Origin of the sequence: Curtobacterium sp. C2H10 (genome assembly GCF_025407985.1) — a bacterium.
Classification (GTDB): domain Bacteria; phylum Actinomycetota; class Actinomycetes; order Actinomycetales; family Microbacteriaceae; genus Curtobacterium.
In genome coordinates, this window is sequence record NZ_JABXGF010000007.1 from 1 (window position 1) to 55,941 (window position 55,941).

A 55,941-nucleotide genomic window follows, 5' to 3' on the forward strand; every position below is an offset into this window, starting at 1 on the left:
CCGCCGCGCGCCGCGCGCGCCGCGCCGCGCCGCGCCGCGCCGCACAAGCAAAGTCACCCGGAACCGCGCGATGGCGCAGTTCCGGGTGACTTCCGTTGTGCGGAGGCGAACCGAACCGCCTAGTAGGCGACCCCGAAGCGCGCCTGGTGGTGCGCCGGCGAAGCGATCTCGTCGACGAAGGCGATCGCGAAGTCCTCGCCGGAGATGTCCGAGTTGCCGTCGGCGTCGGTGAGCAGGACGTCGTCGGTGGTGCGGTAGGTGCCACGACGCTCGCCGGGGTTGTAGCCGCCGAAGGCAGCCGCCGGGCTCACGTAGAACCAGTCGACGTCGGTGTCCGACGCGCGGAGAGTCTCGAGGACCTGACCGTGGCTCTTCGCCTCGCCCTTGAACGCGTCGGGGAACTCGGCCGTGTCGTACAGCGCCGGGCCACCCTCGGCGACGAGCAGCGAACCGGCTCCGCCGACGATGCCGAGGCGCGCACCGGCAGCAGCGGCTGCGTCGACGAACGGCTGGAACGCGTCCTTCAGCTCGCTGCCGTCCGCCTGCACCGCGTGGAGCGCGACGACGATGACGTCCGCACCCTTCGTGACCTCGGCGACGAAGTCGGTGTCGAAGGCGTCACCCTGCGCGAGGGTGAGCCCCTCGGCCGGCTCGAGCTTCGAGGTGTCGCGGGCGACGGCGGTGACGGCGATGCCGCGGGAGAGGGCCTCGCGGGTGATGGCGGAGCCGGCGTAGCCGGTGCCACCGAAGACGACGATGCTGGTCATGGAGCAGTCCTTTCGTGGAACGTTGACACTCACCGTACAAGCGTTACTCTCTTTGAGTAAGTAGGCACCTCACGGTGCGTAACGGAGGTCGTCGTGTCAGCACTCGAGTACAGCCCCTACGCCGCCGAGTGTCCCTCGCGACAGCTGCTCGACCGCATCGGCGACCGGTGGAGCGTCCTGACGATCGGCACCCTCGCCGACGGTCCGGCACGCTACTCGGCGATCGCCACCCGCGTGCAGGGCGTCTCGCAGAAGATGCTCACGCAGACGCTCCGAGCGCTCGAGCGCGACGGACTCGTCACCCGCACGGTCTTCCCCGAGATCCCGCCGCACGTCGAGTACGAGCTGACCGATCGCGGCCGGTCCCTGCGCGAGGTGCTGAAGCCGCTCGAGGACTGGGCGACCTCGCACATGGACGACGTCGCGGTCTCCCGCGAGCAGTACGACACCCGCCCTCGCTGAGCGCCCCCGGAATCCCCGCGCGACCGCCGTGGTTGCCTGGGGACATGCGATCAGTCGTCTACTCGAAGCCCGGTGACTCGTCCGTCCTGACCCTCGAGGAGCGTCCGCTCCCGGATCCCGGTCCCGGCGAGGTGCGTGTCCGTGTCGTCGTCTCTGGTGTCAACCCGACCGACTGGAAGGCCCGCGCCGGCGGCACCTACGGCGACGGCCTGCCGTTCCCCGAGATCACGCCGAACCAGGACGGCGCCGGAGTCGTGGACGCGGTCGGCGAGGGTGTCGACGGACTGTCCGTCGGTGACCACGTCTGGCTGTACATGGCGGCTGCGAGTCGCCCGACCGGCACCGCCCAGGAGTACACCGTCGTGCCCGCCGCCCGTGCCGTCCCGCTGCCGGAGGGCACGAGCTTCGACGTCGGCGCCTCGCTCGGGGTCCCGGCGATGACCGCGCACCGTGCCCTCACGACGCACGAGCACGGTCCGGACCGGCTCGCTCCGGGAGCCCTCGACGGCAAGACGGTGCTCGTCGCCGGCGGTGCGGGAGCCGTCGGACACGCGGCGATCCAGCTCGCACGCTGGGCCGGTGCGACCGTGGTCACCACCATCAGCTCGGACGCGAAGGCCGCGCTCGCCACCGCCGCCGGGGCGCACCACACGGTGAACTACCGCGACGAGGACGCCGCCGCGCGGATCCGCGAGATCGCCCCCGACGGTGTCGACATCGTCGTCGAGGTCTCGATCCCGCAGAACGCCGGGCTCGTCGCCGAGGTCCTGGCGAACCACGGCGTCGTGTCGATCTACGCGAACAACGGGGGCGACGAAGCCACCCTGCCGATCCGCCCGAACATGAGCGTCAACGCCCGCTACCAGTTCCTGCTGCTGTACACGATCGGCGACGAGGCCCTCGCGGCAGCGGCCGAGGACGTCACCGCGGCACTGCGCGACGGTGTGCTCCCCGTCGGCGAGGACGCGGGCCTACCGCTCGTGCGGTTCGCCCTGGAGGACACCGCGGCAGCGCACGACGCCGTCGAGCAGGACACCGTCGGCAAGGTGCTGATCGACGTCAGCGCGGAGTGACGAAGCGCTGCGTCCGCCCGGGTCGGGTGGACGCAGCGCTCCGGTCGTCGGCGCCGCGGGGCTGGTTCAGCGGGCGAGCGCAGCGGCGAGGCGTGCCTCGAAACGGCGGCGGGCAGCGACCCGCTCCCGCTCGATGTTGGCGGCGATGACCTCGAGGTCTTCGTAGTCGGCGTCGGTCGTGTCGTCGGTCCAGTTCGGGGTGTACACCCGGGACCGACCGAAGGGCTTCGGTTCGGGGGTCACGATGGTCATGTGGGGATGGTACGTCGAGCGTCCGACAAATCGTGTGCGCATCACGGGCCTTTCCTGCGGTTGCGGTCGCGGTCCGGGAACGGGGTCGCGAGCGAGAACGCGATGGCCATGAACGAGGCCATCAGCGCGACGTACTTGGCGTCGAGGTCGGTGAACGCGTCCGGCGCCGGCGAGTCCACGGTGAGCATGCCGAACGAGTACTCCTCCGACCGGATCACGACCGAGACGTACGAGCGGTAGCGCGGTTCGAACCCCGGCAGGTCCTCGTCGGCGTCGACGTCGGTGGCACGGTCGCCGACCACCCGCGGGCCGCCGCCGACCAGCACCCAGTCGAGGTTGCGGTCGCCGTACGGGGTCCCCGCCCGGAACACGCCGGCGGTGTCCTCCGCACCCCCGTGCCCGATGGGTTCGAGGCCCCGCAGGTCCTCCGACAGCTGGTAGACGTTCGCACGGACGTCGGGCACACCGGGGAGCAGGTAGAACGCGAGGGCCACGGCGACCCGGTCCGCGAACGCCGGCAACTCCTGCCGGCGGTCCCGGCGGCGCAGCTCGGCGAACCGGGCGAGCCGCGTGGCGAGCTGCCCGAACGCGTACCGGACGGCCGTCCCCTGCTCGAGCTCGGTCGACCGCGCCACCGCCGCCGCAGCCGTGACCGACGCCTCGGCCCGTCGAGCGCGCACGACCTGCACGACCACCGCGGCCGCCAGCACGACCAGCCCGAACACGACGAGCGAGACCTTCACCCCCGGAGCCACGACGAGGTTCGGCAGCTGGAAGGCAGCGGTCGGCGCCGTCGCGACCACGATCGGCCAGACGACCGCTCCGGCCCGGCGTCGCCCACGACCCGTCGTGGCCTGGTCCCCTGTCATGTCGACGACGCTAGGACACCCCACCGACGCTGACGGAGTTGTCCACAGGGTGACGTTGTTGTCCCCTGCAACGCGGACTTGACCCCCGAACAGGGGGCGAGCACGATCGGGCCATGAAGCAGCGAACGAACCTCAGAGGCCTCGCCCTCGCCGGAGCCGCCGCAGCAGCCGCGGCCATGACCCTGCTCGGCGGTGGCCTCGGCGCGACCGCAGCGAGCGCCGCCACCGTCTCACCGCAGGTCATCGGCGGCGAGCAGGCACCGAGCACCCCGTGGGAGGTGCAGCTCGTCTTCCAGCAGGGCGGCACCGGCACGTACGGGTGCACCGGCGAACAGCTCAACGCCTCGTGGGTGCTCACCGCCGAGCACTGCGTCGACGGCACCACGGCGATGAACGTCTACCACTCGAACAGCACGACGAACCGGGGCGCGGCGACCGCGGCGGACCGGCTCTACTCCGCGCCGTCCGGGGACATCGCGCTCGTGCACCTCAGCACGCCGAAGGCCCTCTCCTCGTACGCCCAGCTCGACCTCGGGTACACCACGAAGAGCTCCGGCACCGGCACGATCCTCGGCTACGGCAACCGTGCGAACAGCGTGCCGACGACCGGGCTCTACCAGGCGACCGTCAACCTCACGGGGAGCTCGACGGACGCGTACGGCGGACGCGCGCAGCACGTCACCGGCGTGACCGGCGCCTCGAACCACGGCGACTCCGGCGGCGCGCTCGTCGTGAACGGCAAGGTCGTCGGCGTCTGCTCGACCGGCGACGTCGCCGACCCCGGCGCGAACACCCACGCCGGTTCGAACTACGCCGTCCTCACCCAGTCCGCCAGCTGGATCCGCTCGACCGCGGGCGTCTGACCCAGCGCACCCACCACGGGTCGGGAGGCGCGGTGCGGGCCCGCACCGCGCCTCCCGTCCTCCCGTGCGCACGACCGGTGCCGCGCTCGGTCGCTCTCCACAGGTCGCGTTGCGCGCCCCTGCGCGTCGTCTGCACCTGGTAAGCAAGACGCATGACCGACGTCTCCACGCCTGCGCCCGGAACCAGAGCACTCGTCCTCGGCGGTGGTGGCGTCGCCGGCATCGCCTGGGAACTCGGGGTGCTGTCCGCCCTGCAGGACGCCGGGGTGGACCTCGACGCCGCGGACCTCGTCGTCGGGTCCAGCGCCGGCAGCGTCGTCGGCACCTTCGTCCGCTACGGCGCGGTGCAGCAGGCGTACGACCAGCAGCACGCAGCCGTCCCGACGACCTACGAGGAGCCCGTCCCGATCGACGGCGAGGACTTCCAGCAGCGCATCGGCGCCGTGCTCGACGGAGCGTCGTCCGACCAGGACGCCCGTGCCCGACTGGGCCTCCTCGCCCAGCGCACCACCGACGGGCAGACCGACGACGAGCGCACGGCCACCTTCGCCGAGACCCTCCCGTCGACGGAGTGGCCGGCGAAGCCGCTCGCCCTCACCGCGATCGACGCGACCGACGGCACCTTCCGCGTGCTCACCGCGGCCGACGCCGTGCCGCTCCCCCGCGCCGTCGCCGCGAGCTGCTCGGTGCCGCTCGTCTGGTCACCGGTCGGGATCGAGGGCCGCCCCTACGTCGACGGGGGCATGCGCTCCGCCACGAACGCGGACGTCGCCGCCGGGTACGAACGCGTCCTCGTGATCGCGTGCGGTCCCGAGGGGCCGTCGCCGCTCGGGCCGTGGCTCGACGTCGCGGTCGAGGGGCTCCGGGCGGCCGGTAGCTCGGTCGAGGTCGTCGTCGCGGACAGCACCTCGCAGCAGGCCTTCGGCACGAACTCGCTCTCGCTGTCGACTCAGGCACCCGCCGCCGATGCCGGACGGACGCAGGGCGCTGCCGTGGCCGAGGGCATCGCCGCGTTCTGGGCGTGAGTTCTCCACAGACCGCCGAGTGACCGTGTCGGGTTCCGGGAGCGCCGCTAGCGTGGGTGCATGACGACGCCGTTCTCGGACCTCGACCAGTACACAGCCCTCCCCCGCGTGGACGGGATCGCGGTGAGTCCGGACGGCTCCCGGGTCGCGCTGACCGTCAGCGTGCTCGACGCCGACGGCACGGGCTACCGGCGGTCGGTCTGGGCGGTCCCCGGAACCTCGGACGCTGCGGCCGCTCCGGTGCGCTTGACGCGCTCGGCCAAGGGCGAAGGCGGCGTCTCGTTCACGCGCACCGGTGACCTGCTGTTCGTCTCCGGCCGCCCCGACGGCGACGGCGACAAGGACAGCGACGCCGCACAGCTCTGGGTCCTCCCCGCCGCCGGTGGTGAGGCACGACCGGTCACGAAGCTCGCGGGCGGGGTCGGTGGCGTCCTCGGCACCGCATCGCACACGGACACGGTCGCGGTCACGGCCGGGCTGCTGCCGGGTGCCGGCACGGACCGGACCGGCGTGGTCGCCGCCGACGCCGAGCTGCGCGGACGCCGGAAGGACCGGAAGGTGCAGGCGATCCTGCACGAGACGTACCCGGTCCGGTTCTGGGACCACGACCTCGGCCCCGACGAGACGCACGTGCTGACGCTCGACCTCGGGACGCTGCAGGAGAAGGCGGCCACACCGTCTGCGACCGCCGCCGATGCCTCCGATGACGAGGCCGGGCCGTCCTACCCGGCGCACCTCCCCACACTGACCGACCTGACGCCCGCCCCGGGGCGCTCGCTCGAACACGTTGACGGGGTCCTCACGCCGGACGGCTCGGTCGTCGTCGCCACGGTCGGCGTGCAGGAAGCCCGCGGGTCCCGTTCGACGATCGTCGCGTTCGACGTCGCGACGGGCACGCGCACCGTGCTGCTCGACGACCCCGATGTCGACCACGAGATGCCGACGATCAGCCACGACGGCCGGACGCTGGCGTGGGTCCGGACCGAGCGGTTCACACCCCGCGGTGCGACCGAGCAGGAGATCTGGGTCGCCCGGTTCGACGGGTCCGCGCTGTCCGACGCGAGGCGGATCGCGGTCGAGTGGGACCGCTGGCCGAACGAGCTCGTGTTCGCGCACGACGACGGTGCGCTCCTGGCGACGGCGGACCACGACGGTCGCGCACCGGTGTTCCGGCTCCCGCTCGACGGCGGCGCCGTCGAACAGCTCACCCACGACGACTGGGCGTACTCGAGCCTGCGCGTGGCGGCGGCGAGCGGGACCGTGGTGGCGCTCCGTGCCTCCTGGGCCGCGCCGCTGCACCCCGTCCGGATCGAGGCCGACGGCACCGTGACGACCCTGGCGACACCGGCGCCGCTGCCCGAGGTGCCCGGCCACCTCGAAGAGGTCGAGACGACCGCGGCCGACGGCTCCCGCGTCCGCGGCTGGCTCCTCCTGCCGAACGACGATGCCGGCACCGCCCCGTACCCGCTGCTGCTCTGGATCCACGGTGGTCCGCTCAACTCGTGGAACCAGTGGTCCTGGCGGTGGAACCCGCAGCTCGCGGCGGCCCGCGGGTACGCCGTGCTGCTGCCGGACCCCGCACTGTCGACCGGGTACGGACTCGACTTCATCAACCGCGGCTGGAACGCGTGGGGGCAGGCTCCGTTCACCGACCTCATGGCCATCACCGACGCGGTCGTCGCCCGTGACGACGTCGACGAGACCCGGACGGCCGCGATGGGCGGGTCCTTCGGCGGCTACATGGCGAACTGGGTCGCCGGGCACACCGACCGGTTCCGGGCGATCGTCACGCACGCCAGCCTCTGGGCACTCGACCAGTTCAACGGCACGACGGACATGTCGCAGTACTGGCAGTCGATCTTCGACGAGACCGGTCTGCACGAGAACGACCCTCACCGGTTCGTCGCGGACATCACGTCACCGATGCTCGTGATCCACGGCGACAAGGACTACCGGGTGCCGATCGGCGAGGGGTTGCGTCTCTGGTCGGAGTTGGCGGAGCACCACGCTGCGGACGACGGGACGATGCCGCACCGGTTCCTGTACTTCCCGGACGAGAACCACTGGGTGCTCAAGCCGCAGCACTCGGTGGTCTGGTACGAGACGGTGTTCGCGTTCCTCGAGCAGCACGTGCTCGGGGGCGAGTGGCGGCGGCCGGAGTTGCTCGGGTAGCGGGCGGGCTCCGCGCGGGCGCGCGGGGCGCCGGCGCGCGCGGCACCGGCGCGCGGCGTGTCACACGCGATCCGCGACACGGCACGAGTCGATCGACGCGTGGAATGTCGATCACCGCACCCATCACCCGTGGCCCGCCCGTGACCGCACGGTCTGCGACGTTCCGCGCGTCGATCGACACGCGGAACGTCGCGAACACCCAGCCCAGCCCAGCCCCGCCCGCCCTCAGACGAACGCAGCCTGCCCCGTGATCGCCCGCCCCACGATGAGCGTGTTCACCTCGCGCGTCCCCTCGTACGAGTAGATCGCCTCGGCGTCCGCGAAGAACCGCGCGACACCCTTCTCGAGCACGATCCCGTTGCCGCCCTGCACCTCGCGGCACCACCCCACGGTCTCGCGCATCTTCGCCGTCGCGAACGCCTTCGCCATCGCCGAGTGCTCGTCTGCCCCGGTGCCGGCGTCCTGCATCGCCGACGCCTGCGTGCACAGTGCGATCGACGCGGTGATGTTCGCGAGGGACTTCACGAGCAGGTCCTGCACCATCTGGTGCGCTGCGATCGGCTTGCCGAACTGCACGCGGGAGCGGGCGTAGTCGAGCGCGGCCTCGTAGGCGCCGACCGCGATGCCGATCGCCTGCCACGCCACCTCGGTGCGGGTCAGGCGGAGCACTTCGGCGGTCGCGCGGAACGAGTCGGCGTGCTGCAGCCGGCGCGACTCCGGCACCCGGACGTCGGTCATGACGATGTCGGCGTTCTGCACCCCGCGGAGTGCGATCTTGTCCTCGATCTTCGTCGCCGTGAACCCCGGGGTGTCCGTCGTGACGAGGAAGCCCTTCACCTGACCGTCGGCGACGTCCTTCGCCCAGATCACGACGACGTCCGCGAAGGTCGCGTTGCCGATCCAGCGCTTCTCGCCGTCGAGCACCCACGTGTCGCCCTCGCGCCGGGCCGTCGTGCGGAGCCCCCGAGCGGAGTCGCTGCCGGACAGCGGCTCGGTCAGCCCGAACGCCCCGACGAGCTCGCCCGAGGCCATCCGCGGCAACCACTCCTGCTGCTGCTCGTCACTGCCCGCCACCGCGATCGAGTTCATCGCCAGGCCGGACTGCACCCCGATGAACGTCGCGACGCTGGCATCCACACGCCCGAGCTCGAGCGCCGCCCACCCGCGGTACACAGCCGAGTTCTCGAACTGCCGGACGAGCGGGATGCCCGGCCCGTACATGCCGAGCTCGGACAGCGGCTTGATCACCTGCATCGGGAACTCGGCGCGCGCCCAGTACTCGTCCGCGATCGGGCGCACGTCGGACTCGAGGTACGTGCGCAGCCGTCCGAGTGACTCGCGCTCCTGGTCGGTCAACCCCTCCTGGAACCGGTAGAAGTCGGACTCGAGGAGCGCGGGGATGGCCGTCGTCAGTGACATACACTGATCGTGCATCATTCTGGGAAACGTTGCAAGGGAGGCGCGCGTGTACACATCGGATTCTGCGCTGCGCGCGTTCCGGGAGGCGCGACACACCTTCATCGCCGGCTCACGCATCGACATGGGCGCGCTCGCCACCTCGCTCGGCGTGGACCGCACATCGCTGTTCCGGTGGGTGGGCAACCGTGACCGGTTGCTGTCCGAGATCCTCTGGTCACTGGCCGTGCCGACGTTCGACGCCGCCGCCGCAGCGGCTGCTCCCGCCGGAGCGGCGCGCATCGTCGACGTCCTCGACCGGTTCACGGCGGACCTGATCGACGCGCCCTACTTCCGGTCGTTCCTCACCCGCGAACCAGCACGGGCGCTCCGGCTGCTGACCACCTCCGAGAGCGACGTGCAGAGCCGCTTCGTCGGCCGGGTCACCGCCCTCGTCGAGGAGCAACGCGTCGCCGGTGCGTTCGACCCGACGCCACTCTCCGCCGAGGAGCTGGCACGGCTGCTCGTCCGGATCTCGGAGTCCTTCACGTACGCCGACCTCATCTCCGGCGAGACGCCGGACCCCGAGCGCGCCCGAGCGACGTTCGAGTACGTCCTCCGACCGACCACGACAGGAGCCCGATGACCATCGCCGACTACCCCTTCGTCCGGCTCTACCCCACCCGGTGGAACGACAACGACATGTTCGGGCACGTGAACAACACGATCTACTACAGCGCGATGGACAACGCGGCCACCTACTGGTTCCGCGAGGAAGCCGGCCTCGACCCGTTCGCGTCCGAGTGGATCGCGGTGCTCGTGTCGTCGAGCTGCCGGTTCGTCGAGTCGGCGGTGTGGCCCGACGTCATCGAGGTCGGGATGCGGTCGAAGCACCTCGGGAACACGAGCCTGTCGTGGGAGTTCGGCCTGTTCCGGCAGTCCGACGGCGCGCTGCTCGCGACCGGGGAGTTCGCGCACGTCATCATCGACCGCGAGGGCGCCCGTCGCCCGATCCCCCTCCCGGACGACCTGCGCGAGCTCGTCACCGCCACGATGGCGACGCCCGCGGCAGTCCACTCCGACTGACGCGCACAGAACCAATGACCATTCGAACCGGGCAGAACCGCGGTTCGCTTGCAGTTTGGTTCTGCCACGACTGCCCGAACCAAGGCCGGATAGCTCGCGTCAGCCCTTCAGCGCCGCCAGCTCGAGGTTGATGTCGTCGGGGTCCTGCACCGACAGGATGACCATGCCCGCGTCACCGAGGTCGGTCACCTCGCCGTGCTCCACCCCCGCCGCGTCGAGTCGCGCAGCCGCCTCGTGGAGTTCGTCCACCGACCCGACGACGAAGCTCACGTGGTCGAGGCCGACCGTCTCCGAGTCGAACCGCTGCCCCGCCGGCGCGACTGGACGGAGCCCGAACACCTGGTCACCGAGACGGAAGACGCTGCCGCCGTAGAAGCGTTCCCGGTCCTCGCGGATGCCCGGCTCGTCGATCTGGTCGCTGAAGTCGATCGCCGGGTCGGTGCCGAGCAGCTGCTGGTAGAAGGCCTTGCTGCGGTGGATGTCGGTCACGGTCACGCGGACGTGGGCGAGTGCGGTAGGTCGGGCGAACGGTTCGGTCACGGGGAGTGCTCCTCAGGCAAGGGGCCGGCAGGGTCCGGCACCACCCCGACACAACGCGCCCCACCTGACCGGACGCCCCGACCGTGCGGCCACCGGACAGCGCGCCGCGTCGAACCACGAATCCGACATCGAACCAGGCCAGTGCCCTGGTTCGATGTCGGTTCCGTGGTTCGAAGCGAGATCGCCCGCACGACCACCGAGTGCGGCCGGCGGCACGCGGCAGCCGCCCTAGATCAGGTCGTCCGTCAGGTGGTTCGGGGTGCCGAAGCGGTGCGCCGTGATCGACACGGCCTGCTCCCGCACGAACGGCAGGATCTCGAGACGCCCGGCCTCGGTCACCGGCTCCCCGTACACGGCCACGTCCGGCCGACCACCGATCGCCGTGTACAGCGCCGACGTGTCGCCACCGATGAGCCGCACGCGACCGGACGGACCACTCGCCACCGCCGACGCGAACGCCGCGTCGGAGTGCGACTGCGTCAGCGACCGGACGTTCGGCAGTGCCCGGACGGCCGATGCGACACCGGACGGCAGGGTCGACACGGTCGAGACGTCGATCGTCGTACCGGCGCGGACGGACGCCGCGACGACGCGGACCAGATCGGCGACCCCGTCATCGGAGGCAGAGGCAGCCAGGCGCACCCGCACCGCCGGGTACGGCAGGTAGCGCGCGATGTTCCGTTCCGCCGTCAGCGCGGACACGTCGGTCGCCGTGCCGAACAGCGACGCCCACGCCTGCTCGTCGGACGCCACGGCCCGGTCGAGCGACGTCGACGCCACCCCCGCGGCACGGACGAACGCGGCGACCGCGGACGACGGAGACGAACCGGACCCGGCCGGAGCAGGCGCCCAGGACCCGAGCCCGAGCAGGTAGTTCAGCCCACCGGCCTTCGTCCCGGCACCGACGGCCGACTTCTTCCACCCGCCGAACGGCTGGCGGCGGACGATCGCGCCCGTGATGCCACGGTTGACGTAGAGGTTGCCCGCCTCGATGCGCCCGAGCCAGGTGCCGATCTCGGCGCGGTCGAGGGAGTGCAGGCCCGAGGTCAGGCCGTAGTCGACCTCGTTCACGATGTCGATCGCCTCGTCCAGCGTGCGCGCGGTCATGATGCCGAGGATCGGCCCGAAGTACTCCGTGCGGTGGAACGCCGACCCGCGGCGGACACCGTCACGGACGCCGGGGCTCCAGAGCGTGCCGGAGTCGTCGAGCTTCGCGGGCTGCACCGCCCACGACTCCCCCGCGCCGAGCGTCGTCAGGCCGTCCAGGAGCTTGCCGGCAGCGGGCTCGATGACCGGGCCCATCTGCGTCGTGGGGTCGGTCGGGTAGCCGACGGTCAGCGACGACACCGCGTCGATGAGCTGCGAGCGGAAACGTCGCGAGGTGGCGACGGAGCCGACGAGCACGACGAGGGACGCGGCCGAGCACTTCTGCCCCGCGTGCCCGAAGGCCGATGCGACGACGTCCTTCACGGCCAGGTCGAGGTCGGCGGACGGGGTGACGATGATCGCGTTCTTGCCCGAGGTCTCGGCGAGCAGCGGCAGGTCGGGCCGGAAGGACCGGAACAGCGAAGCGGTCTCGTACGCCCCGGTGAGGATCACCCGGTCGACGAGCGGCGACGCGACGAGCTGCTGCCCGAGGTCGTTCTCGGACACCTGCAGGAACGCGAGCACGTCGGCCGGTGCGCCCATGGCGTCGAGCGCGGTCTCGATGATCGACGCGAGGACGGCACCGGAGCGCTCGGCGGGCGGCGCGGGCTTCAGCACGACGGCGGACCCGGCGGCGAGCGCGGCGAGGGTGGACCCGGCGGGGATCGCGACCGGGAAGTTCCACGGCGGCGCGACGAGCGTGAGGGCGGCCGGGGTGAAGGACGCACCGTCGACCTCGTCGAGCTCGGCCGCGAGCGAACCGTAGAAGTGCGCGAAGTCGATCGCCTCGGACACCTCGGGGTCGGCCTGGTCGATGGTCTTGCCGGTCTCGGACGCCATCACCTCGACGAGGGCTGCGCGGTTCGCCTCGAGCGCGTCGCCGACGGCGTGGAGCACCGCGCCACGCGCGGCACCGGACCAGGTCCCCCAGACGGCACCGGCGTCCCGGACGCGACCGAGCGCGGAGTCGAGCGCCGTGGCGGAGTCGACCCGCGCCTCCTGGACGGCACGGACGCCGAGCGTCGACGACGCGACCCGGTCCGTGATCGCGGCACCCCACGACCGCACCGCGGCGACCGACGGGTCGCTGTCCGGCGTGTTCTCGAAGTGCCCCGGGCCGGGGCGATCGACGGCGGCGTAGCGGTCCGCGACGCGGTGCGATGCGGGGGCATCGAGCCCACCGGGCAGTGCGAGGGGGGCGAGCGACGTGCGGAAGCGCTCCTCCTCGCGGGCGAACAGCGCGGGCGAGGACACCAGGGAGAAGACCGCGGACATGAAGTTCTCCTGCGACGCGCCTTCCTCGAGGCGGCGGATCAGGTACGCGATCGCGACGTCGAACTCCTGCGGGTGCACGACGGGCGTGTAGAGCAGGAGCGATCCGACGGTGTTCTTGACCGCAGAAGCCTGCCCCTGCGCCATGCCGAGCAGCATCTCGAACTCGATGCCGTCCCGGACGCCGCGCTCCCCGGCGAGCAGCCAGGCGTGCGCGACGTCGAAGAGGTTGTGGCCGGCGACCCCGACGCGGACGTTCTCGATGCGCGACGGCGTCAGCGCCCAGTCGAGCACGCGCTTGTAGTTGGTGTCGGAGTCCTGCTTGGTGTGCCAGGTGGCGAGCGGCCAGCCGTGCACCGACGCCTCGACCTGCTCCATCGGCAGGTTGGCGCCCTTGACGAGGCGGACCTTGATGCCGGCGCCACCGCGGGCACGGCGGGCGGCGGACCACTCCTGCAGGTGCTCCATCGCGGCGAGCGCGTCGGGCAGGTACGCCTGGAGCACGATGCCGGCTTCGAGGCCGAGGAACTCCGGCTCGTCGAGGAGCTTCGTGAAGACCGCGATGGTGAGGTCGAGGTCCTTGTACTCCTCCATGTCGAGGTTGATGAACTTCGCGGGGGACGCCGACGCGGCCCGGCGGAACAGCGGCCGGAGCTTCTCGATGATGTCCTCGACCGCGTGGTCGAACGCCCACGGGGAGTGCGGGTGCACGGTGGAGGAGACCTTGATCGACACGTAGTCGACGTCGTCGCGGGCGAGGAGCTTGTGCGTGCCCTCGAGTCGGCGGGCTGCTTCGCCCTCGCCGAGGACGGCCTCGCCGAGGAGGTTGACGTTGAGCCGGACGCCGTCGCGCTTGATCTTCGCGATGGCCGGCCCGAGCTTGGCGTCGGTCGCGTCGACGATGAGGTGACCGACCATGTCGCGGAGCACGCGGCGGGCGATCGGGACGACGACGCCGGGCAGTGCCGGTGCCATCCCGCCGCCGAGTCGGACGAGCCCGCGGAGCGCGGCGGGCAGGAAGCCGGGCGCGCCGGGCGCGATGGCACGGAGCTTGCGTGCGGCGACACCGAGGTCCTCGGGGCGGACGACGCCGTCGACGAACCCGACGGCGAAGTCGAGGCCGGCGGGGTCGGCGAGCACTCCGGCGAGCTGCTTCGCCGAGCCGTCGACCGGGTAGGTCTCGGCTTCGGCGAGCCACTGTCGCACGAGCGCGACGGACTGGTCCGCGAGGGCGTCGTGGTCGGTGGCGGGGTGCTCGTGCAGGGTCGTCATGGCATCAGTGTGGAGCCCGCCATGCTGAAGCGGAAGCAACGTTTCGTGACGGATACCCATCAGCGACACTAAAGTGTCGGCATGCTCGACGTCCGCCGCCTGGTCCTCCTCCGGGAGCTCTCGATCCGTGGCACGATCGCCGCCGTGGCCGAGGCCGTGAACTTCACGCCGTCGGCCGTCTCGCAGCAGCTCTCCGCCCTGGAACGCGAGGCCGGCGTGCCCCTGCTCCGCAAGGCCGGACGGCGGCTCCAGCTCACCCCGCAGGCCGAGGTGCTCGTCCAGGCTGCAGGGCACGTGCTCGACGTCCTCGAGCGGGCGCAGTCCGAGGTCGAGGAGACCATGCCGACCGTGCAGGGTCGGATCCGGGTGGCGGTGTTCCAGTCCGCGGCGCTCGCCCTGATGCCGAACGCCCTGCACGCGATGGCGACGGAGCACCCGGACGTCCGCATCGAGATGGTGCAGCGCGAGCCGGAGACCGCACTGCACGAGACGTGGATCCGGGACTTCGACATGGTCATCGCCGAGCAGTACCCCGCGCACGCGGCACCGCGGCTCCCCGGACTGCAACGCGAGGACCTCACGACCGACGCCGTCCGGCTGGCGCTGCCCCCGGTCGACACGGCCCTCGCGCCGGTGTCGTCGATCGAGGACGCCGCGGCGCTGCCGTGGGTGATGGAGCCTCGCGGGACCGCGTCGCGGCACTTCGCCGAGCAGGTCTGCCGTCGCTGGGGCTTCGAGCCCGACGTGCGGTACGAGACCGCCGACCTGCAGACGCAGATCCGGCTCGTCGAGTCCGGCAACGCCGCGAGCCTCATGCCGGACCTCATGTGGACGGGCCGGACCATGACGTGCCGGTTGGTGGAGCTGCCGGAGCACCCGCGGCGGACGATCTTCACGGTGGTCCGAGCGGCCGGGTCCTCGTCGCCGGCGGTCCGCGCCCTCCGCTCGGCCCTCGAGCGCGCTGCCGCGACCGTCGGCGACTGACCGTCGGCGACCGACCTGAGCGCGACCGACTCGAGCGCGGCCGACCCGAGCGCGGCCGACCGGTCGCTCCGTCGTCGTTACCGGACCGAGACGTACCGGGTCGTCAGGATCGTCGGCGCCGCGACACCTCCAGGATGAGGGCACCTCCCGGTGCCCCGCACAGCATCCAGGGGGATCCCATGAAGCAGTCCTGCACCGCCAGTGTCCGACGCGGCGCCGCCATCGGCGCAGCCGTCGCCATCGTCACCGCCTCCTCGGCGTTCGGCATCGGCGCGACGAGCGCGATGGCCGACGAGGCTCCGACACCGCTCACGCCCGCCACCACCGTCACGACCGGCACGTCCGACGGCTCGGGAGGCGCGACGAGCGACCCGACGTCGGCCACCGCCGACGAGACGGGGACGACTCCCCCCGTGGTCACCGACGACCCCGCCGAGTCGCCCGAGCCGGCCCCGACGCCCGACGCGACCACGGACCCGACAGCGGCACCGGAGCCGTCCGCTCCCACGACCGCTCCCGCGGCGACCGCGCCGGCCGACGAGGCTCCGGACCAGTCCGCCGCCGCGGTCCTCGCCTTCCCCGAGGGCACGAGCGCCGACGCCCCGCTGGTCCTCACCGCGACGGTGGGCGACACCGTGTCCCGGACGTTCACTGCGACGGGCGGGTCGGGCACCGTGACGTACAAGGTGCGCGGCGCGAACGGCAGCCCGGTCATCGGCCAGGGCGACTTCAACAGCGACTTCTCGTTCGACGGGACCACCGGCACGTTGTCCGGCTCGCCTCGGTACGCCCTGCGGACCTACACGTTCCAGGTCATCGCCACGAGCGGCTCCGAGACCGCCGTCGAGTACGTCGAGCTCACGGTGAAGCCCGGCGCCCCGGTCGGTGTCACCTTCTCGGTCGCCGCGCAGGGGTCCTCCGGCCTGTGGCAGGTCGAGCCGGACGGCACGATCTGGGAGGAAGCGGTCGGCAAGGGACGAGTCCGCATCGTCTCCGACGTCCCCGTCGCGACCGGGACGACACTCTCGCTGGCTGGTCTCGCGGTCGACGCCTACGGCAACCGCGTGACCGGGAGCGACCAGGACGACGACTACCCCCGGTCGACCGTCACGAGCACCGTGGCGTCCGACCGTGCGGTGTGGGACCCGGCGGGTGCGAACCTCGTGACCTTCACCGAGGCGGGCACCCGCACGGTGACCGTCTCCGAGGGCGGCGTGTCCACGTCCTTCACGGTCGTGGTCGCCGACGAGCCGTTCGCGTTCGTCGACCCGTCGTCCGCCGACACCCCGATCGCCATCGCCCCGACCGCGGGCGAGCAGTTCACGCGGACGTTCGACGTGTCGGGAGCGACCGACCCGTCGGACCTCCGCTACGAGCTCCGCGGGGTCCAGGGCGAACCCTTCGACGACTCCTACGCCCGAAACGGGCTCGACCTCGCCATCGACCCGACCACGGGCGTGCTCACCGGGACCGGCACGGCGGCGACGTCGTTCCGCTTCCAGGTCGTCGCGACGAGCGGCGGGCAGGAGGCCGTCGCGAACGTCGAGGTCACCGTGTCGCCCGCGGCCTTCGCGAAGCTCGTCGTCGCGGTCCTGCCGTCCGACCGGGACCCGGAGTCGGAGACCTGGGCGGTCGACGGCGACACGATCACGCACATCACCCCGGACGGCGGTTCGGAGGTCGTCGACGCGGTCCCCGCACGGCAGGGGCAGCGCATGCTCGTGCTCGCGGTGCCGGTGGACGCCTACGGGAACGCGGTCGCCGACCACGACGACCTGACCATCACGAGCGACGTCGCCAGTGACCGGATCGCCTACGACCCGAGCACCGCCGCGACCTGGGTCACGTTCGAGCACGCCTCGCCGCACGTCGTGACCGTCGCGTACCAGGACCGCACGCAGGACATCCGGTTCGACGTCACCCCGACCGCGGCGACGGCGGGAGCCACCACGAACACGGGCTCCGGCCGTCTCGCCTACACCGGCGCGGAGACCTCGGGTCCCCTCGCCTGGGCGCTCGGACTGCTCGCCGCCGGCGGCGGACTGCTGGTCCACCGGCTGCGTCGCCGTCGCGCCTGAGCCGCGACCGTCCGGCGGACCGGGAGGCGCGGTGCCAGCTGGCACCGCGCCTCCCGTCATCGATAGCACGCCTGAGTGAACCGGAATGCCCCGGGGACGCCTGCGGTCGTACCGTCGTCGCTGACAGGAGCGGATCGCCGCCCTGCACAGAACGACCAGGGGATCTCATGAACACCACCACTTCGTCGCGCCGTCGCGCGGCCCTCGTCACCGCCGTCGCGGTCGCCGTCGCCGCAGCCGGTTCGACCGCCGTCCTCGGCGTCGACGCCGCATCCGCCAGTACTGCGGTCACGAGCCAGCACGCCGCGGCGACGCCCGCGCCGCTCGCCTTCACGCAGAGCTCGTCCGCCGCCCACCCGATCGCGCTGACCGCGACCGCGGGGAAGGCGTTCGCGTACACCTTCACCACCAACGCGAAGGCGGGGTCGGTCGCCTACGCGATGGACGAGCCAGCCGGGCTGACGCCGGACTCGCCGCGCGCGTCCGACCACTTCTCGGTGGACACGAACACCGGCGTCCTGTCCGGCACGGGGGTCGAGAGCGGTATCTGGGACTTCCAGGTCGTCGCCCTCCGCAACGGCGTCGAGGCCCACGCGTACGTGCAGCTCACCGTGCGCCCGGGGGCGGCAGTCGGCGTGCGGACGTACGTCTCGCAGCCGAACACGACCGCGCCGATCTGGTACATCGCGCCGAACGGTGTCATCCGGCAGCGGCTGACCCCCACGAGCAAGGCGACGGTCGTCAAGACCGTCCCGGCGGTCCGGCTCGAGCAGCTCATCGTCACCGGGGTCGCGGTCGACGCCGAGGGCAACGTCATCAAGGCTCCCGACGAGGGCGGCGACGTGTCCACGGTCACGAGCAACGTCACGTCGGACCACGTCACCCGGACCGGCGCCCAGGACACGATCACGATCAGCGGTGCGTGGTCGCACCGCCTCACCGTGACCCAGGAGCACGCGCACACGTCGTTCACGGTCTCGGTGGCGCACGCCGCGCACTGAGCCGACCACGGGGAGCCGCGGGTGGCGCGCTGAGCAGCACGCCACCCGCGGTTTCCCGCACGCACCCCCAACCCAGGTCACATTTCGTGCTCGGTGCTCCCGATCACGCGCGCGTACCCCTACGATCCGATCAGGCCGAGGATTCTCGGCAGATTCTTACGATCCGGCACCCGACCGGACCTGAACACCTGGGGGAACACGTGCGCCGCAGCACTTCCACCGTCCGACGCGCCTGCGCGCTCGGGACCACCGCCGCGCTCATCGCGCTGACGACCGGTCTCGGCATCGCGACCGCGACGGCAGCACACGCCGAGGGCGCCGACACGTCGGTCCCGACGCAGACCGCGCCGGCCGACCCGACGCCGACCGACGCGCCGACGGACACCACGCCGACGGACGCGCCGACCGACCCGGCACCGACGGACGCGCCGACCGACACCGCGACGGACGCGCCGACGAGCACGCCGACGAGCACCACGGCACCGTCCGCTCCCGCACGGAACCAGACGCCGTCGGCCGCGTCGACGGACGCACCGGTCACGCCGCTGGCCGCCGACCCCGCCGTCACCGTCTCCGGCGACACCAAGGTGGGCTCGCAGCTCACGGCGGACACGACCGGATTCGACGAGGACGGCTCGTTCAAGTACGTCTGGACCGAAGCCGACGCCGGCCCGACGCCGACGACGATCGCCAAGTCCAAGACCTTCACGGTCGACCAGACCGAGGCGGGCAAGCAGCTCGTCGTGACCGTGACCGGCGACCTGCCGGGCGGCGGCAAGGAGACCGTGACCTCGGACCCCTCTGCGGTCATCACGCAGGACCCGGTGTTCGTCGACGCGGACGGCAAGCCCATCACCGAGGGCACCGAGGCGGACGTCGACGTGCTGCCCCTCGAGGCCACCGCCGGTGACCCGTTCTCGTACACGTTCCGCGCCCAGGGGTACCCGGCGCCGACGTACGAACTCGACTGGTACTACGGCGACGAGGAGGACTCCGCCGACTCGATCGTCGAGTCGAAGTCCCAGGCCGACTCCATCGCCATCGGGTACGGCTTCGAGGAGGACGACGACTTCACCGTCGACGACCAGCTCCCCGAGGGCATCACGTTCGACCCGACCACGGGCGAGCTGAGCGGCACCGCCACCCTCGCGTCGTTCTACGACTTCGCCGTCACGGCCACGAGCGGTGACGTCTCGACCACGCAGTACGTCGAGCTGACCGTCGACCACGCCGCCGCGTTCGGCATCACCGCGTTCACGACCGACGAGAAGTCGATCACCGCGCGGGACAAGCGCATCTGGCTCATCCAGCCCGACGGCTCGATCTACACCGTCGACCTGTCGACCGACGAGGACGGCTTCCCCGAGGAGCTCACCCTCACGCCGACCGGCCGTCCCACCGTGGCGCAGGGCGGCACGCTCATCGTGTCCGGCTCGCCCGTCGACCGCTTCGGCAACGACGCGTCGGACTTCGACGACGAGGGCAACCCCACGTTCGTCCCGACGGTGACCTCGGACGTCGCCACCGACGTGGTCGCGCCGTACGAGGAGAACGGTGCCGAGGGGCAGGGCGTCTTCGGCGTCACGTTCCCGCACGCGTCGATCCACACCCTCACGGTCGCGAGCGGCGCACTGCAGCCGCTCTCGTTCGCGGTCGACGTGCGTCCGACCACCCCGACGGTGGCCGTCGTCACGCCCACCACCGCGAAGGGCCAGCTCGCCTACACCGGTTCCGACGCGACGGGTGCCCTCCCCTGGGCCCTCGGGCTCGTCCTCGCCGGCGCCGGTCTGATCGGTGTGCGCACGCTGCGCCGCCGTCACGCCCAGCGCTGACGCCAGACGCCTCCCGCCAGTCGCGTGCCCGCGTGACTGACGGGAGGCCCACCTCGGCCCCGCCTCGCCCCTCACCGGCGCGGCGGGGCCGTTCCCGTCATGCGGCGGGTGTCGGTCGGTAGCGTGGGGACCATGCCCACGCTCCTGCACATCGACTCCTCGGCCGACCTCGCGCACTCCCGCTCCCGCGCCCTCACCGCGGCCTTCGCGGACGCCTGGCGCGCACGCGGCCCGGAGTACACGGTCGTCCGCCGCGACCTGCACGTCGACCAGCTCCCCCACCTCGAGACCTCGGCGCTGCACTGGGCCGCCGCCGACCGCACGGACGACGAGGTCGTGGCCCCCGAGGCCGACGCGCTCCGGCAGGAGGTGATCGACGAACTCCTCGGCGCCGACGTCGTCGTGGTCGGTGCGCCGCTCTACAACTACACCGTGCCGTCGACGCTCAAGGCGTGGATCGACCGCATCCACGTGCCGGGTGTCCTCGCCGGTGCCGTGCAGCCGCTCGCCGGGCGTCCGGTCGTCACCGTCGTCAGCCGGGGTGCCACGTACGACGCCGGGACGCCGACGGAGGGCTGGGACCACGGCTCCCCGGTCCTGCACCTCATCCTCGGGACCGCGCTCGGCATGAAGCCGTACCCGATCACCGTGAGTGCGACCCTGGCGGACCGGCTGCCCGACCTCGCGCCGCTCGCCGACCACGCTGCCGCCGAGTTCGCCGACGCGAGGACGACGCTGGAGCGCCTCGCCGCGACGCTCGGCTGACGCGGTCCGCGGCGGCCCGCGGCGGTCCGCGTCGGTCCGCACAACCGAAGTCCATCCGCGCCGCGGCGATCCACGGCGCGGATGCACTTGCGTTGTGCGACGGCGGCGCGAACCACCGCGCCGAGGCCGCCGCGGTCGGCGGGGTCAGGCGGGGCGGACCTCGTCCGCGCGACCGAGCAGCGCCGCGTGGAACGCCGTCTGCGTCAGCGCGCTGGCGAGCAGGAACCCCGTCATCGACTCGATGCCCCCGCTGAAGGGTACCCGGGACGCCACCTCGTAGAGCGTCGGCGAGGACAGGGCGTCGAGCGCGTCGGCGACGTGCCGCGACCGTTCCTCGCGGTGCCGCGCCAGGGTGCGGGCACGGCCGACGACGTCGCGGAAGCGGTACTCGTGGCCGGGGCAGACCTCGAGGTCCGCGTAGCCGTCGAGCCGTCCGAGCGAGGCCAGGTAGTCGCCGAGCGGGTTCGTGGCGGTTCGGCCCCCGAGGCCGATCCCGGAGTTGATGCGGGGCAGGACGTGGTCGCCGGTGAACAGCAGGCCGTCCTCCGCGTCGACGAAGCAGCAGTGCCCGGCGGTGTGCCCGGGGGTCCACAGCGTCCGGATCGTCCGACCGGCGACCGGCAGCACGTCGCCGTCCTCGAGCAGCAGGTCCGCGAAGGGCTCCGCCGTCCGACCGAGCCCGATCCGTCGTCCGCTCCCCCAGGCCTCGACCACGCCGGCGCGCAGGTGCTCCGGCAATCCCCACGTCGCGATGTCGGCGTCGTTCGCCGCGGCGTCCGCCCGCTCCCGGTGCAGCGCCTCGACCTCGAGCCGGTGCATGGCGACCCGGGCCCCGGTGGCCCGTCGGATCGCCGCTGCGGCACCGAGGTGGTCCGCGTGCAGGTGTGTCACGACGACCAGCCCGACGTCGTCGAGCGACCGCCCGATCGCCGTGAGGCCGTCGCGGAGCACGTCGAGACCGTCGTCGGCGGTCCACCCGGGGTCGATCAGCGCGAGCGAGCCGTCGGAGCCCTCGACGACGTACACGAGCGTCGCGTCGGGCACCCCGAAGCGGAACGGCACGGCGAGGGTCCAGATGCCCGGGCGGACCTCCTCCACGGGCGGCAGGACGCCGTCGCGGAGCGCAGCGGCCTGCACGGGGCTGATCGGTTCCGGTGCCGGCGCTGCCGGCGGGGGCACGGTCGTCACGCGACCACCCTACAGAGGTGCGGGTCGCGACGGGGCCGAGCCGCGCCTCCAGGGCCACGGCCACCCGACGACGGAGCGACACCTGCCGGACGGACGCGGCCGCCCGAGTAGACAGGACGCATGGAGATCGCACCGATGCTCGCCAAGGCCGTCCCCACCGTCCCCGAACCCGACAGCGTGCGCGGCGGACTCCGGTACGAGCCGAAGTGGGACGGGTTCCGCGGCATCGTGACCATCGACGGCGACGACGTGGAGATCGGCAGCCGCGGTGCGAAGCCCCTCACCCGGTACTTCCCCGAGCTCGTCGAGGCCTTCCGCGCACAGTTCGGCGGCCGCGAGCACCCCGTGGTCCTCGACGGCGAGGTGATCCTGCGCTCCGGGGACGCCGGCGCGGAACGGCTCGACTGGGAGGCGCTGTCGCAGCGGATCCACCCCGCGGCCTCGCGGATCGCGAAGCTCAGCGCCGAGACCCCCGCGCAGTTCGTGGCGTTCGACCTGCTCGCGGTGGACGGCACGGAGCTCCTGGACCTGCCGTTCGACGAGCGTCGGTCGCGCCTGGACGCGCTGTCGCAAGACATGTCCGACCCGCTGTTCGTCACGCGCACCACGCTCGACGTCGACCTCGCCCGCGAGTGGCTGACCACGTTCGAGGGTGCCGGGCTCGACGGTGTCGTCGCGAAGCCCCGGGCGCAGCCGTACGAGCCGAACAAGCGCACCATGCTCAAGGTCAAGCACCACCGCACGGCCGACGTCGTCGCGATCGGGTACCGCGTGCACAAGAGCGGGACCGGCGTCGGCTCGCTGCTCGTCGGCTTGTACGGCGACGACGGCGAGCTCCGGCAGGTGGGCGGCGTGTCCGCCTTCTCGGACAAGCGACGGGTCGAGTTGGTGGACGAGCTCGACCGGGTGGTCCTCCGGGATGCGGACGGGAGGCCCGTCACCGGTGACGGGGAACGCTCGCGGTTCTCGTCGGGTCGCGACACGTCGTTCGTCCGGCTGGCGCCGTCGCTGGTCCTGGAGGTGCGGTACGACCAGATGGAGGGCGACCGCTTCCGGCACACGGTCCAGTTCGAGCGGTGGCGTCCCGACCGCGAGGCCGCCTCGTGCGGCTTCGACCAGCTCGAGGTCCCGGCGGCGTACGACCTCGACGACGTGCTGCTGTCCGATTGACGCTCGACGATTGATGTAGTTAGGCTAACTAGGTAACTTCTTCCATGCGGATGCATCCGCATCGAGCAGACGGGAGCGGGACATGATCATCGACGGCATCAGCGACGCCCACCGCGGGACGTGGTCCCGGTTGACGCGTCTGCACACGGCGAGCGTCTCGCTCCCGACACACACCACGCGCGTCGCCGAGCCCGAGGGCCGGGCTGAGGACTGCGCCGCGGTCTGACCCGTTCAGGCCTTCTTCGCGCGTGACGGCTGCACGCGCGGCGGCTCCCCCGGCATCTTCGGGAAGTCCGGCGGGAAGGGCAGTTCGCCCTCGCCGTTCTCCAGGTCGCGCTCCCACCACGTCAGCAGCGGCGTGATGCTCGCGGGCTCGTCGTGCATCGCCTGCCACGGGTCGCCCGTGGTCCGCAGCCGCTCCGGCACCGACCGGATCGTGAACGCCGTCGGATCGGCGTCGTCGAGTTCGTCCCACGCGATCGGTGTCGACACGGCCGCGTGCGCGAGGGCACGGGGACTGTAGGCACCGGCCATCGTCCGGTCGCGGTTCGCCTGGTTGAAGTCGACGAAGACGCGCTCCCCGCGCTCCTCCTTCCACCACGCCGTCGTCACCCGGTCCGGCATCCGTCGCTCGAGTTCGCGTGCGGCGGCGATGACCGCGTGCCGGACGTCGAGGAACTCGTACTCGGGCAGGATCGGCGCGAAGACGTGCAGCCCGCGGTTCCCGCTCGTCTTGATCCACGCCGTCAGTCCGACCTCGTCGAGCACCTTCCGGAGCTCGTGCGCCACGGGGACGGTGTCGTTGAAGTCGGTACCGGGCTGCGGGTCGAGGTCGATGCGGAGCTGGTCCGGGTGGTCGGGGTCCCCGGCGCGCGAGGCCCACGGGTGGAACACGACGGTGTTCATCTGCGCGGCCCACACCGCGACGGCCGGCTCGTCCACCACGAGCTGCGGGTGCTGTCGGCCGCTCGGGTAGGTGACGGTGACCGCGCGGACGTACTCGGGCGCGCCCTTCGGCGGGTTCTTCGAGAAGAACTGCTCGCCGTCGACGCCGCCCGGGAACCGCTGCAGCGAGATCGGGCGGTCGCCGTTCGCCCGGACGAACGCGTCACCGACGGCGACGAGGTACTCCGCCAGGTCGAGCTTCGTGATGCCGGGCTCGGGCCAGAGCACGCGGGAGGGGCTGCTGATCCGGACCTCCCGGTCGCCGTCCGGCCCCGGGACCGTCAGCGTCGTTGCTTCGCTCGCCATGCAGCGGACCGTACACGGGCGGGCCCGGGCCCGGCCGCAGCCCCGATCGGTCGGGGTCGGGGGCGGTCGGGGTCGGGGTCCGGGGCGGTCGGAGTCGAGCGGGCGAAGTACGTCACGCTCGGCGCTCCGGACCGGCCGGTTCCGCCCGTTCGGCGAACCGCGCGCGGCATGTCCCGCCCACCCGGGGTGCACGATGGAAGGGTGAACGCGTACCTCGGGGTGGACCTGGCATGGGGACTCGGCACCGCGACCCGCGCACCGAACGAGACCGGACTCGTCGCGATGGACACCGACGGAGCGGTCACCGACGCCGGCTGGGCCCGGGGCGTCGACGCCGTCACCGACTGGATCGCCGGACACCTGGGCGAGCGCTCCCTCATCGCCGTGGACGCCTCGCTCGTCGTGACGAACCCGACCGGCATCCGCGAGGCCGAACGGCAGGTGGGACAGCGCTACGGCCGGTGGAAGGTCGCGGCGAACCCGACGAACCTCGCGTCGGCGGCGAGCGCCGGGGCCCGACTACTCGAGCGGCTGACGGCCCTGGGCGTCGGGTACGTGTCGTCGACCGCGGCGATGCGGGAGCGCACCGGTCCGGCGGTGTTCGAGTGCTACCCGTACACGACCCTCGTCGGGGTCGAGGAGCTCGGCTACGACGTCGAGCGGCCGCGGTACAAGCGTCTCGACCTGCACGTCCCGCCGGCGACGGCCCGGGCACGACGGGCGGAGGCGTTCGACGAGCTCGTGCGTCGGCTGCGCGAGACGCCGCTGGACCCTCCGCTCCGGCTCGACACGCATCCGCTCACCCGGGCGCTCGCCGAGCCCTCCGGGATCCACGGGCCGACGCACAAGCACCGGGAGGACCTGCTCGACGGGGCCCTCTGCGCCTGGACGGCCGCGTTCTGGGAGCGGCACGGCGACGACCGCGTGCAGATCCTGGGAGGCGATCCGTGCCTCCCGTCCGACGCCGTGGACGAGGCGGGCCGCCAGCCCGTCGTGGTGGCGCCCGCGCGCCCGTCGCAGCGGCCGACGCGCGGATAGGCTTGCGCGGTGAGCACCACCACCGAACCCCTGCGCATCGGGCTGGTGTCGCTGCACACCTCCCCCGGCGACGAACCCGGCTCCGGCGAGGTCGGCGGCATGAACGTCGTCGTCCGCCACCAGGCCGAGGCCCTCGCGGACCGCGGCCACCACGTCGACATCATCACGCGCCGCTCGTCGCCGACGCAGCCGGACTCGGTGTCGCTCGTGCCGGGCGTCTGCCTGCGGTTCCTGTCGGCAGGGCCGGCCGAGCCGGTGCCCAAGGGCGAGCACGACGCGTTCATCGAGCCGTTCCGCCGCGAGCTCGAGCACCTCGGCCCGTTCGACGTGCTCCACTCGCACCACTGGTTCTCCGGCGCGGCTGCACTCCCCGTGGCCCGTGAGCGGGGCATCCCCCACGTGCAGTCCTTCCACTCGATCGCCGCCGACAGCGACACGCCGCTGTCCGAGGGCGAACGCCCGGAGTCCGACGGACGGATGGCCGGCGAGCGCATGCTCGCGCACGAGTCCGACGCGGTCGTCGTCGTGTCCTCGGCCGAGGCCGACACCGTCCGCACGCGGCTCGGCGGCGAGACCGGGCGCATCTGGATCGTGCCGCCGGGCGTCGACGGGTCGGTGTTCCGTCCGTCCGCCGCCGGCGCCCGCCGCGCGGACGTCCCGTACGTGGTCGCCGCCGCGCGGGTGCAGCCGTTGAAGGGACTGGACCTCGCGATCGAGGCGATCGCCGGCATCAGCCAGGAGGCGCGACCCACCCTCGTCATCGCCGGGGACGCCTCGAGCGAGGCGGGTGACTACGTGGACGAACTGCGTCGGCTCGCGGCCCGCCTCGGGATCGCCGACCGCGTGACGTTCGTCGGTCCGCAGTCGCGGGCCGACCTGGCGTTCCTGTTCCGCGGCGCGGCAGCCGTGCTGGTCCCGTCGCACTCGGAGACGTACGGCCTCGTCGCGCTCGAGGGCTCCGCGTCCGGGGTGCCCGTCGTGGCCGCCGCTGCCGGAGGACTGCGTGAGGCCGTGGTCGACGGCGAGACCGGGGTCGTGCTCGAGTCCCGCGACCCGGCCGTCTGGGCGGCGGAGACGGAGCGGATCCTGACGGACGCGTCGTACGCGGCGTCGCTGGCCGCGGCCGGACGGGAGCACGCGGAGCGACTCAGCTGGGAGCGCTCGGCCGCCGGGCTCGAGGACGTGTACCGCCGGGTGCTGGGACGCGCGTGACCGGGGGCGGGCGGTTCGACGCGTTCTGGGCAGCGCTCGACGCCGTGCCGGTCGCGGACGACGCCGAGGCGCTGTACGACGTGTCGACCGCTGCCGGGCGGCTGCGTCGGGCGAACCTCGAGCGGTACCTCTCGACCGTCGGGGCCCGGGCGGACACGCTCCTCGTCGCCGAGGCCCCGGGCTGGCGCGGCATGACGAACACCGGCGTGCCGTTCACGAGCATGCGGGAGCTCGGGCCGGACTACCTCGTCCCGCCGGAGCCGACCGCCCCGTGGGAGGCCTCCTCCCGCGTCGTGCAGGCTGCCCTGGCGTCGTGGCACGGTGCGCTCCCGATGACGTGGGCGATCTTCCCGCACCACCCGTTCGCCGCCCCGGACCGGCTGACGAACCGGACGCCACGGCCGGCCGAGGTCCGGGAGGGCGCGCCCGTCGCGCTCGCGCTGCTCGATGCGATGCGGGCGGGTCCGGGCGGCGACGACGTCCGGGTCGTCGCCGTGGGGCGGAAGGCGCAGGGGGCGTTGGCGCTGGCGGGGATCGACGCCGTGGCGGTGCGGCACCCGGCGCAGGGCGGGGCCGCGCAGTTCACGGAGCAGGTGCTGGCGCTCCGCCGCTGAGCGCGCGGGCGCGGCCGCGCGGCGGCTCGGCGCGGTCGCACAACGCAAGTGCATCGGAACCGGGGATCGGCGTGGTTCGGACGCGCTTGCGTTGTGCGACGACGAACGGAACCGGCAGCGCAGCGGGGCACCCGCGGCTCAGGCGGAGCGGACCTCGACGCCCTTCGCGGCGAGCCGCTCGACCACGTGCGCGGGCAGCGGTGCCGCGGCGTACACCGTGCCGAGCGCCGGCAGGTCGAGCACGTCGTCCCAGTTCTGCGGGTCGTACCGGTCGTCCGAGCCGTCCCACCCCGGGTGCACGTCCTGCAGGACCTCGAGGTCGGAGTCGACCGTCAGCTCCGTGACGAGCGACAGCTGCGACGGCAGGAGGTCGAGGTCGTCGTAGTACTCGCGCGCACGGTCGTCCTGCCCTTCGATGTCGAGGTCCTCGTCGCTCTCGTCGTCGTCCCCGGCGTAGGGCTGGAGGACGTCGAGGTCGTAGCAGAGCACGTCGAGGACGAGGAGCTTCGCGTTGAAGTCGGCGAACTCCACGGGTTCCTCGGTCGTGTTCGTCTCGTCGTGCATGGCTCGGAGCGTAGCCGTCGCCACCCGAGAGCGGCCAGGGGCGGTGGCACGTGTCCGACGGGGCACGAGCATGTTGCGATCTGCGGCGATTTGCCTGTGAGACTGGACAGGATGACCCGAAGCGGAACAGGCTGACGCATGGCCACCACCAACACAGAGCGCCCGCAACAGGAGCAGCCAGAGCTCCGGCGGGTCATCGGTCCCAAACTCCTCCTGCTCTTCATCGTCGGGGACATCCTCGGCACGGGCGTCTACGCGCTCACGGGTCAGGTCGCGGCAGAGGTCGGCGGAGCAGCGTGGCTCCCCTTCCTCATCGCGTTCGCCGTGGCGCTGCTGACGGCGTTCTCGTACCTCGAGCTCGTCACGAAGTACCCGCAGACCGCCGGTGCGGCGCTGTACGTCCACAAGGCGTTCGGCATCCACTTCGTCACCTTCATCGTGACGTTCATCGTGATGTGCTCGGGCATCACCTCGGCGTCGACGGCCTCGCGGGCGTTCGCGGCGAACCTCGGCGCCGGCTTCGGGTTGGAGCTGCCGAACGCGGTCGTGATGCTCATCGCGATGGGCTTCATGCTCGCGGTGATGGCGATCAACTTCCGGGGCGTCAGCGAGAGCGTGAAGACGAACGTCGTCCTCACCCTGGTCGAGCTGTCCGGTCTCGTGATGGTGATCCTCATCGGGTTCTGGGCGATCGCCGGCGGCAACGCGGACTTCTCACGCGTGGTCATGTTCGACACGCCGGAGGACAAGTCGCTCCTGCTCTCGGTGTCGACCGCCACGTCGCTGGCGTTCTTCGCCATGGTCGGGTTCGAGGACTCGGTGAACATGGCCGAGGAGACGAAGGACCCCTCCCGCATCTTCCCGAAGGTCATGCTCACCGGGCTCGGCATCACCGCCGTGATCTACGTGCTCGTGTCCATCTGCGCCGTGGCGGTCGTGCCGATCGGTGAGCTCGCCGGCAACGAGACGCCGCTCGTCACCGTCGTGCAGACGGCCGCGCCGGACTTCCCGATCGCCGACCTGCTGCCGTTCATCTCGATGTTCGCCGTGGCCAACACCGCGCTGATCAACATGATGATGGCGTCACGGCTGCTGTACGGCATGAGCAAGCAGGGCGTCCTGCCCGGCTTCCTCGGGAAGGTCTCGCCGGCCCGCCGCACCCCGTCCACCGCGATCGTCTTCACCACGCTCATCTCGCTGCTGCTGATCGGGTGGGTCTCGCTCGACCCCGACTCCCCCATCGTCGTCGTGCTCGGCGGCACCACCTCGCTCCTGCTGCTGTCGGTGTTCGCGGTCGTGAACGCGTCGGTGCTGGTGCTGCGCCGCGACAAGGTCGACCACAAGCACTTCCGGGCCGGGGTCATCGTGCCGATCATCGGTGTCGTCACGTGCCTGTGGCTCGTGCTGCCCTTCTCGTCCGGCCGCGACCCGCAGCAGTACCAGATCGCGGGCGCGCTGCTCGCGCTCGGGATCCTGCTGTGGATCGTGACGTGGTTCACCCACGGGCGGAAGCAGACCGAGAAGGCGCCCACCGGCCTCGTCACCGAACCGACGAAGGTCCAGCGCCCGAACGAGCCGGCGCAGACGCACGACCACGACCACCGCGACGTCTGACCAGCGAACGACCGAGCCGGTCCTCGGACACCCCCGATCGGGCGGGTGCGGTTCCCAGGCGGCGCACGTAGCCTCTTCGTGCTCCGCCTGACCCGCCCCGCTCGAGAGGACCCGCCATGCGCCGCGTCGGCATCACCCTCGCGTCGGTGTTCGGCGCGGGCGTCGTCGCGATCGGCATCGGCGTCGTGGTGGTCATCGTCATCGCGGTGAACTCGCTGACGGGTGCCGCCAAGGGTGTCGTCGCGGACCCGACCCCGACCTGCCCGGACGTCGCGACGAGGACGATCGGCGGCATCGTCGTCCCCGCGGGCCCCGTCGGCGGGTTCTGCCAGGACCGCCTGGTCAACGCCGCGTACGTCATCAGCGCCGCACAGGCCATGGGCATCGGACCGCACACCCAGGCGGTCGGCGTGATGACCGCCATCGGGGAGTCGAGCCTGGTGAACCTCGACCACGGGGACGCCGCCGGACCCGACAGCCGCGGGCTCTTCCAGCAGCGGGACAACGGCGCCTGGGGCACGTACGAGCAGCGGATGGACCCGTACACCGCGGCGTCGATGTTCTACACGAAGCTCGTGAAGATCCCCGGGTGGAAGACCATGACCCCGACCCAGATGGCACATGCCGTCCAGATCAACTCGGACCCCGACCACTACGCGAAGTTCTGGCCCGAGGCGAAGTCCGTCGTCGAGGGCCTCACCGGGGAGACCGTCCCCGACACCGCACCCCAGGGCTGACCCGCACGTCACGAGGCGAGCGGGAGCGGACCGTCGTCCACCGGCTCGACCGGCTCGACGTCGTCGAGCGACACGATCGCGACCCCGCCGGTGTGCACTGCCACCTGCGCACGGAGCCGGACGTGGTGCTCCTCGAACGCGCAGGCACACGCGTCGACCCACTCCCAGTCGACCGGGAACAGCCGGGACTCCCCCGGGCGTTCCCAGACCAGCACGACCTCGGCCGCGCCGACCTGCACGAGGACGTCGCCCACCAGCGCGGCGAAGTCCTCGACGTGTTCGTCGGGTTGCCACGGCAGGTCGGAGATCGGCATGACGAACGACACCGGCACGGCCCGTTCGTCGAGGAAGAGCACCCAGCACTGCCGGGTGATCGGGCGTTCGACGAGCGCGGTCACGAGGTCCACCACGTCGTCGTCGGTGCGGGCAGGGGTGCGGATGAGGCGGTCGAGCATGTCGGTGTCTGGCATGCCCTCAGCGTCGCCGACACCACCGCACCGCACGGCGACCAGACGCCCATCTGTGGACGACCGCCGCGCGGGGCCGCCCTGTGGAGGAACGACCCTCAGATGCCGTGGGTGATCGCGCTGTCGACGAGCAGGATCGCGCCGAAGAACACCGCCACGACGGCCGCGATGCCGACGAGGGCGAACGGCCACGAGAGCCGCCGGCGAACCAGTCGCAGCACGCACACCACGAGCGCCGCGACGAGCACGAGGGCGACGAGCACCGGTCCGACGTAGACGACCGCGCCGCCGAGGGTCTCGTCGCAGGAGTTGCCGGGAGCGCCGCACGAGCTGAACGCCAGCGACAGGAACACGATCCCGCCACCGGCGACCACCGACTCCGCTGCCAACAGCACCAGCAGCACGACCGTGGCGACCACGTCCGCGACGCGACGGCCGCCTGCCAGGGGGTGTCGCGCCTCCCGTCCGAAGGCCGCCGGACCGGACCCGAGCGGATCCGCGACCACGGGGGCTTCCATCACCCTCGCCGCCCGCGCGTGGACCAGAGGGCCCAGGCGATGAGGACCGGCTGACCGAACAGGCGACCGATGCGCTTGACGTCCGTGTCGAGCCCGAAGGCGTCGCGGCGGTTCAGCCACTGGGAGATGTTCCCGGGGAAGATCGCGGTGAAGAAGAGCGCCGCGACCGTGCCGACGAAGCGACGCGAGCGACGGGGTGCGAGCACGAGGGCGCTGCCGAGGCCGATCTCCGCGATGCCGGAGGCCAGGACCGTGGTGTCCTCGTCGAGCGGGACAAAGTCGGGCACCTGGGCGCGGAAGTCCTGCCGGGCGAAGGTGAGGTGGCTCGTGCCGGCGAAGACGAGCGCGAGGCCGAGCAGGACGCGGAGGAAGGATCGCATGCCTCCATCGTGCCCGTGCCGGACGGCCACCGCACGCGCCGCACGGCGTGCCGGACCGCCACCGCCCCGCTAGGTTCGGACGCATGGGAACAGCCTCCCGCGACCACGAGCCACCCGCAGCACCCGCCGTCGTGGCCGCACTGCTCGGTCCGATGGCGCTCTACATGGGGTTCATCGTCCCCGCGGCCTCGATGGGGCGGCACGTCGTGCTCGGTGCGGTGTTCGGCATCGCGTGCATCGCCAGCGGTTGGCGCGCACTGTCGATCGCTCGGCGGACCCAACGAGGCGTGCGGGTCTGGTCGTGGATCGGGATCGTCCTCGGCGTGCTCGGGCTCGTGATGCTCGTGTGGCAGCTGCTCGTCATCGTGACCGGCGGCGCCTTCCCCTCCCCGTTCTGGACGCCGTACGCCCACCGCTGACGCGGCCCCTCACCACCCGAGCGTGCCCGGCGCACCCTTGAACGGTCCGACCACCCGCGAGGTGATCCACCCTCCGTAGAAATCCCCCTCCTGCGCCTGGACCACCTCACCGCCGACCTCGCACGAGTCCATCGCCGAGGTGTAGATCGCCACCCGGTCGCGCAGCTGCTCGTAGCCCGGCTCGGGCGTCGGGTAGTTCCACGCCGCCCGCGGAGCGACCACGTCCCCACCCACCACGTCGAAGTACCGCGCGCGGCCCTTGAACTCGCACATGCTCGACCCCTCGGCCGGGCGGAGCTCGAGGTCGGCCATCGGCACGTAGTACACCGGCGGGTGCGAGGTCTCGAGCACCCGCACCGCGTCCGTCGTGTCCACGACCACCTCGCCGCCGAGCCGCACGACCACGCGTTCGGGGACCGGCTCCACGGCGGGAGGCCTCGGGTAGTCCCACACGGACTCCTGGCCGGGGGCGGGCTCGGTACGGTTCGGTCGGCGCATGGGTCACGTCTACGCCGCCTCCCTGCCCGCGGGCCTGGAGGCGCGGCTCGCCCCCGCCCCGCCGGCCCGCCCCGTCCGTGGTCGCCCGGGGCGCAGGGCGCGGCGGACGCGCGGCGCCCGCAGGGTGCAGAGTGGGCGCGTGACGACGACGACACGCACCCTCTTCCGACGGAAGCCGATCGAGACGATCGACGACGAGACCGGTGGCGACGGCGGCCTGAAACGGCACCTCGGCCTCTGGCAGCTCACCGCGATCGGCATCGGCGGCATCATCGGCGCGGGCATCTTCACCCTCGCCGGCACGGTCGCGAACGGCGTCGCCGGCCCCGCGGTCCTCATCAGCTTCCTCGTCGCCGGTGTCGCGAGCGCCGCCGCTGCCCTGTCGTACGCGGAGTTCGCCGGCCTCATCCCGAAGGCCGGAAGCGCCTACACGTACGGCTACGCGGTCCTCGGCGAGATCGTCGGCTGGTTCATCGGCTGGGACCTGCTGCTCGAGTACACGGCGATCGTGGCGGTCGTCGCGATCGGGATCTCGGGCTACGTCGGGTTCCTCGTCGGCCAGTTCGGCATCGACCTGCCGGCCTGGATGCTCGGCGCACCGGGCACGGGCGACGGCCACGTGATCGACGTGTTCGCGATCATCCTGTGCCTGCTCACCGCGTTCGTCCTCACCCGCGGCATCCGCAGCGCCGCACGGTTCGAGTTCGTCGCCGTCGGCATCAAGGTCGCACTCGTCGTGCTCATCGTCGTGCTCGGCGTGTTCCACATCAACAGCGCGAACTACTCGCCATACTTCCCGTTCGGCTTCGGCGGCGTGATGACCGGTGCCGCGACGGTGTTCTTCGCGGTGTTCGGCTACGACGCGATGTCCACCGCCGCCGAGGAGTCCACCGACGCCCGCAAGCACATGCCGAAGGCGATCCTGCTGTCGCTCGGCATCTCGATGGTCCTCTACGTCCTCGCGACCCTGGTGCTCACCGGGATGCAGAAGTACACCGACATCGACCCCGCGTCAGGCTTCTCGTCCGCGTTCGCCTCGGTCGGCCTCGGCGGGGTGGCCAACATCATCGCGATCGGCGCCATCGTCGGCATCATCACCGTGCTCGTGACGTTCATGCTCGGTGCGAGCCGCGTCTGGTTCTCGATGAGCCGCGACGGCCTCATGCCGAAGTGGTTCGCGAAGACCGACCCGAAGCGCCACGTGCCGACCCGCGTCACGTGGATCCTCGGCATCGCGTCGGCGATCCTGGCCGGCGTGCTCCCGATCGGGGTCGTGGCCGAGCTGACGAACATCGGCATCCTGCTCGCCTTCGTGGTGGTCTGCTCCGCCGTGATCGTGCTGCGCTACCGCCAGCCCGACCTCGACCGGCAGTTCCGGCTGCCGTTCATGCCGGTGATCCCGATCATCGGCGTCATCGCGTCGCTGTGGCTCGTGACGTTCCTGCAGTGGGAGACGTGGGTGCGCTTCGCGGTCTGGTTCGCGATCGGCCTCGGCGTGTACTTCGGCTACTCCCGTCGGCACAGCAAGCTGGCGACCGGCGAGGCGACGGGCAAGCCGATCGTCTGACCGGACGGGCTACGCGTCCCGGCGGTGCTTCCCCTTCGCCGCCGTCGGGTCGGCCATCGGGTGGTTGCGGAACCACCGCAGCAGCTCCCGGGAACGGCCGGAGTCGGCGCTCTGGTCCCCCGAGGTGAGGAAGTCGCTGAAGCCCTCCGGCGTCGCAGCGCCCTCGACGTCGCGGTCGTACGCCATCGACCACTCCGGGAAGCGCCGGGTGTGGATGGACTCCTCGGCGAGGAGCCGCACCTCGTCGTGGCGCTCGTCCGCGAGGATCCGCTGGTACGTCGACAACACCTGCTCGTACGGTCCCTCGAGCAGCTGCATGAACCGCCCGTTGCGGTGCACGAGCAGCCCGGTCAGACCGTCGGCGGTGTTCCGGGCGCGGGCGTGGGCGAGCACCTCGTCGAGGGCGTCGTCGTCGAACGGCTCCGTGGCCGCGCTCATGTAGACGAGTGACTGCAGCATGCCGTCGATCCTGCCCGCTCCCGCGCGCCCGCGACTCCCCCAGAACGGGACGCCGGACGTCCTACGACCGGATCTCGCGCATGTTCTGGGCCTGCCACCCCTCGGGGACCGACGCGCGGAAGGCCTGCAGCGCCTCCTCGTAGGTCTGCCCGGTCGCCTCGTGCGGCCTGGTCTCCTTGGAACGGGCGATCGCACGCACGGTGGTCTCGCCGGTCGCCTTGCTCGTGACCGCGTTCACCTGCTGCAGCTCGAACCCGTGCAGGTCCAGGGCCTCGACCGCCGCCGTGCGCGCCGCCTCGATGTTCTCGCCGCTGCCCTCGGCCTCCGTCGTCGCGGTCGAGCGCAGTTCTCCTCGCAGTGTCGTCACCCACCCAGTATCGCGGCCCCCGGACAGGGTCTGTCGCACGCGGGCGCCGCACGCCATCATCGGGAACGCCGATCCGACAGGAGTCCCATGCGCCGCACCACCCTCACCGCCGCACTCGTCGTCAGCGTCGCCGCCGTGGTGTCGTCCCTCGTCGGTGTCGCGCCGGCGCAGGCCGCCGGGATGCCCGCAGCGATGAAGGCGCAGTACGACCACCAGTACGGCACGTTCACCCCGTTCACGAAGTCGGGCAGCCGGAACGCCACGATCGTGCTCCCGCAGAACGCCCGCAGCGGGATCATCGTCGCGACGTTCACCCCGGCGGATGCCGAGCACACCGGGTTCGAGGTGCACGAGCTGAACAGCAAGGGCGGCCCGACCGGTTCGAACCCCATCGGCCAGGGCGGCAAGTACACCGGCCGTGTCGCCTACGGCACCGACTCGTGGCGGAAGCCCGCCGCGCTCAAGGTGGAGGCCAAGGGGCAGTGGACCCTGCGGTTCAGCCAGGTCTCGAGCGCCCCCGCCCTGACCGCCTCGGGCCACGGCGACAACGTGATGCTCTACTGGGGCTCCTCCGCCGCCCGGCAGTTCCGGTGCACGACGACTCGAGTCGCGACGTGCATGCTCCGCGAAACCCTGCTCCGCAACGACTACGAGACCATCCCCGCCAGCGACAACGGCTCCGGCAAGGATCTCTCGAAGCGGATCACCCTGTCGAAGGGCCCGTCCGTCCTGCAGCTGAACGCCGGCAGCACCTGGTCGATCCGCTGACCCGGCGAGCGCCGGAGGTCGGTGGCACCTGGCACGATTGACCCGTGCCAGCCGCCCCGATGATCGACGCCGTCGACGTCATCCGTTTCGTCGGGCCGCAGGCGTTCGGCCGCGCGCGGGACCTCGCCCGGGCGGGCCTGGTCGACGACGTCGTCTGGCACGACGACGACGGCACCGTCACCGCCACGGTGTCCGGCTCCGCCGACGAACCGTACGAACTCCGCATCGAGACCACCCCGGCCCGCGGCGAGTTCGTCCGTCCGGTCCGCAGCACCTGCACCTGCCCGCTCGGCGGCGACTGCAAGCACGTCGCCGCCGCCCTGCTCACCGTCAACGCCCGCGCACTCGCCGCGGCCGCCGGCCCGAAGCCGGAACAGCCGGCTCCGCCGCCCTCGGACTGGAGGCACGACCTCGCCCGCCTCGCCGGCGACGACGCGCAGGTGGCCGAGCCGCAGGGCACCCCCATGGGACTGCAGTTCGAGTTGCGTGACGCGGTCTCCGCCCGGCTCGCCTCGCGTGCGCGAGCCGCCGGGCGCGCGCTGCCGACGGCCTCGCGGTCGGTGCGACTCGGCGTCCGCCCGGTGACCCGCAGCGACGCCGGCAACTGGGTTCGGGGGCAGCTGACGTGGGGCACGCTCCCCTACTCGATGAACCGGCTCGGCCTCTCCCCCGAGCAGCACGCCTGGTTCGTCCAGTTCGCCGCGCTCCACCGCGCCGGACAGCTCGCCGGGCTCCCGGGCGAGGCCGACTGGATCCACCTCGACGACTTCGGCAGCCCGCTGCTCTGGCCGCTCCTCGCGCAGGCACCGGCCCTCGGCATCGTGTTCGTCACCGGCAAGCGCGAGGGCGGTGCCGTGCTCGGTGCCGAGGCGCGTGTGCTCCTCGACGTCGCCCGGCAGGACGGCGGGCTCGTGATCGGTGCGAGCGCGATCCTCGACGGCCGACCGGCGGCTCCCGGCACGGCCCGGACGATCGGCGACCACGGCGTCTACGTCTTCCGCGAGAGCCCCGAGTTCCACGTCGCGCTCGCCCCGACTACCACCCCCGTGCCGGAGGACCAGCGGCGCATGCTCGTCGACGGCGCCCGGATCACCGTTCCGGAGCCCGAAGTCGCGGAGTTCCTCGCCGACTGGTCCCCACGGCTCCGTGGCGCGCTCGGCCTCGTCAGCGCCGACGGCTCCGTCGAGCTGCCCGAGCGCACGCCGCCCGAACTCGTGTTGACGACGACGTCCGAACCGGCCCGGGCGCCCCGGACGGACGACCGCGTGCACCTGCAGTGGCGCTGGCACGTCGACGGACGGAAGGACCCCGTCGCGCTGCACGGCCCCCTCCCGGAGCTCTCCGGGCTGCGCGCGGCCGACGACACGGGCGGCCCGACCGGACCCGGCGGCGGACTCGCGTGGTTCGAGGACGGCACGATCGACGGCGCCGACGTCGCGGTGTTCGCGAACGAGCTGTTGCCGGAGCTGCCGTCGCTCGGCGTCCGCACCGTCGTGCAGGGCGAACGCGTCGACTACGAACGGCTGACCGGTCGGCCGCACATCCGCGTGACGACCATGCCGTCGGACAAGCACGACTGGTTCGACCTCGGCATCTTCGTGTCGGTGAACGGCAAGCAGGTGCCGTTCACGCCGCTGCTCCGGGCGCTCGCGAAGCGGGACCGGCGGATGAAGCTCATCGACAACTCCTACCTCTCGTTGTCCGACCCCGCGTTCGACCGGCTGAAGGAGCTCATCGACGAGGCGCGCGACCTCGACGAGTGGGAGCCCGACCAGCCGATGACCGTGACGCCGCTGCAGGCCGGGCTGTGGTCCGAGTTCGACCAGTTGGCCGACGAGACCTCGCACGACGAGCGGTGGGAGGCGATCGCGGCGGGGCTGCTCGGGGCCACGCCACCGGAGTCGGTGCTCGTGCCGGACTCGGTGCATGCCGAGCTCCGGCCGTACCAGCACACCGGGTACGCCTGGCTGTCGTTCCTGCTGTCGCACGGGGTCGGCGGGGTGCTCGCGGACGACATGGGTCTCGGCAAGACGCTGCAGGTCCTCACGACGATCGCCGCCGCGCGCGAGTCCTCGCCGGACGCGCCGCCGTTCCTCGTCGTCGCGCCGACCTCGGTCGTCGGCAACTGGGCGGCCGAGGCAACCCGGTTCACGCCGTCGCTGCGCGTCACGACGATCGGCGCGACGACGCTGAAGGACCCCGGGCTCATCGCACGCGCTGCTGCCGCGTCGGACATCGTCGTGACGTCGTACGCGCTGCTCCGGCTCGACGCGCAGGCGTACACCGACCTGCCGTGGGCGGCCCTCGTGCTCGACGAGGCGCAGTTCGTGAAGAACCCGCAGTCGCAGACGCACCGGGTGGCGGTCGACCTCCGCGCGCCGGTGAAGTTCGCGATCACGGGCACACCGCTCGAGAACGGGCTGACGGACCTCTGGGCGCTGTTCCACATCGTCGCGCCCGGGCTGCTGTCGTCGTGGTCGCGGTTCGGGGACGACTACGTGAAGCCGCTCGGTTCGCCGGACCTCCGCGGCGCCGCCCGCCAGGAGCTCACCGCGCGGCTCCGACGGCGGATCCGGCCGCTCATGCTCCGGCGGACGAAGGAGAGCGTCGCCGCGGACCTCCCGCCGAAGCAGGAGCAGGTCGTCCGGGTGACGCTCGACCCCGCGCACCGGACCCTGTACGAGACGACGTTGAACCGGGAGCGCCTGAAGGTCCTCGACCTCATCGACGACCTCGCGAAGAACCGGATGATCGTGTTCCGGTCGCTGACCCTGCTGCGGATGCTCGCGCTGTCGCCGGCGCTGGTCGACGGTTCGCGAGAGGACCTGTCCTCCGCGAAGCTCGACCTGCTGCTCGACGAGCTCGAACAGCTCGCCGCCGAGGGTCGCCGCGCCCTGGTGTTCAGCCAGTTCACGTCGTTCCTCCGCAGGGTGGCCACCGCGCTCGACGACCGGGGCGTCGGCTACGAGTACCTCGACGGCTCGACGAGGCGCCGCCCCGAGGTCATCGACCGCTTCCGGAACGGCACCGCCCCGGCCTTCCTCATCTCGCTCAAGGCCGGTGGCTTCGGGCTGACCCTGACCGAGGCGGACACCGTGTTCGTGCTCGACCCGTGGTGGAACCCCGCCGCCGAGAACCAGGCGGTGGACCGGACGCACCGCATCGGCCAGACCCGGTCGGTGAACGTGCAGCGGTTCATCGCCGAGGACACCATCGAGGAGAAGGTCCTTGCGCTCGCGGCGAAGAAGGCCGAGCTGTTCGCGACGATGATCGACGACGACGCCCTCTTCGCCGAGGACCTCACGGCCGACGACATCCGCTCCCTGCTGGCCTGACGCGTGGGCGCGCCGCTGGGCGCACGGTGCGGAGCACCGACTGACGGAACGCGCACGGTGCGCGCTCCGGCGTCGCGCCCACCCTGACCGGCCAATGGAACGCGCGCCGTGCGGGACTGGAGGCGCGGGTCGGGCCCGCACCGCGCCTCCAGTCCGCCGGCGGCGCGGCAGCAGGACGAGTGACGTGCCGGGGGACCACGGCGGTGCGTGGTCCCGCGGGACGTGGGCCGTGCCGAGGGTCAGCGGGCGAGGGCGTCGATCGCGGCGACCTCGTCGGACGACAGCTCGATCCGGGCACCGGCGGCGTTCGACCGGATGCGCTCGGGGTTCGACGACTTCGGGATGACGACGAACCCGTGCGCGACGTGCCAGGCAACGATGACCTGCGCGCTGTCCGCGTCGTGTGCGGTCGCGATGTCGACGAGCGTCGGGTCCTGCAGGTTGCTCGCCTTGAAGGGGCTGTAGCCCTCGAGGACGACCCCGCGGGACGCGAGCCCGTCGGCCACGGCGCGGTCGAACTCGACGGGGCTCCACTTGATCTGGTTCACGGCCGGGGCAGTCCCCGTGGCAGAGGTGATCTCGTCGATCTGCGCGAGGGAGTAGTTGCTCACCCCGACCGCCTTCGTGAGGCCGTCCGACTGCGCCTGGACGACCTGCTCCCACACGTCCGGGCGTGCCTCGCCGTTCGGCGGCCAGTGCACGAGCCAGAGGTCGAGGTGGTCGAGGCCGAGCTGGTCGAGGCTCTCCTCGATGGTCTCCCGCACGCGGTCGGCGTTGTCCGGCGGCAGCTTGGTCGTCACGAAGACGTCGTCGCGGGCGAGTCCGGACTCGGCGACGGCCTTCCCGACGCCGCGCTGGTTGCGGTACCCGGTGGCGGTGTCGATGTGGCGGTACCCGGCCGCCAGTGCTTCGCCGACGGCGGCGGGCGCCTCGGCGTCGGGGATCTGCCAGGTGCCGAAGCCGAGGAGCGGCATCGACCCACCGGTGACGGACACGGACGGGTTCGCGTAATCGGTCATGCACCCGTGTCTACGCCATGCCCGCGGAACGGTGTCAGAGCGAGGCGGTCCACTCGGCGACGGTGACGACCTCCGCCTGCCGCGGGAAGACCTTCTCGGTGAGGACGCGGTGGACCTCCGCGTCGCCGTCGGCACATGCGTCCGAGAGGACCGTCAGCCCGAAGTCGAGGTCGGCCGCCTGGCGCAGCGTCGAGAGGACGACGCCGCTCGTCGCGATCCCGGCGAGCACGAGGTCGCGGACCTCGAGGCCGCGGAGCAGCACCTCGAGGTCGGACCCGGCGAAGGCGCTGACGCGGAGCTTCGTCACGACGAGGTCGTCGTCCCCGACCCCGAACGCGCTGTGCACGTCCGTCGACCCCGGCGTCTGGGACCCGATGCGCTCCCGCATCCCGCCGAACATCTTGTTCGTGCGCGCGGCCTCGGGTGCGCCCGGCCGGAACGCCACGCGGACGAAGACCACGGGGATGCCGCGCTCCCGGGCGGCCGAGACCGCTGCCGTCGCCGCAGCCAGGGCCTCGTCCGTGCCGAGTCGTTCGACGATGCTGTTCTGGTAGTCCATGACGAGGAGTGCGGTGCCCACCTCGTGGACGCTACTCCGGTGGGCCGGGCGGCCGACCCTCCGCCGGGGTCCGGGGCGATGTCCGACGTGTCCGGCATCATCGTCGGTGCACCGCACCACCGCACCACCAGGAGCTCCACCCACGCATGACGTCCCGCCGACGCCGCACCCGCACCCGCACCCGCACCAGCCTCACGTCCGTCCTCGTCGTCCTCGCACTCGCCGTCGGCGGGTACGCCCTGCACACCGCGGGCATCATCGCGCCCGACGCCGAAGCCGCACCGGCGACGACCAGCGCGCCCACGGGGACCGACGCCCCCACCATCGAGACGGAACCGGGCGCGCCGGGGACGACCCGCGCCTCCCGAACCGACGCGACGAGCGCACCGAGCGCGCCGACCGCGACCGATGCCGATGCCGCAACAGCAGCCACCGCGCGGGCCGAACTCGCCGCCCTGCCGGTCAAGGGCAAGGCCCCCGCCACCGGGTACGACCGGGTCGGTGACTTCGGCACCGCGTGGCTCGACGTCGACCGGAACGGCTGCGACACGCGGAACGACGTGCTGGCGCGGGACCTCTCGGCGATCACCCGCCAGGGCCCCTGCCGGGTGCTCACCGGGACGCTCGTGTCGCCGTACACCTGGGCGACGATCGGCTTCGTGCGCGGCGAGAGGACCTCCACCCTCGTGCAGATCGACCACGTCGTCGCGCTCGAGAACGCCTGGCGGACCGGGGCCCAGCAGCTCTCGCAGCGTGAGCGGGAGTCGCTCGCCAACGATCCGGCGAACCTGTTCGCGGTGGACCAGCACTCGAACGCGCAGAAGCGTTCCGGCGACGCCGCGACCTGGCTGCCGGCGGACAAGTCGTTCCGGTGCACGTACATCGAGCACCAGGTGGCGGTGAAGACGAAGTACCGCCTGTGGGTGGCCCCCGCCGAGCACGACGCGATGGAGCGGATCCTGCGGACCTGCTGAGCACGGCCGCAAGACAACAGGTGTAGCCTATCTCCCGTCGATGCGAATGCATCGTTCGGACTCGCTGCTCCACCGCGGACCCCGAGCCCTTCACCGTCGAAGACCTCAGGAGGCCTCCCCATGACCGCAACCAGCTCCCCCGCAACCAGCTCCCCCGCGCACCGCTTCACCGACCGCGTCGTCCTCATCACCGGCGGCGGCTCCGGCCTCGGGCGTGCGACCGCCGTCCGTCTCGCCGCCGAGGGCGCGAAGCTCTCCCTCGTCGACGTCTCCGCCGAGGGACTCGAGGCTTCGAAGGCGGCCGTGCTCGAGACCGCCCCCGACGCCGAGGTCCTCACCACCGTCGCCGACGTCTCGGACGAGGCCCAGGTCGAGGCGTACGCCACCGCCACCACCGAGCGCTTCGGCCGCATCGACGGCTTCTTCAACAACGCCGGCATCGAGGGCAAGCAGAACCCGACCGAGTCGTTCACCGCCGCCGAGTTCGACAAGGTCGTCTCGATCAACCTGCGCGGCGTGTTCCTCGGCCTCGAGAAGGTCCTGAAGACCATGCGCGAGCAGGGCTCCGGCATGGTCGTCAACACGGCGAGCGTCGGCGGCATCCGCGGCATCGGCAACCAGTCCGGCTACGCCGCCGCCAAGCACGGGGTCGTCGGTCTCACCCGCAACTCGGCCGTCGAGTACGGCCGCTACGGCATCCGCATCAACGCCATCGCCCCCGGCGCCATCTGGACGCCGATGGTCGAGAACTCGATGAAGCAGCTCGACCCGGAGAACCCCCGCAAGGCCGCCGAGGAGTTCATCCAGGTCAACCCCTCCAAGCGCTACGGCGAGGCGCCCGAGATCGCCGCCGTCGTCGCCTTCCTGCTGTCCGACGACGCCTCGTACGTCAACGCCACGGTCGTCCCGATCGACGGCGGACAGTCCGCCGCGTACTGAGTCACGCAGCCCGGCGCGCGCCCACCTCGACGTGCGCTGGGCATCGGCCTGGAGGCGCGGCGCACCCCCGCCCCGCGTGGCAGGCTGCGGACATGGCTGAGCAACTCACGGTCCCGCAGGCGTTCGCGCTCCTCCAGATCGAGTCCGACGGGCGGAAGTCCACGGACGTGCAGACCCTCGACGCGGGGCTCGCCGGTGCCGTCCTCGCGGACCTCGCCCTGCGGGGCGTCGTCTCGCTGCAGGACGGCTTCGTCACCGTCGTGAACGGTGCGGCCACCGGCGACCCGGTGCTCGACGGGGTCGTCGGCACCATCGCCGCCGCCGACAAGCCCCGCAAGGCGAAGTGGTGGATCACCCGCATCGGCAAGCGACCGCTGCGGGACGACGTGTTCGCCGGACTCATCGCACGCGGCCTCATCACGCTCGAACAGGGCAAGACGCTCGGCATCTTCCCCACCACGAAGTACCCGGAGCGCGACGGTGGCCCCGAGGCGCTCCTCCGCGCCGGCATCGGCGACGTCCTCGCCGGGCGCGCCGAGCCCACGCCGTTCGCCGCCGCCGTCATCAGCCTGCTCGACGCGACCAGCACGCTCCGCAAGCAGTTCGGCAAGGTCGACCGGGCGCTCGTGAAGGAGGTCACCTCGGGCGGCTGGGCCAGCCCCGCGGTCAAGGCCGTGCTCGAGGACATCCAGACGGCGGCGATCATGGCGACGGTGGCGGCGAGCACCGCCGCGACGACGGCGACGATCTCCTCAAGCTGAGCCCGATCGCCGGCGTCCGTGCTGCGACGTCGTGACGACGCCGTCGGCCGTGACAGCATGGTGGACGACCCTCGGGAGGGAACCGCATGAGCACCAACGACCAGACCGGATCCGCCTTCGGCCGTGGCGTCGACAAGACCCCGCCGACCGCCGCCGCCGAACTCCGGCGGCGCATGGCGACCTCGCCGGCCGGCTTCCTCCGCAGCGCCGCGTGGGTGCCGTGGCGTCCCGCGGACGCTCCCGACGGCGGAAGCGTCGCGCACGTGGTCATCCGCGAGAAGCCGTTCGTCCCGGTGTTCACCGACCCGGCCGAACTCGCCGCTGGCCTGCCCGACACCGAGGGCCGCCCGGTGTCGATGTCCGAGCTCGTGACGGCGCTGCCGGAGGAGTTCGGCATCGTGGTCGACCCCACGAGTGCCGCCGAGGCGAACTTCCTGCACGCCGACGTCCTCGCGGGCATGCGCGCGCAGATGCAGAGCGGTGTCCAGCTCGACGAGGACCCCGACCAGGGCTGACCCCGTCGCCTAGCGGCCGCTCGGACCGGGCTCGACGAGCTCGATGAACCGGGACAGCAGCGACAGCCCGGCGATCGAGGGCGGCAAGCCCGTCGCCAGCGCCGGCGAGTACACGAGGTACGCCGCCCACTTCGCCCGCGACAACGCCACGTTCAACCGGTTCGGCATGAGCAGGAAGTCGAACCCGCGCGGGATGTCGGCAGCGCTCGACGCCGCGAGCGACACGATCGACACGACGGCCTCGCGCCCCTGGAACAGGTCCACCGTGCCGACCTGCGTCCCCCGCAGTCCTGCGCGGTCGAGGGCGTCGCGGATCACCGCCCCCTGGGCGTTGTACGGCGCGACGACGATCACGTCCTCGTCCGTGAGCACGCGTTCGGTGTCACCGTCCACCCACCGCCGACCGACGACGTCCTGCGCGAGGGCGACGACCCGAGCCGCTTCCTCCACCGAGGACGTGGTGTTCCCCGCGTGCACGATCGGCTCCGGGTGGACGCCCGCGTCGATGCCGTCGAGGTGTCGCCCGGACACCATCGACGCGAGCTGCCCGTCGTACGACAGCGCCGACACCGACGCCGTGAGTGCCGGCTCCATCCGCCGGGTCCGCGCCAGGAAGTACCCGAACGCGTCCGGCAGCACGTGCTGGCCGTCGGCGAGCCAGCCGAGGGCCGACTCGTCGACGGGCTCCGGGTGGGACCCCTGCGACACCTGCGGCAGCTGCTGCGGGTCCCCGAGGAGGAGCAGACGCGTCGCCGCGATCGAGGACGCGATCGTCGGCGCGAGGGAGAACTGCCCGGCCTCGTCCACCACGAGCAGGTCGAGGGAGCGGCGCGGGATCGTGCCCTCGTTCGCGAAGGTCCACGCGGTCCCGCCGACGACCCCGCCCCTGCCGGTCTCGGCGCAGGACGACAGGAACGCAGCCACGGCGGCGTTGTTCTTCACGGGCGTCCACGGTGCCGATTCGACGTCGTCCGGGTCCGCTCCCGCCCGGGGCACCTTCACCACGCGGTCGGCGGGCACCCCGGCCTGCACGACCGACGCCAGGAAGTTCTCCGAGGTCGCGTGCGACTGCCCGACGACCCCGACGCGCCAGCCGTACTCGCGCACGAGCCGCGCGACGACGTTCGATCCGACGTAGGTCTTGCCCGTCCCCGGAGGACCCTGGATCGCGAGGTACGACCGGTCGAGGCCGAGCAGCGTCGCGACCACGGCCGACACCGTGTCGTCCCCCTGCACGGGGACGATCGGCCCCCGCGGCGGGACCCGGCGGAGGAGGTCGAGCGCCGGATCGGGCAGCATCGCGGGCAGGGCGTCGAGGACTTCTTGTCCCCACTCCGCGATCGCCTCGGGCTGGGGCTTCGCCCGCGGTGGTGCCGCCGGCGCGAGGGCGACCGGGAAGTCCTCGTGCGGCGAGCCGCCGACCGGCAGGCTCTCCTTCACGAGCACCTCGAAGCCGTCACCGTCCTCGAACGCGTCCAGCACGACGGCGCGGGCCGACGCGCCCTTCGAACCCGGCGCCGGAGCGGCGATCGACGGCGGGAGCGGGTCGTCGTAGACGAGGTGGGGCGTGCCTCCTGGACGGAGCCGCGAACCGGGCGCGAGCGTCCCCGACAACCGGATCTCTCGGGACTGCGACCGGGCACGCGGCAGCGTGTCCCAGTCGCGCTCGACCGACGCCCGCTCGACGACCAGCACGTCGCGGGTGTCCGCCCACTCGTCCACCGGGTTCCGCAGGCGGTCGAAGTGGTCCTGCCAGAACGTCTTCGCCTCGCGCCGGTGGTAGTCGATCGCGGCTGCGGCGAGCGCCAACGCCGTCTGGTCGGGCGTGCGGTCGAGGGCGTCGACCCCGTCGAGCTGCGCGGCGAGCGCCGTGTACACGGGGTTCGGTTCGCGGTCGACAGGGATCGGCGGGAGCAGTTCGTCCGGCTCGGCAGCGACGGGCGCGGACGAGGACGCGCGCGCTGTCGCTCGGAGCGACAGGAGCCAGTCGCGCAGCCGGAGCGTGGACCGGCAGTCGTAGGCGTTGTAGTCAGCGACCTCGTCGAGCATGTGCTGCCCGGCGGTGGCGTCACCGTTCCGGAGCTCCTCGATCGCGTCGACGTACGCCGTGATGCTGTCCGCCGCGTTCGTCACATCGCTGAGCCGCAGGTCCGAACCCGTGTACAGCGGCTCGAGCTTCTTGATGGAGTAGCTGCGGCTGCCGACCACGAGCGCCTTGCGCACGATCGGGTACAGGTCGACGAGGACCCCGGCGCGGAGCAGGTCGTCGACGGCCTCTTCACCGACGCCGTGCCGGGCAGCGAGGGACAGCAGGTGCGTCCGCTCGTACGCCGCGTAGTGGTAGATGTGCATCCCCGGGTACTGCTGCCGCCGAGCCTCGATGAAGGCGAGGAAGTCCAGCAGCGCCTGGCGCTCGTCGCGGATCGTGTGCGCCCAGAACGCCGTGAAGCGCGCCTCGGGGTCGACGAGCCCGAACAGGTAGTCGAGTCCCCAGTGGACGCCGTCCTCGGTGTGGAGCGGGTCCCCCTCGAAGTCGAAGAACACGTCGCCCGGGTCCGGCGTCGGGATCGCGTCGAGCGCTCGGGCGTCGAGCACCTCGAAGAGCGGCTTGGTCGTCCCGGTCGCCTGGGCACCGTCGGCTGCGGTCCGCGCGTGCTCGGTGTCGACCTGGAGGCGCGCCTGACGCACCAGCCGCGCTTGCGTCCCGCGCGGGAGACCGGGCACGGCCGTGGTCCGGTCCGCCAGCTCGTCGATCGTCCGCACCCCTTGCCGGATGAGCTTCGTCCGCTGGTCGAGTCGCATGCCCGCGACGAGGACCAGGTCATGGTGCTCGGCGACCTGTGTCGTGCACACGTCGCACCGGCCGCACGACGAGTACCGCGGGTCGGCCCACTGCAGCGGCTCGGTCTCGGTCATCCGCTCGGCGATCACCCGCTGCAGCTCGGCGCGCTGCGTCCGGTACACCGGCGCGATGTCGGCGAGGTCGTGCGTGGTGGTCGTGCGGTCGCCGAGCACGAGGTGGACCTGCTCGCCGGTGGGGATGCCGTGCGCCTGCATCTGCTCGGCGTACGCGGCGAGCTGCAGCAGCGCGCTGATCTTGGCGTGGCGGGCGAGCTTGGTGTCGTAGACCTCGTACTGGCCGCGGTCGTTCCGCATGATGAAGTCGGCGAAGCCGATGAAGCCCGGCGCCTCTGCCGTCGGCGGCGCGAAGAAGGTCGGTTGGTAGAGGACGTCCGCGCCGGTGCGCATCGCCTCCAGTGCGGCCGCCGCAGCCGCCGGGTACTCGGGCGGCGCCGGTCGGTCGAACTCGACGACGTCCCGGGTCTCGCGGAGGATCGCGAGGTAGTCGAGCTCGTGCTGGTCCCCCAGGCGTGCCGTGCGCTCGAGCATGTCGTCGTGCGACTCGGGCAGGGGCTCGCCCCGGCCGAGCTTCACGTCCATGCGCCGGAGGAACGCCCACTCGCAGGCCGCCCACGTCGAGAGGTCGCTCGGGCTGAGCAGGACCTGCCCGTCGCCGCCGATCTGCATGCGTCTCCCCCGTCTCCTCGGTGCCCTGCGAGCCTAGGCCCGCCCGCCGACATCACCATGCAGAAGTGAAATATGCATTGCGACATTCTGGTACTGCAGTCCATAGTGCTGTTGGATCCGCGACCGTCGCGGCTCCGTCGAAGAAGGGGAACCACATGACACGTCTGCGGCACACGATGATCGGGCTCGCTGCGACCGGCGCGCTGATCGCCGGAGGGGTGTTCGTCACCCCAGCAGCCAACGCAGCGGAAGCATCACGCACCGAGACGGACGTGATGCGCGAAGCGACGAGCCTCACTCCCACGCAGATCGATCAGGCCATCACCGAAGCGCGCGCGGTGGGCGCAGTCACGAGCACGGTGGCGACACCGGACGGCTCGGTGACGACGATCGACCTCGGGGACGGGTTCGTCTTCGACCTCGTGACGGCGCCGACGACGCAGCGCCTCGGTGCCGGCAGGGACTCCAAGGGAACCTTCGTGAGCTTCAATGCCACCGACCAGAACATGATCATCAGCGGCTCCGCGTTCGCCCTCGGCGCGGCGGTCTGCGCCGTGAGCGGCGGGACGTTCTGCGTCGTCGTCGGGGCGATCCTGACGGCTGCCACGGTCGCGATCACGGGCAGCGGCGCGATCCGCTGCGGGACGAAGCAGCTGCGGGTCTACCCGTTCGCTGGCGGCAAGGTCAAGCCGCGATGCGCCTGAGGCGTGCGAGCGCCGTGCGCCGATTCGTCACCAGCCTGCCGTTCGCGCTGATCACCAGCGTGGGCCTGGTCGTCCTCGGTTCGGTGTCGGCGACGTGGCCCGCGACCGCCGACCATTGGTACGGACCAGCACTGGCTGCGATCGCGTTGTTCCTCGCAATGGTCTCCACCGGCAGCGCGATCCGCCGCCGGAGGAACCGTCGGCCCTGAGCGACGGCACGCACAGCCCGTCGCCCGCACCGACGCCGGCGCGGGCGACGGCTGACGATCAGATCGTCAGACAGCGGCCACGCGGACGAAGCGCGGCCCCTCGTAGCCGTCCCGGGACACCCACGACGTGAAGTCCGCGAGCGACCGCACCCAGTGCCCGCGCTCCCCGTACAGCGCCTGGTAGACGACCACCGGTTCCTCGGTCTCGACGTCCCGCGCCACGAGGACCACCTCGTACTCGCCGCCCTTGAAGTGCCGGTACCGTCCAGGCGTCACGTCGTCGACCATGCTCCCGATGCTAGGGCCGTCGCGGTCCCTAGACTCGGCTCCATGACCGAGCCGGCACGCACCGAACGTGGTCTCGACCGCCTCGTGAACTTCTCCGACGCGACCGTCGCCATCGCGATCACGATCCTGATCCTCCCGCTCGTCGACCTGGCGGGCGAACTCAGCGGTGGCAGGGGCGCCGGGGACCTGCTGCAGGAGCACTGGCCGGCGCTCCTCGAGTTCTTCATCACGTTCTGGGTCATCGCCCGCTTCTGGACGCTGCACCACCAGGTGTTCGAGCACGTCCGCTCGTACAACATCCGCGTGATGCAGCTCAACTTCGTGTGGCTCGTGAGCATCGCGTTCCTGCCCTTCGCCGCGAACCTGCTCAACACCGAGGTCGAGGGCGACCGGGTCGCACACGCCCTCTACCTGGGCAGCATGGTCGTGACGAGCCTCACGCTGACCGCGATCGAGTGGGAGCTCCGCCGCTCCCCGGAGCTGCTCTCCTCGCCGCTCGGTGACTGGCGGAAGGGTCCGATCGCCGCCGTGCTGCTCGCCCTCGCGCTCGTCCTCTCGATGATCTTCCCGTCGATCGGCCTCTACTGGGTGCTCCTCCTGGTCCTGCAGGGCACGCTGGGCCGACTGCTGCCGAAGCCCCGCACCTGACCCGACCGGTTCGGACGCCGCGGCCCGCCCGCCGCGGCTCGTCACACGCGGTCATGTCGATGCTCCCGAGCTCCTGAGGACGTACCGTCGCGACATGACCGTCGCCGCAGCAGTCGCCGTCCTCGTGGGAGTCCTCGCACTCGCCACGGCCCTCGGCCTGCTCCTGCGCGCGCGGACCGGGCGGGCCCGCCCCACGCGGACGAACGACACCCGCACCACCACTGCCGATCCGACGACCGCCGACCTCGCCCCAGCCGAGGCCTTCGGCACCGAGGCCACCCTCGTCCAGTTCTCCACGCCCACCTGCGCCCGCTGCCCGGCCACCCGTCGCCAGCTCGACGCCCTCGCCGCCGAGCACCCCGGCGTCACCCGTCTCGAGATCGACCTCGCAGAACGCCCCGAGCTCGCCCGACGCTTCGCCGTCATGCAGACCCCCACGGTCCTGCTCCTCGACCGAGGCCGCGCGGTGCACACCCGGTTCGGCGGCCCGCCACGACCCGCCGAGCTCACCGCAGCCCTCGACACCGTCCTCACAGCACCAGCAGCAGCACCAGCAACGACCCCCGGAGACGAGTCCCCATGACCGCCACGAACGACCCTGCCCGCGGCATCGACCCCCGTTCCCCGAGGTTCGGCGCCGCCATCACGACCGTCCTCCTCGCGGCGACGATCGTCCTCACCCTGATCCCCACGACGTGGCCGATCGGCATCGCACTGCTCGCCGTCATCGTCGTGTTCTTCGCCATCGGCGGCATCGCCGGCATCCGCCGCCACCCCTACGGCGCGCTGTTCCGCCGGCTCGTCCGCCCGAGGCTCGGCCCGCCCGCCGAGCTCGAGGCCCCGGAACCCCCGACCTTCGCCCAGCAGGTCGGCCTCGTCATCACGGCCCTCGCCCTCGTCCTCGCGCTCGTCGGCGTCCCGTACGCGGCCCCCGTCGGTGCGGCGATCGCGCTCGTCGCCGCGTTCCTCAACGCCGTCTTCGACGTCTGCATCGGCTGCCTCCTCTACGTGTGGCTGGTCCGCGCAGGCGTCTTCCGCCAGCGGTCCGCGGTCTGATCACGGGCCAGGAGGCGCGACCCACCCCCGCGACGCAGGTCGCGTCCTCGAGGTGATCCGCGCCTCCTGGCACCCGTGCCCCGTCTCGTAGGCTGACCGCATGGGGGACCACACCACACCACTGCTCAAGAAGGTCGCGACCTACCTCGCCGACCACGAGAACTCCGGCGCGGCCGACATCATCCCCGGCTACGCGCCCCCGGCCAGCTCCCGCCCGAGCCGCCGGATCGAGGTCGGCGGACGCCTCACCCTCACGCCCGAGGTCATCTGGTTCACCGCCCACCCGCTCAACTTCGCCCGCTCCGACTTCGGGATCCCCGTCGAGGAGATCGCCCGACTCGACGACGTGTCGAGCGGCCTGCGGAAGAAGGTCCGGATCACCCTGCGGAGCGGGATCGAGCCGACCTTCCTGATGTGGGGCATCCCCCGCTTCATCGAGGCGGTGGAGCGGGCGCGCAGCGCGCTCTGAACGGACGGACTGGAGGCGCGGCTCGCCTCCGCCCAGAGGTGGCGGCGGAGGATCCCCCCACGACATCCTCCGCCGCCACGACTCGAGCGCGCAACGGCTCAGTGCGTCGCGAGCGCCTGCTCGGTCAGCGCGACCAGGTCGTCCGCGCGCAGGCTCGGCCACCCGTGCAGGAGCTCGCGCCACTCGCCCGGCAGCGCGGCCGCGCCGTACAGCGCACCCGCGAGCCCACCGGCGATCGCGGCCACCGTGTCGGTGTCGTTCCCGGTCCGGACCGCGCGGACGAGGGCGTCCTCGAGCGACGAACTCCGCTTGACCGCCGAGTAGGCGGCCTGCATCGCGGACACGACCCACCCGTTCGAGTCCGTGAAGTCGACCGGCTCGGAGTGCTCTGCCGTGACGAGCCGGTCCACCCACAGCCGACGCTTCTCGAGGTCGAGCAGGTCGAGGCCCCGCAGTACGTCGAGCTCGCCGGTGAGCACCGCGTGCCGGATCGCCACGCACCAGAGCACGCACGCGTCCCCGGCGTCCGACTCGTAGTGCGTGAGGTCGCTGATCGCCCGGGCGGCCTCGGCGAGCCGGAGCTCCTCGTCGGCCGCACCGGTCAGGTACCCGAGCACGAGCGGCGCCGTCCGCATGAGCGATCCGTTGCCGGCCGACTGCCCCTTGTACTCGTGTTCCTGCCGGGCCGCAGCGCGTGCGTGGGAGGCGACCCGCGCCTCCAGACCCGTGAGGACGTTGCGCGTCTGGATGCCGACGTCGGGCGCGGTGACGGCCCACGCTGCCCAGGCCGCGACGAGGCCGTCGAGCGCTTCCTCGGATGCCGGGTCGCCGCCGCGCGCGAGCGTGCGGAGGATCGGGACGGCCATGCTCGTGTCGTCCGTCCACTCCCCCGGAGCCCAGCCGAACGAGCCGCCGCCGGCCATCCGGATCGGGGTGGGTTCGGGGACGGCGGGGCGGAACTCGTAGCCCGCGCCGAGCGCGTCGCCCGCGGCGGAGCCGATGACGGCGCCGATCGCCCGGTCGGTCTGTTCGGTGGTCAGCATGGCCGCCTCCTCAGGTTTGCGCGGAATTGCGTAAACCCGAGTCTGCACGATCGTCGCAGTTTGCGCAAGTGTGCGTAAACTCATCGCCATGGCGAACCAGTACCGCGACGCAAGCGGCAAGCGGCTGACCGACTACCCGCGGCCGTCCGTCGCCGTCGACACCGCGGTGCTGACGGTGCCGACCGGGGGCGATCTCTCCGTCCTGCAGGTGCGCGACGCGATCGACGGCGACTGGCGGCTGCCGGGGACGTTCGTGCACGAGGGCGAGCGGCTGGCCTCGGCGGTCCTGCGGTCGCTGTCGGACAAGGCCGGCGTGACGGGGCTGGCGCCGACGCAGCTGCACGTGTTCGACGACCCCGCGCGGGACGACCGGGGATGGGTGCTATCGGTGGCGCACCTCGACGTGGTGCCCTTCTCAGCACTGTCGTCGTCGCTGAACCCGTCACAGGCGCGCCTGGTCCCGGTCGACACCGCGACGGGGATGGTGCACGGGCACGACGACATCGTGGCTTTCGCGGTGGCCTCCTTGCGGGCGTCGTACGCTGCGGCACCCGATCCGCGAGGCCTCCTGGCCGAGCCGTTCACGATGTCGGAACTGCGGCACGTGCACGAGGCCGTCCGTGGCGAGCGACTCCTGCCCGACTCGTTCCGCCGGGCGATGCTGCCGCTGCTCGTCGACACGGGCTCGCGCGCTGCCGCGGGCCCGGGCAAGCCGGCGACCCGGTACCGGCGCGCCTGAGGCCGCCTGCTTGGTGAGCAGAAACGGTCGGGTCCGAGGCGCCGACCCGACACTTTCTGCTCACGAAACGCGCCGACGAAACACGAAAGTAACTTGCAGCACTGGCGAGTGTCGGTGCAATGCGCTTTCATGGAGCGCATGACGATTGCTGACCGTACCGACCGCGCCGACGCGTTCGCCCTCGTCCGGACCCAGTCCGGCGCGATGCCGACGAGCATGCGCGCGATCGCCGACGCCGTCCTCGACGACCCCGGCACCGCGGCCACCACGAGCGCCGCCGAACTCGCCGACCGCGCCGGGGTCTCCCCCGCGACCGTCTCCCGCTTCGCCCAGCACCTCGGGTTCGCGAACTTCGCCGCACTCCAGCGCAGCATGACCCGGGCCGTCGAGCGCGGCATCCACGAGCGCCGCGAGACCGAGATCCACGCGGGCGTCAGCGTCGACGACGACGTCACCACCGTGATCGCGAAGGTCACCGAGGACGTCCGCGCCGTGATGAGCGACACCCGCGCCACGCTCGATCCGTTCGCCCTCGAAGCCGCAGCGGTCCGCATCAGCGAGGCCCGGCGGGTCGTCCTGTACGGCGTCGGCGCGAGCGGCATCGTCGCCCGCGATCTCCACCTCAAGCTCGAACGCATCGGCATCGCGAGCTCGATCGCGGATGACCCGCACAACGCCCTGACGCTCGCGAGCGTCCTCGGCCCGAAGGACGTCCTCGTCATCACGAGCCACTCCGGCACCACGGTCGAGGCGCTCGAGGTCGCCACCGAGGCCAAGATGCAGGAGGCCACCGTCGTCGCGATCACCGGCCACGCCACCTCGCCACTGACCCACCACACCGACCACGTCCTGCTGGGCGTCGCCGGCGCCGAGAGCGACCTCCGCCCCGCCGCGATGGGCAGCCGGATGAGTCAGCTCGCCATCGTCGACGCCCTGTTCATCGTCGTCGCCCAGCGCACCGACGAACGCTCCCGCCCGCTCCTCGCACGCAGCCGCCACGCGGTCCGCACGCATCACCGTTCCTGAATCGAGCACCATGCACCACCACGACGACCTCCGCGAGGAGCTGCAGCACCTCGCGACCGAGGCCACCGACTCGTCCCTCGACGACATCGACCTCGTCTCCACCCTCGAGGCTGCCCAGCGCATGAACGCGCTCGACCGCAGCGTGCCCGCGGCACTCGAGCCGTGCCTCCCGGCCATCGCCCTCGCCGCCGACTCGATCGCCGCAGCGTTCTCGCGCGGCGGCCGCCTGATCTACGTCGGCGCCGGCACGCCGGGCCGGCTCGGCGTCCTCGACGCCAGCGAGTGCCCACCCACCTTCGGCACCGACCCCGCGCAGGTCGTCGGCGTCATCGCCGGCGGTTCCGTCGCCCTCACCACCGCCGTCGAAGGCGCAGAAGACGACGAAGCAGCCGCCGTCCGCGACCTCGACGCGCTCGGCCTGACGGCCGACGACGTGGTCGTCGGGATCAGCGCGTCCGGCAGGACCCCCTACGTCATCGCGGCCATCCTGGAGGCGCGGCGCAGGTCCGCCTTGTCCGTCTCCGTCGCGTGCAACCCCGACTCGGCCGCGGGGCGGGAAGCCGACATCGCCATCGACGTGGTCGTCGGTCCCGAATTCATCGCCGGGTCGACCCGCCTGAAGGCGGGGACCGCGCAGAAGCTCGTGCTGAACATGCTCACGACGCTGGCGATGGTGCGCAGCAACAAGACGTACGGCAACCGGATGGTCGACGTGCGGGCGACGAACGAGAAGCTCGTCGCGCGGTCGTTCTCGCTCGTACAGGACGTGACCGAGGCTGCTCCGGCCGAGGTCGCTGCTGCCCTCGATGCTGCGGACGGCGAGGTCAAGACGGCCATCGCGATGATCCTCACCGGGTCGCCAGCATCCGTCGTCCGTTCTCGGCTCGCTGCTGCCGACGGCTCCTTGCGCGCCGTCATTTCCTGATCTTTCCCGTTCGTCCTTCCTTCCCCCGAGGAGCACCATCAATGACCGATGCACAGCAACTCGCACAACAGATCCTCGACACCGTCGGTGGGTCCTCGAACATCGCCGACGTCGAGAACTGCATGACCCGGCTGCGGGTCGAGGTGGCTTCTCCTTCCTCTGTTGATCTGCCCGCTCTCCAGGCCACCGAGGGGGTCATGGCCGCGATCGCCGCCGGGTCAAACCTGCAGATCGTGCTCGGGCCGGGGTTGGTGGACCGGGTGGCTGATTCGCTGGAGTCTTTGCGTGCTGCTCCTGTTCCGGGTGCGCCCTCGGCTTCGGTGTCGCCCGAGGAGCTGGCGGCGCGGGGCGCGTCGATCAAGGCATCCGCCCGTGCCCGTTCCGACGGCCGCACCATGCGTGCCATCCGTCGCATCTCGGCCATCTTCATCCCACTCATCCCCGCGCTGATCGCCTGCGGGCTCATCGCCGGGATCAACGGCATCCTGACGAACCTCGGGTGGTTGCCCGGGGTGACACCGTTCCTCGGCGTGCTGTCCTCCGGCTTCCTGTCCCTGCTCGCCGTGTTCGTCGGGATGAACGCCGCGAAGGAGTTCGGCGGGACGCCCATCCTCGGCGGGGCCGTCGGCGGCATCATCGTCGCTGCGGGTGTCGCGAACGTCACCGTGTTCGGCGAGACCCTCGCGCCCGGGCAGGGCGGTGTGCTCGGAGCGCTGGCGGGCGGCATCCTCGCCGCCTACGTCGAGCGCTTCATGCGGAAGGTCACGCCGGACGTCATCGCGCTCATCGTCGTGCCGACCGTCACCGTGCTCGTCGCCGGCTCCGTGACGCTCGGCATCCTGATGTCCGTCGCCGGCGTCGTCTCTGTCGCCATCGGCACCGCGGCGACCTGGCTGCTCGCGAACGGCGGGGCCTTCGCCGGCTTCATCCTCGGCGGGCTCTTCCTGCCGCTCGTCATGACCGGCATGCACCAGGGGCTCATCCCGATCCACGCCACGCTCATCGAGCAGACCGGGTGGACCGTGCTGCTCCCCGTACTGGCGATGGGTGGTGCCGGGCAGATCGGTGCGTGCATCGCGCTGTGGGTGCGGTTCCGGTCGAACGCCTCGCTCGTGCGGACCATCCGCGGGGCGCTGCCGGCTGGGTTCCTCGGGGTCGGCGAGCCGCTGATCTACGGGGTGACGCTCCCCCTCGGGCGGCCGTTCATCACTGCGTGCATCGGTGGGGCGTTCGGTGGCGGGGTCGTCGGGCTGTTCGACCAGCTCGGGCACTCCGTGGGGGCGATCGCCATCGGGGCGTCGGACCTGTCGCTCATCCCGCTGTTGAACGGGTCCTCTGGCTACGGCTGGGCGTTGCTCGGGTACGGGTCGGGGCTCGTGGTGGCGTACGTGGTGGGGTTCGTGGCGACCATGGTGTTCGGGGTGTCGGACTCGGTGCGGGCTGATCTGGAGGCGGAGTCGGCGGCTCCGTCCAGAGACCCGGTCGCTCCCTCCGCGCCGCTTGCAACCGTTTCCGCTGC

General features: G+C 72.0%; 57 protein-coding genes (1 of these 57 only partly in view). 37 read left to right on the forward strand and 20 right to left on the reverse strand.

The features are described 5' to 3' along the window. Positions 1–119 precede the first annotated feature (119 nt). Positions 120–767: an NAD(P)-dependent oxidoreductase gene (locus tag HWD93_RS05225; protein WP_261646243.1), complete on the reverse strand. Its 648-nt coding sequence runs from the start codon at positions 765–767 to the stop codon at positions 120–122. Positions 768–860: 93 nt separating this feature from the next. Between HWD93_RS05225 and HWD93_RS05230 the strand changes: the two genes are divergently transcribed. Together HWD93_RS05230 and HWD93_RS05235 are read left to right on the forward strand one after the other, a co-directional pair. Beyond that, a complete protein-coding gene (locus HWD93_RS05230) occupies positions 861–1,229 on the forward strand; it encodes a helix-turn-helix domain-containing protein (RefSeq protein WP_070418612.1) in 369 nt (122 codons plus the stop codon). A gap of 44 nt (positions 1,230–1,273) precedes the next feature. Next, complete coding sequence (locus tag HWD93_RS05235; RefSeq protein ID WP_261646244.1) at positions 1,274–2,302, forward strand: NADPH:quinone reductase; 1,029 nt, start codon at positions 1,274–1,276, stop codon at positions 2,300–2,302. A gap of 66 nt (positions 2,303–2,368) precedes the next feature. Here HWD93_RS05235 and HWD93_RS05240 read toward each other — a convergent pair whose 3' ends face one another. Both HWD93_RS05240 and HWD93_RS05245 read right to left on the reverse strand, forming a co-directional pair. Next, positions 2,369–2,554 carry a hypothetical protein gene (locus HWD93_RS05240; protein ID WP_022907754.1) on the reverse strand — a complete coding sequence of 62 codons (186 nt, stop codon included), beginning with the start codon at positions 2,552–2,554 and terminating at the stop codon, positions 2,369–2,371. 41 nt (positions 2,555–2,595) lie between these two features. Then, complete coding sequence (locus HWD93_RS05245; protein ID WP_071301843.1) at positions 2,596–3,423, reverse strand: GAF domain-containing protein; 828 nt, start codon at positions 3,421–3,423, stop codon at positions 2,596–2,598. Positions 3,424–3,536: 113 nt separating this feature from the next. Between HWD93_RS05245 and HWD93_RS05250 the strand changes: the two genes are divergently transcribed. The 3 genes from HWD93_RS05250 (at position 3,537) to HWD93_RS05260 (ending at position 7,483) form a co-directional block, all read left to right on the forward strand. Beyond that, a complete protein-coding gene (locus HWD93_RS05250; protein ID WP_071301842.1) occupies positions 3,537–4,286 on the forward strand; it encodes a trypsin-like serine protease in 750 nt (249 codons plus the stop codon). 152 nt (positions 4,287–4,438) lie between these two features. Next, on the forward strand, positions 4,439–5,311 hold the full coding sequence (locus HWD93_RS05255) for a patatin-like phospholipase family protein (RefSeq protein WP_071301841.1): 873 nt from the start codon (positions 4,439–4,441) through the stop codon (positions 5,309–5,311). Between the two features lie 60 nt (positions 5,312–5,371). Further along, entirely contained in the window at positions 5,372–7,483 is a 2,112-nt protein-coding gene (locus HWD93_RS05260; protein ID WP_261646245.1) for an alpha/beta fold hydrolase, read from the forward strand. Between the two features lie 225 nt (positions 7,484–7,708). Here HWD93_RS05260 and HWD93_RS05265 read toward each other — a convergent pair whose 3' ends face one another. Beyond that, on the reverse strand, positions 7,709–8,902 hold the full coding sequence (locus tag HWD93_RS05265) for an acyl-CoA dehydrogenase family protein (RefSeq protein WP_261646246.1): 1,194 nt from the start codon (positions 8,900–8,902) through the stop codon (positions 7,709–7,711). A gap of 46 nt (positions 8,903–8,948) precedes the next feature. Here HWD93_RS05265 and HWD93_RS05270 point away from each other — a divergent pair, with 46 nt between their 5' ends. Beyond that, complete coding sequence (locus tag HWD93_RS05270) at positions 8,949–9,524, forward strand: QsdR family transcriptional regulator (protein WP_261646247.1); 576 nt, start codon at positions 8,949–8,951, stop codon at positions 9,522–9,524. Continuing rightward, entirely contained in the window at positions 9,521–9,964 is a 444-nt protein-coding gene (locus HWD93_RS05275; RefSeq protein ID WP_071301837.1) for a thioesterase family protein, read from the forward strand. Before HWD93_RS05270 ends, HWD93_RS05275 begins: the two co-directional genes overlap by 4 nt. A 99-nt stretch (positions 9,965–10,063) precedes the next feature. Here HWD93_RS05275 and HWD93_RS05280 read toward each other — a convergent pair whose 3' ends face one another. Then, on the reverse strand, positions 10,064–10,504 hold the full coding sequence (locus HWD93_RS05280) for a VOC family protein (RefSeq protein ID WP_261646248.1): 441 nt from the start codon (positions 10,502–10,504) through the stop codon (positions 10,064–10,066). A 228-nt stretch (positions 10,505–10,732) separates the two neighbouring features. Next, a complete protein-coding gene (locus tag HWD93_RS05285; RefSeq protein WP_261646249.1) occupies positions 10,733–14,194 on the reverse strand; it encodes a bifunctional proline dehydrogenase/L-glutamate gamma-semialdehyde dehydrogenase in 3,462 nt (1,153 codons plus the stop codon). Positions 14,195–14,275: 81 nt separating this feature from the next. On the opposite strand from HWD93_RS05285, the gene HWD93_RS05290 reads away from it, so the two are divergent. The 5 genes from HWD93_RS05290 to HWD93_RS05310 all read left to right on the forward strand — a co-directional run bounded on the left by HWD93_RS05290 (position 14,276) and on the right by HWD93_RS05310 (position 20,854). Then, positions 14,276–15,178, forward strand: coding sequence for a LysR family transcriptional regulator (locus HWD93_RS05290; protein ID WP_261646250.1), 903 nt, complete (start codon positions 14,276–14,278; stop codon positions 15,176–15,178). Positions 15,179–15,357: 179 nt separating this feature from the next. Next, on the forward strand, positions 15,358–17,256 hold the full coding sequence (locus tag HWD93_RS05295; protein WP_261646251.1) for a hypothetical protein: 1,899 nt from the start codon (positions 15,358–15,360) through the stop codon (positions 17,254–17,256). Positions 17,257–17,423: 167 nt separating this feature from the next. Next, a complete protein-coding gene (locus HWD93_RS05300; protein WP_261646252.1) occupies positions 17,424–18,257 on the forward strand; it encodes a hypothetical protein in 834 nt (277 codons plus the stop codon). Between the two features lie 200 nt (positions 18,258–18,457). Next, positions 18,458–20,089: a putative Ig domain-containing protein gene (locus tag HWD93_RS05305; RefSeq protein ID WP_261646253.1), complete on the forward strand. Its 1,632-nt coding sequence runs from the start codon at positions 18,458–18,460 to the stop codon at positions 20,087–20,089. A 132-nt stretch (positions 20,090–20,221) separates the two neighbouring features. Beyond that, positions 20,222–20,854, forward strand: coding sequence for an FMN-dependent NADH-azoreductase (locus HWD93_RS05310; RefSeq protein WP_261646254.1), 633 nt, complete (start codon positions 20,222–20,224; stop codon positions 20,852–20,854). A 144-nt stretch (positions 20,855–20,998) separates the two neighbouring features. On the opposite strand, the gene HWD93_RS05315 is transcribed toward HWD93_RS05310, so the two are convergent. Then, positions 20,999–22,042 carry an MBL fold metallo-hydrolase gene (locus HWD93_RS05315; protein ID WP_261646255.1) on the reverse strand — a complete coding sequence of 348 codons (1,044 nt, stop codon included), beginning with the start codon at positions 22,040–22,042 and terminating at the stop codon, positions 20,999–21,001. Between the two features lie 120 nt (positions 22,043–22,162). On the opposite strand from HWD93_RS05315, the gene HWD93_RS05320 reads away from it, so the two are divergent. Further along, on the forward strand, positions 22,163–23,212 hold the full coding sequence (locus tag HWD93_RS05320; protein WP_261646256.1) for an ATP-dependent DNA ligase: 1,050 nt from the start codon (positions 22,163–22,165) through the stop codon (positions 23,210–23,212). 82 nt (positions 23,213–23,294) lie between these two features. Further along, complete coding sequence (locus HWD93_RS05325) at positions 23,295–23,438, forward strand: hypothetical protein (RefSeq protein WP_175473622.1); 144 nt, start codon at positions 23,295–23,297, stop codon at positions 23,436–23,438. A 5-nt stretch (positions 23,439–23,443) separates the two neighbouring features. On the opposite strand, the gene ligD is transcribed toward HWD93_RS05325, so the two are convergent. Further along, positions 23,444–24,463 (reverse strand): non-homologous end-joining DNA ligase, encoded by a 1,020-nt coding sequence (gene ligD / locus HWD93_RS05330; protein ID WP_261646257.1) that lies wholly within the window; start codon positions 24,461–24,463, stop codon positions 23,444–23,446. Positions 24,464–24,664: 201 nt separating this feature from the next. On the opposite strand from ligD, the gene HWD93_RS05335 reads away from it, so the two are divergent. The 3 genes from HWD93_RS05335 to HWD93_RS05345 are packed head-to-tail and all read left to right on the forward strand — an operon-like array spanning position 24,665 to position 27,327. Then, positions 24,665–25,501 carry a DUF429 domain-containing protein gene (locus HWD93_RS05335; protein ID WP_261646258.1) on the forward strand — a complete coding sequence of 279 codons (837 nt, stop codon included), beginning with the start codon at positions 24,665–24,667 and terminating at the stop codon, positions 25,499–25,501. Between the two features lie 9 nt (positions 25,502–25,510). Further along, positions 25,511–26,713: a glycosyltransferase gene (locus HWD93_RS05340; protein WP_092387708.1), complete on the forward strand. Its 1,203-nt coding sequence runs from the start codon at positions 25,511–25,513 to the stop codon at positions 26,711–26,713. Then, positions 26,710–27,327, forward strand: a complete 618-nt coding sequence (locus HWD93_RS05345) for a uracil-DNA glycosylase (protein WP_261646259.1) — start codon at positions 26,710–26,712, stop codon at positions 27,325–27,327. The genes HWD93_RS05340 and HWD93_RS05345 overlap by 4 nt, the downstream gene beginning before the upstream one ends. Before the next feature lie 138 nt (positions 27,328–27,465). Here HWD93_RS05345 and HWD93_RS05350 read toward each other — a convergent pair whose 3' ends face one another. Continuing rightward, positions 27,466–27,891, reverse strand: coding sequence for a hypothetical protein (locus HWD93_RS05350; RefSeq protein ID WP_261646260.1), 426 nt, complete (start codon positions 27,889–27,891; stop codon positions 27,466–27,468). Positions 27,892–28,029: 138 nt separating this feature from the next. Between HWD93_RS05350 and HWD93_RS05355 the strand changes: the two genes are divergently transcribed. After that, positions 28,030–29,505: an APC family permease gene (locus tag HWD93_RS05355; RefSeq protein WP_071301823.1), complete on the forward strand. Its 1,476-nt coding sequence runs from the start codon at positions 28,030–28,032 to the stop codon at positions 29,503–29,505. A 116-nt stretch (positions 29,506–29,621) separates the two neighbouring features. After that, on the forward strand, positions 29,622–30,242 hold the full coding sequence (locus HWD93_RS05360) for a hypothetical protein (protein ID WP_070418587.1): 621 nt from the start codon (positions 29,622–29,624) through the stop codon (positions 30,240–30,242). 8 nt (positions 30,243–30,250) lie between these two features. On the opposite strand, the gene HWD93_RS05365 is transcribed toward HWD93_RS05360, so the two are convergent. From HWD93_RS05365 to HWD93_RS05375, 3 genes are all read right to left on the reverse strand, one after another. Beyond that, on the reverse strand, positions 30,251–30,712 hold the full coding sequence (locus tag HWD93_RS05365; protein ID WP_071296662.1) for a hypothetical protein: 462 nt from the start codon (positions 30,710–30,712) through the stop codon (positions 30,251–30,253). 95 nt (positions 30,713–30,807) lie between these two features. Next, positions 30,808–31,128 (reverse strand): hypothetical protein, encoded by a 321-nt coding sequence (locus tag HWD93_RS05370; protein ID WP_139219841.1) that lies wholly within the window; start codon positions 31,126–31,128, stop codon positions 30,808–30,810. 98 nt (positions 31,129–31,226) lie between these two features. Continuing rightward, on the reverse strand, positions 31,227–31,607 hold the full coding sequence (locus HWD93_RS05375) for a hypothetical protein (RefSeq protein WP_070418584.1): 381 nt from the start codon (positions 31,605–31,607) through the stop codon (positions 31,227–31,229). Positions 31,608–31,690: 83 nt separating this feature from the next. On the opposite strand from HWD93_RS05375, the gene HWD93_RS05380 reads away from it, so the two are divergent. Then, positions 31,691–32,026, forward strand: a complete 336-nt coding sequence (locus HWD93_RS05380; RefSeq protein ID WP_261646261.1) for a hypothetical protein — start codon at positions 31,691–31,693, stop codon at positions 32,024–32,026. 9 nt (positions 32,027–32,035) lie between these two features. Here HWD93_RS05380 and HWD93_RS05385 read toward each other — a convergent pair whose 3' ends face one another. Next, entirely contained in the window at positions 32,036–32,524 is a 489-nt protein-coding gene (locus tag HWD93_RS05385) for a DUF427 domain-containing protein (protein ID WP_261646262.1), read from the reverse strand. A 139-nt stretch (positions 32,525–32,663) separates the two neighbouring features. On the opposite strand from HWD93_RS05385, the gene HWD93_RS05390 reads away from it, so the two are divergent. Next, a complete protein-coding gene (locus HWD93_RS05390; RefSeq protein ID WP_070418581.1) occupies positions 32,664–34,091 on the forward strand; it encodes an amino acid permease in 1,428 nt (475 codons plus the stop codon). Positions 34,092–34,100: 9 nt separating this feature from the next. Here HWD93_RS05390 and HWD93_RS05395 read toward each other — a convergent pair whose 3' ends face one another. Both HWD93_RS05395 and HWD93_RS05400 read right to left on the reverse strand, forming a co-directional pair. Beyond that, positions 34,101–34,550, reverse strand: coding sequence for a BLUF domain-containing protein (locus HWD93_RS05395; protein ID WP_070418580.1), 450 nt, complete (start codon positions 34,548–34,550; stop codon positions 34,101–34,103). A 61-nt stretch (positions 34,551–34,611) separates the two neighbouring features. Next, the gene (locus tag HWD93_RS05400) at positions 34,612–34,917 is read right to left on the reverse strand and encodes a hypothetical protein (protein WP_071301817.1); all 306 of its coding nucleotides are present in this window, start codon (positions 34,915–34,917) and stop codon (positions 34,612–34,614) included. Positions 34,918–35,004: 87 nt separating this feature from the next. On the opposite strand from HWD93_RS05400, the gene HWD93_RS05405 reads away from it, so the two are divergent. After that, a complete protein-coding gene (locus HWD93_RS05405) occupies positions 35,005–35,685 on the forward strand; it encodes a hypothetical protein (RefSeq protein ID WP_261646263.1) in 681 nt (226 codons plus the stop codon). Between the two features lie 44 nt (positions 35,686–35,729). Continuing rightward, positions 35,730–39,020, forward strand: coding sequence for a DEAD/DEAH box helicase (locus tag HWD93_RS05410; RefSeq protein ID WP_261646264.1), 3,291 nt, complete (start codon positions 35,730–35,732; stop codon positions 39,018–39,020). A gap of 239 nt (positions 39,021–39,259) precedes the next feature. On the opposite strand, the gene HWD93_RS05415 is transcribed toward HWD93_RS05410, so the two are convergent. Further along, entirely contained in the window at positions 39,260–40,039 is a 780-nt protein-coding gene (locus HWD93_RS05415; protein ID WP_261646265.1) for an aldo/keto reductase, read from the reverse strand. Positions 40,040–40,073: 34 nt separating this feature from the next. Beyond that, positions 40,074–40,619, reverse strand: coding sequence for a cysteine hydrolase family protein (locus tag HWD93_RS05420; protein ID WP_070418575.1), 546 nt, complete (start codon positions 40,617–40,619; stop codon positions 40,074–40,076). 125 nt (positions 40,620–40,744) lie between these two features. On the opposite strand from HWD93_RS05420, the gene HWD93_RS05425 reads away from it, so the two are divergent. The 4 genes from HWD93_RS05425 to HWD93_RS05440 all read left to right on the forward strand — a co-directional run bounded on the left by HWD93_RS05425 (position 40,745) and on the right by HWD93_RS05440 (position 43,787). Beyond that, positions 40,745–41,572, forward strand: coding sequence for an HNH endonuclease family protein (locus HWD93_RS05425; RefSeq protein WP_261646266.1), 828 nt, complete (start codon positions 40,745–40,747; stop codon positions 41,570–41,572). A 120-nt stretch (positions 41,573–41,692) separates the two neighbouring features. Further along, complete coding sequence (locus HWD93_RS05430) at positions 41,693–42,511, forward strand: SDR family oxidoreductase (protein WP_261646267.1); 819 nt, start codon at positions 41,693–41,695, stop codon at positions 42,509–42,511. Positions 42,512–42,603: 92 nt separating this feature from the next. Then, positions 42,604–43,272 (forward strand): GPP34 family phosphoprotein, encoded by a 669-nt coding sequence (locus HWD93_RS05435; protein WP_261646268.1) that lies wholly within the window; start codon positions 42,604–42,606, stop codon positions 43,270–43,272. Positions 43,273–43,358: 86 nt separating this feature from the next. Further along, the gene (locus tag HWD93_RS05440) at positions 43,359–43,787 is read left to right on the forward strand and encodes an SseB family protein (protein ID WP_070418571.1); all 429 of its coding nucleotides are present in this window, start codon (positions 43,359–43,361) and stop codon (positions 43,785–43,787) included. A gap of 9 nt (positions 43,788–43,796) precedes the next feature. Here the strand turns inward: HWD93_RS05440 and HWD93_RS05445 are convergent, their stop codons facing one another. Then, on the reverse strand, positions 43,797–47,315 hold the full coding sequence (locus tag HWD93_RS05445) for a TM0106 family RecB-like putative nuclease (protein WP_261646269.1): 3,519 nt from the start codon (positions 47,313–47,315) through the stop codon (positions 43,797–43,799). A 155-nt stretch (positions 47,316–47,470) separates the two neighbouring features. On the opposite strand from HWD93_RS05445, the gene HWD93_RS05450 reads away from it, so the two are divergent. After that, positions 47,471–48,019: a hypothetical protein gene (locus HWD93_RS05450; protein ID WP_092387732.1), complete on the forward strand. Its 549-nt coding sequence runs from the start codon at positions 47,471–47,473 to the stop codon at positions 48,017–48,019. A 14-nt stretch (positions 48,020–48,033) separates the two neighbouring features. Then, positions 48,034–48,228, forward strand: coding sequence for a hypothetical protein (locus HWD93_RS05455; RefSeq protein ID WP_261646270.1), 195 nt, complete (start codon positions 48,034–48,036; stop codon positions 48,226–48,228). Positions 48,229–48,294: 66 nt separating this feature from the next. On the opposite strand, the gene HWD93_RS05460 is transcribed toward HWD93_RS05455, so the two are convergent. Continuing rightward, on the reverse strand, positions 48,295–48,516 hold the full coding sequence (locus tag HWD93_RS05460) for a DUF1653 domain-containing protein (RefSeq protein WP_261646271.1): 222 nt from the start codon (positions 48,514–48,516) through the stop codon (positions 48,295–48,297). A gap of 42 nt (positions 48,517–48,558) precedes the next feature. On the opposite strand from HWD93_RS05460, the gene HWD93_RS05465 reads away from it, so the two are divergent. The 4 genes from HWD93_RS05465 to HWD93_RS05480 all read left to right on the forward strand — a co-directional run bounded on the left by HWD93_RS05465 (position 48,559) and on the right by HWD93_RS05480 (position 50,689). After that, entirely contained in the window at positions 48,559–49,164 is a 606-nt protein-coding gene (locus HWD93_RS05465) for a TMEM175 family protein (protein WP_070418568.1), read from the forward strand. Positions 49,165–49,258: 94 nt separating this feature from the next. Then, positions 49,259–49,747, forward strand: coding sequence for a thioredoxin family protein (locus HWD93_RS05470; RefSeq protein ID WP_261646272.1), 489 nt, complete (start codon positions 49,259–49,261; stop codon positions 49,745–49,747). Then, positions 49,744–50,220 (forward strand): DUF4395 domain-containing protein, encoded by a 477-nt coding sequence (locus HWD93_RS05475; RefSeq protein ID WP_261646273.1) that lies wholly within the window; start codon positions 49,744–49,746, stop codon positions 50,218–50,220. The genes HWD93_RS05470 and HWD93_RS05475 overlap by 4 nt, the downstream gene beginning before the upstream one ends. A gap of 100 nt (positions 50,221–50,320) precedes the next feature. After that, positions 50,321–50,689, forward strand: a complete 369-nt coding sequence (locus HWD93_RS05480) for a hypothetical protein (protein WP_261646274.1) — start codon at positions 50,321–50,323, stop codon at positions 50,687–50,689. A gap of 98 nt (positions 50,690–50,787) precedes the next feature. Here HWD93_RS05480 and HWD93_RS05485 read toward each other — a convergent pair whose 3' ends face one another. Further along, positions 50,788–51,732 carry an ADP-ribosylglycohydrolase family protein gene (locus HWD93_RS05485; RefSeq protein WP_261646275.1) on the reverse strand — a complete coding sequence of 315 codons (945 nt, stop codon included), beginning with the start codon at positions 51,730–51,732 and terminating at the stop codon, positions 50,788–50,790. A gap of 88 nt (positions 51,733–51,820) precedes the next feature. Between HWD93_RS05485 and HWD93_RS05490 the strand changes: the two genes are divergently transcribed. The 4 genes from HWD93_RS05490 to HWD93_RS05505 form a co-directional block, all read left to right on the forward strand. Beyond that, entirely contained in the window at positions 51,821–52,471 is a 651-nt protein-coding gene (locus HWD93_RS05490) for an NUDIX domain-containing protein (RefSeq protein ID WP_261646276.1), read from the forward strand. 138 nt (positions 52,472–52,609) lie between these two features. After that, entirely contained in the window at positions 52,610–53,497 is an 888-nt protein-coding gene (locus HWD93_RS05495; protein WP_261646277.1) for a MurR/RpiR family transcriptional regulator, read from the forward strand. Positions 53,498–53,507: 10 nt separating this feature from the next. Next, a complete protein-coding gene (gene murQ / locus HWD93_RS05500; protein WP_261646278.1) occupies positions 53,508–54,422 on the forward strand; it encodes an N-acetylmuramic acid 6-phosphate etherase in 915 nt (304 codons plus the stop codon). Positions 54,423–54,463: 41 nt separating this feature from the next. After that, positions 54,464–55,941 carry the 5' portion of a PTS transporter subunit EIIC gene (locus tag HWD93_RS05505; RefSeq protein WP_261646279.1) on the forward strand. It continues 37 nt past the right edge of the window, so only the first 1,478 of its 1,515 coding nucleotides appear in the window; the start codon lies at positions 54,464–54,466; its stop codon lies off the right edge, out of view.

Bases quoted from the DNA above. Each gene is read 5' to 3' on its own strand.
- HWD93_RS05225 (WP_261646243.1), bottom strand. From the start codon at position 767: ATGACCAGCATCGTCGTCTTCGGTGGCACCGGCTACGCCGGCTCCGCC.
- HWD93_RS05235 (WP_261646244.1), top strand. From the start codon at position 1,274: ATGCGATCAGTCGTCTACTCGAAGCCCGGTGACTCGTCCGTCCTGACC.
- HWD93_RS05240 (WP_022907754.1), bottom strand. From the start codon at position 2,554: ATGACCATCGTGACCCCCGAACCGAAGCCCTTCGGTCGGTCCCGGGTG.
- HWD93_RS05245 (WP_071301843.1), bottom strand. From the start codon at position 3,423: ATGACAGGGGACCAGGCCACGACGGGTCGTGGGCGACGCCGGGCCGGA.
- HWD93_RS05250 (WP_071301842.1), top strand. From the start codon at position 3,537: ATGAAGCAGCGAACGAACCTCAGAGGCCTCGCCCTCGCCGGAGCCGCC.
- HWD93_RS05255 (WP_071301841.1), top strand. From the start codon at position 4,439: ATGACCGACGTCTCCACGCCTGCGCCCGGAACCAGAGCACTCGTCCTC.
- HWD93_RS05260 (WP_261646245.1), top strand. From the start codon at position 5,372: ATGACGACGCCGTTCTCGGACCTCGACCAGTACACAGCCCTCCCCCGC.
- HWD93_RS05265 (WP_261646246.1), bottom strand. From the start codon at position 8,902: ATGTCACTGACGACGGCCATCCCCGCGCTCCTCGAGTCCGACTTCTAC.
- HWD93_RS05275 (WP_071301837.1), top strand. From the start codon at position 9,521: ATGACCATCGCCGACTACCCCTTCGTCCGGCTCTACCCCACCCGGTGG.
- HWD93_RS05285 (WP_261646249.1), bottom strand. From the start codon at position 14,194: ATGACGACCCTGCACGAGCACCCCGCCACCGACCACGACGCCCTCGCG.
- HWD93_RS05290 (WP_261646250.1), top strand. From the start codon at position 14,276: ATGCTCGACGTCCGCCGCCTGGTCCTCCTCCGGGAGCTCTCGATCCGT.
- HWD93_RS05295 (WP_261646251.1), top strand. From the start codon at position 15,358: ATGAAGCAGTCCTGCACCGCCAGTGTCCGACGCGGCGCCGCCATCGGC.
- HWD93_RS05300 (WP_261646252.1), top strand. From the start codon at position 17,424: ATGAACACCACCACTTCGTCGCGCCGTCGCGCGGCCCTCGTCACCGCC.
- HWD93_RS05310 (WP_261646254.1), top strand. From the start codon at position 20,222: ATGCCCACGCTCCTGCACATCGACTCCTCGGCCGACCTCGCGCACTCC.
- HWD93_RS05320 (WP_261646256.1), top strand. From the start codon at position 22,163: ATGGAGATCGCACCGATGCTCGCCAAGGCCGTCCCCACCGTCCCCGAA.
- HWD93_RS05325 (WP_175473622.1), top strand. From the start codon at position 23,295: ATGATCATCGACGGCATCAGCGACGCCCACCGCGGGACGTGGTCCCGG.
- ligD (WP_261646257.1), bottom strand. From the start codon at position 24,463: ATGGCGAGCGAAGCAACGACGCTGACGGTCCCGGGGCCGGACGGCGAC.
- HWD93_RS05350 (WP_261646260.1), bottom strand. From the start codon at position 27,891: ATGCACGACGAGACGAACACGACCGAGGAACCCGTGGAGTTCGCCGAC.
- HWD93_RS05355 (WP_071301823.1), top strand. From the start codon at position 28,030: ATGGCCACCACCAACACAGAGCGCCCGCAACAGGAGCAGCCAGAGCTC.
- HWD93_RS05360 (WP_070418587.1), top strand. From the start codon at position 29,622: ATGCGCCGCGTCGGCATCACCCTCGCGTCGGTGTTCGGCGCGGGCGTC.
- HWD93_RS05365 (WP_071296662.1), bottom strand. From the start codon at position 30,712: ATGCCAGACACCGACATGCTCGACCGCCTCATCCGCACCCCTGCCCGC.
- HWD93_RS05375 (WP_070418584.1), bottom strand. From the start codon at position 31,607: ATGCGATCCTTCCTCCGCGTCCTGCTCGGCCTCGCGCTCGTCTTCGCC.
- HWD93_RS05380 (WP_261646261.1), top strand. From the start codon at position 31,691: ATGGGAACAGCCTCCCGCGACCACGAGCCACCCGCAGCACCCGCCGTC.
- HWD93_RS05385 (WP_261646262.1), bottom strand. From the start codon at position 32,524: ATGCGCCGACCGAACCGTACCGAGCCCGCCCCCGGCCAGGAGTCCGTG.
- HWD93_RS05395 (WP_070418580.1), bottom strand. From the start codon at position 34,550: ATGCTGCAGTCACTCGTCTACATGAGCGCGGCCACGGAGCCGTTCGAC.
- HWD93_RS05405 (WP_261646263.1), top strand. From the start codon at position 35,005: ATGCGCCGCACCACCCTCACCGCCGCACTCGTCGTCAGCGTCGCCGCC.
- HWD93_RS05415 (WP_261646265.1), bottom strand. From the start codon at position 40,039: ATGACCGATTACGCGAACCCGTCCGTGTCCGTCACCGGTGGGTCGATG.
- HWD93_RS05425 (WP_261646266.1), top strand. From the start codon at position 40,745: ATGACGTCCCGCCGACGCCGCACCCGCACCCGCACCCGCACCAGCCTC.
- HWD93_RS05430 (WP_261646267.1), top strand. From the start codon at position 41,693: ATGACCGCAACCAGCTCCCCCGCAACCAGCTCCCCCGCGCACCGCTTC.
- HWD93_RS05435 (WP_261646268.1), top strand. From the start codon at position 42,604: ATGGCTGAGCAACTCACGGTCCCGCAGGCGTTCGCGCTCCTCCAGATC.
- HWD93_RS05440 (WP_070418571.1), top strand. From the start codon at position 43,359: ATGAGCACCAACGACCAGACCGGATCCGCCTTCGGCCGTGGCGTCGAC.
- HWD93_RS05445 (WP_261646269.1), bottom strand. From the start codon at position 47,315: ATGCAGATCGGCGGCGACGGGCAGGTCCTGCTCAGCCCGAGCGACCTC.
- HWD93_RS05450 (WP_092387732.1), top strand. From the start codon at position 47,471: ATGACACGTCTGCGGCACACGATGATCGGGCTCGCTGCGACCGGCGCG.
- HWD93_RS05460 (WP_261646271.1), bottom strand. From the start codon at position 48,516: ATGGTCGACGACGTGACGCCTGGACGGTACCGGCACTTCAAGGGCGGC.
- HWD93_RS05465 (WP_070418568.1), top strand. From the start codon at position 48,559: ATGACCGAGCCGGCACGCACCGAACGTGGTCTCGACCGCCTCGTGAAC.
- HWD93_RS05470 (WP_261646272.1), top strand. From the start codon at position 49,259: ATGACCGTCGCCGCAGCAGTCGCCGTCCTCGTGGGAGTCCTCGCACTC.
- HWD93_RS05475 (WP_261646273.1), top strand. From the start codon at position 49,744: ATGACCGCCACGAACGACCCTGCCCGCGGCATCGACCCCCGTTCCCCG.
- HWD93_RS05480 (WP_261646274.1), top strand. From the start codon at position 50,321: ATGGGGGACCACACCACACCACTGCTCAAGAAGGTCGCGACCTACCTC.
- HWD93_RS05485 (WP_261646275.1), bottom strand. From the start codon at position 51,732: ATGCTGACCACCGAACAGACCGACCGGGCGATCGGCGCCGTCATCGGC.
- HWD93_RS05490 (WP_261646276.1), top strand. From the start codon at position 51,821: ATGGCGAACCAGTACCGCGACGCAAGCGGCAAGCGGCTGACCGACTAC.
- HWD93_RS05495 (WP_261646277.1), top strand. From the start codon at position 52,610: ATGACGATTGCTGACCGTACCGACCGCGCCGACGCGTTCGCCCTCGTC.
- murQ (WP_261646278.1), top strand. From the start codon at position 53,508: ATGCACCACCACGACGACCTCCGCGAGGAGCTGCAGCACCTCGCGACC.